At 41.1% G+C, this 57,671-nt stretch carries 54 protein-coding genes and 1 riboswitch; of the genes, 4 read left to right on the forward strand and 50 right to left on the reverse strand.

Going from position 1 to position 57,671, the window contains the following annotated elements; translation table 11 throughout:
• Nucleotides 1–537: 537 nt before the first annotated feature.
• The 13 genes from lysS to pth all read right to left on the reverse strand — a co-directional run bounded on the left by lysS (nucleotide 538) and on the right by pth (nucleotide 16,124).
• Nucleotides 538–2,001 (reverse strand): lysine--tRNA ligase, encoded by a 1,464-nt coding sequence (gene lysS / locus JZO85_RS16155; RefSeq protein ID WP_207109602.1) that lies wholly within the window; start codon nucleotides 1,999–2,001, stop codon nucleotides 538–540.
• A 120-nt stretch (nucleotides 2,002–2,121) separates the two neighbouring features.
• On the reverse strand, nucleotides 2,122–3,129 hold the full coding sequence (gene dusB, locus JZO85_RS16160; RefSeq protein ID WP_207109550.1) for a tRNA dihydrouridine synthase DusB: 1,008 nt from the start codon (nucleotides 3,127–3,129) through the stop codon (nucleotides 2,122–2,124).
• 2 nt (nucleotides 3,130–3,131) lie between these two features.
• Nucleotides 3,132–4,016 carry an Hsp33 family molecular chaperone HslO gene (gene hslO, locus JZO85_RS16165; RefSeq protein WP_207109551.1) on the reverse strand — a complete coding sequence of 295 codons (885 nt, stop codon included), beginning with the start codon at nucleotides 4,014–4,016 and terminating at the stop codon, nucleotides 3,132–3,134.
• A gap of 260 nt (nucleotides 4,017–4,276) precedes the next feature.
• On the reverse strand, nucleotides 4,277–4,795 hold the full coding sequence (locus JZO85_RS16170; RefSeq protein ID WP_207109552.1) for a GNAT family N-acetyltransferase: 519 nt from the start codon (nucleotides 4,793–4,795) through the stop codon (nucleotides 4,277–4,279).
• A 96-nt stretch (nucleotides 4,796–4,891) separates the two neighbouring features.
• Nucleotides 4,892–6,958 (reverse strand): ATP-dependent zinc metalloprotease FtsH, encoded by a 2,067-nt coding sequence (gene ftsH, locus JZO85_RS16175; protein WP_207109553.1) that lies wholly within the window; start codon nucleotides 6,956–6,958, stop codon nucleotides 4,892–4,894.
• Between the two features lie 96 nt (nucleotides 6,959–7,054).
• Nucleotides 7,055–7,600, reverse strand: a complete 546-nt coding sequence (hpt, locus tag JZO85_RS16180; RefSeq protein ID WP_207109554.1) for a hypoxanthine phosphoribosyltransferase — start codon at nucleotides 7,598–7,600, stop codon at nucleotides 7,055–7,057.
• Between the two features lie 13 nt (nucleotides 7,601–7,613).
• A complete protein-coding gene (tilS, locus tag JZO85_RS16185; RefSeq protein WP_207109555.1) occupies nucleotides 7,614–8,948 on the reverse strand; it encodes a tRNA lysidine(34) synthetase TilS in 1,335 nt (444 codons plus the stop codon).
• Between the two features lie 155 nt (nucleotides 8,949–9,103).
• Nucleotides 9,104–9,547, reverse strand: a complete 444-nt coding sequence (locus JZO85_RS16190) for a S1 domain-containing RNA-binding protein (protein ID WP_207109556.1) — start codon at nucleotides 9,545–9,547, stop codon at nucleotides 9,104–9,106.
• 55 nt (nucleotides 9,548–9,602) lie between these two features.
• Nucleotides 9,603–10,037: an FtsB family cell division protein gene (locus tag JZO85_RS16195; RefSeq protein WP_207109557.1), complete on the reverse strand. Its 435-nt coding sequence runs from the start codon at nucleotides 10,035–10,037 to the stop codon at nucleotides 9,603–9,605.
• A gap of 74 nt (nucleotides 10,038–10,111) precedes the next feature.
• Nucleotides 10,112–10,381: an RNA-binding S4 domain-containing protein gene (locus tag JZO85_RS16200; protein WP_088933631.1), complete on the reverse strand. Its 270-nt coding sequence runs from the start codon at nucleotides 10,379–10,381 to the stop codon at nucleotides 10,112–10,114.
• Nucleotides 10,382–10,384: 3 nt separating this feature from the next.
• Nucleotides 10,385–11,947 carry a putative polysaccharide biosynthesis protein gene (locus tag JZO85_RS16205; protein WP_207109603.1) on the reverse strand — a complete coding sequence of 521 codons (1,563 nt, stop codon included), beginning with the start codon at nucleotides 11,945–11,947 and terminating at the stop codon, nucleotides 10,385–10,387.
• Between the two features lie 39 nt (nucleotides 11,948–11,986).
• Nucleotides 11,987–15,499, reverse strand: a complete 3,513-nt coding sequence (mfd, locus tag JZO85_RS16210; protein ID WP_207109558.1) for a transcription-repair coupling factor — start codon at nucleotides 15,497–15,499, stop codon at nucleotides 11,987–11,989.
• Between the two features lie 67 nt (nucleotides 15,500–15,566).
• Entirely contained in the window at nucleotides 15,567–16,124 is a 558-nt protein-coding gene (gene pth, locus JZO85_RS16215; RefSeq protein WP_207109559.1) for an aminoacyl-tRNA hydrolase, read from the reverse strand.
• Between the two features lie 362 nt (nucleotides 16,125–16,486).
• Here pth and JZO85_RS16220 point away from each other — a divergent pair, with 362 nt between their 5' ends.
• Nucleotides 16,487–17,467 (forward strand): L-lactate dehydrogenase, encoded by a 981-nt coding sequence (locus JZO85_RS16220; RefSeq protein ID WP_207109560.1) that lies wholly within the window; start codon nucleotides 16,487–16,489, stop codon nucleotides 17,465–17,467.
• A 210-nt stretch (nucleotides 17,468–17,677) separates the two neighbouring features.
• Entirely contained in the window at nucleotides 17,678–19,084 is a 1,407-nt protein-coding gene (locus JZO85_RS16225; RefSeq protein ID WP_207109561.1) for a L,D-transpeptidase family protein, read from the forward strand.
• Nucleotides 19,085–19,498: 414 nt separating this feature from the next.
• Here JZO85_RS16225 and JZO85_RS16230 read toward each other — a convergent pair whose 3' ends face one another.
• The 20 genes from JZO85_RS16230 to JZO85_RS16325 form a co-directional block, all read right to left on the reverse strand.
• Nucleotides 19,499–20,221: a YebC/PmpR family DNA-binding transcriptional regulator gene (locus JZO85_RS16230; protein WP_207109562.1), complete on the reverse strand. Its 723-nt coding sequence runs from the start codon at nucleotides 20,219–20,221 to the stop codon at nucleotides 19,499–19,501.
• A 76-nt stretch (nucleotides 20,222–20,297) separates the two neighbouring features.
• Nucleotides 20,298–20,801: a VanZ family protein gene (locus tag JZO85_RS16235; RefSeq protein WP_207109563.1), complete on the reverse strand. Its 504-nt coding sequence runs from the start codon at nucleotides 20,799–20,801 to the stop codon at nucleotides 20,298–20,300.
• Between the two features lie 62 nt (nucleotides 20,802–20,863).
• Nucleotides 20,864–22,264 (reverse strand): PcsB-like coiled-coil domain-containing protein, encoded by a 1,401-nt coding sequence (locus JZO85_RS16240; protein ID WP_207109564.1) that lies wholly within the window; start codon nucleotides 22,262–22,264, stop codon nucleotides 20,864–20,866.
• 218 nt (nucleotides 22,265–22,482) lie between these two features.
• Nucleotides 22,483–23,013 carry a rod shape-determining protein MreD gene (gene mreD, locus JZO85_RS16245; protein ID WP_207109565.1) on the reverse strand — a complete coding sequence of 177 codons (531 nt, stop codon included), beginning with the start codon at nucleotides 23,011–23,013 and terminating at the stop codon, nucleotides 22,483–22,485.
• Nucleotides 23,010–23,867 (reverse strand): rod shape-determining protein MreC, encoded by an 858-nt coding sequence (mreC, locus tag JZO85_RS16250; protein ID WP_207109566.1) that lies wholly within the window; start codon nucleotides 23,865–23,867, stop codon nucleotides 23,010–23,012. Before mreC ends, mreD begins: the two co-directional genes overlap by 4 nt.
• Before the next feature lie 159 nt (nucleotides 23,868–24,026).
• Nucleotides 24,027–24,665, reverse strand: a complete 639-nt coding sequence (locus JZO85_RS16255) for a thiamine diphosphokinase (RefSeq protein ID WP_207109567.1) — start codon at nucleotides 24,663–24,665, stop codon at nucleotides 24,027–24,029.
• Nucleotides 24,665–25,315 (reverse strand): ribulose-phosphate 3-epimerase, encoded by a 651-nt coding sequence (gene rpe, locus JZO85_RS16260; RefSeq protein ID WP_207109568.1) that lies wholly within the window; start codon nucleotides 25,313–25,315, stop codon nucleotides 24,665–24,667. The genes JZO85_RS16255 and rpe overlap by 1 nt, the downstream gene beginning before the upstream one ends.
• Before the next feature lie 32 nt (nucleotides 25,316–25,347).
• Nucleotides 25,348–26,229, reverse strand: a complete 882-nt coding sequence (rsgA, locus tag JZO85_RS16265; protein ID WP_207109569.1) for a ribosome small subunit-dependent GTPase A — start codon at nucleotides 26,227–26,229, stop codon at nucleotides 25,348–25,350.
• A 95-nt stretch (nucleotides 26,230–26,324) separates the two neighbouring features.
• Nucleotides 26,325–28,481, reverse strand: coding sequence for a Stk1 family PASTA domain-containing Ser/Thr kinase (gene pknB, locus JZO85_RS16270; RefSeq protein WP_207109570.1), 2,157 nt, complete (start codon nucleotides 28,479–28,481; stop codon nucleotides 26,325–26,327).
• Entirely contained in the window at nucleotides 28,478–29,221 is a 744-nt protein-coding gene (locus tag JZO85_RS16275; RefSeq protein WP_207109571.1) for a Stp1/IreP family PP2C-type Ser/Thr phosphatase, read from the reverse strand. The genes pknB and JZO85_RS16275 overlap by 4 nt, the downstream gene beginning before the upstream one ends.
• Nucleotides 29,222–29,243: 22 nt before the next feature.
• Nucleotides 29,244–30,596 carry a 16S rRNA (cytosine(967)-C(5))-methyltransferase RsmB gene (rsmB, locus tag JZO85_RS16280; protein ID WP_207109572.1) on the reverse strand — a complete coding sequence of 451 codons (1,353 nt, stop codon included), beginning with the start codon at nucleotides 30,594–30,596 and terminating at the stop codon, nucleotides 29,244–29,246.
• The gene (gene fmt / locus JZO85_RS16285) at nucleotides 30,597–31,538 is read right to left on the reverse strand and encodes a methionyl-tRNA formyltransferase (RefSeq protein ID WP_207109573.1); all 942 of its coding nucleotides are present in this window, start codon (nucleotides 31,536–31,538) and stop codon (nucleotides 30,597–30,599) included. It lies immediately after the preceding gene.
• Nucleotides 31,531–32,022 (reverse strand): peptide deformylase, encoded by a 492-nt coding sequence (gene def, locus JZO85_RS16290; protein WP_207109574.1) that lies wholly within the window; start codon nucleotides 32,020–32,022, stop codon nucleotides 31,531–31,533. The genes fmt and def overlap by 8 nt, the downstream gene beginning before the upstream one ends.
• A gap of 23 nt (nucleotides 32,023–32,045) precedes the next feature.
• A complete protein-coding gene (gene priA, locus JZO85_RS16295; protein ID WP_207109575.1) occupies nucleotides 32,046–34,448 on the reverse strand; it encodes a primosomal protein N' in 2,403 nt (800 codons plus the stop codon).
• A 160-nt stretch (nucleotides 34,449–34,608) separates the two neighbouring features.
• Nucleotides 34,609–34,911, reverse strand: coding sequence for a DNA-directed RNA polymerase subunit omega (rpoZ, locus tag JZO85_RS16300; protein ID WP_207109576.1), 303 nt, complete (start codon nucleotides 34,909–34,911; stop codon nucleotides 34,609–34,611).
• 4 nt (nucleotides 34,912–34,915) lie between these two features.
• Nucleotides 34,916–35,530, reverse strand: coding sequence for a guanylate kinase (gene gmk, locus JZO85_RS16305; RefSeq protein WP_207109577.1), 615 nt, complete (start codon nucleotides 35,528–35,530; stop codon nucleotides 34,916–34,918).
• 111 nt (nucleotides 35,531–35,641) lie between these two features.
• Complete coding sequence (locus JZO85_RS16310; RefSeq protein WP_207109578.1) at nucleotides 35,642–36,526, reverse strand: YicC/YloC family endoribonuclease; 885 nt, start codon at nucleotides 36,524–36,526, stop codon at nucleotides 35,642–35,644.
• A 40-nt stretch (nucleotides 36,527–36,566) separates the two neighbouring features.
• Nucleotides 36,567–36,782: a YdbC family protein gene (locus JZO85_RS16315; RefSeq protein ID WP_207109579.1), complete on the reverse strand. Its 216-nt coding sequence runs from the start codon at nucleotides 36,780–36,782 to the stop codon at nucleotides 36,567–36,569.
• 31 nt (nucleotides 36,783–36,813) lie between these two features.
• Nucleotides 36,814–38,427, reverse strand: a complete 1,614-nt coding sequence (locus tag JZO85_RS16320) for a patatin-like phospholipase family protein (protein WP_207109580.1) — start codon at nucleotides 38,425–38,427, stop codon at nucleotides 36,814–36,816.
• A 125-nt stretch (nucleotides 38,428–38,552) separates the two neighbouring features.
• Nucleotides 38,553–39,257, reverse strand: a complete 705-nt coding sequence (locus tag JZO85_RS16325) for a class A sortase (RefSeq protein ID WP_207109581.1) — start codon at nucleotides 39,255–39,257, stop codon at nucleotides 38,553–38,555.
• A 267-nt stretch (nucleotides 39,258–39,524) separates the two neighbouring features.
• Between JZO85_RS16325 and JZO85_RS16330 the strand changes: the two genes are divergently transcribed.
• Nucleotides 39,525–40,295, forward strand: a complete 771-nt coding sequence (locus tag JZO85_RS16330) for a hypothetical protein (protein ID WP_207109582.1) — start codon at nucleotides 39,525–39,527, stop codon at nucleotides 40,293–40,295.
• Between the two features lie 175 nt (nucleotides 40,296–40,470).
• On the opposite strand, the gene thiT is transcribed toward JZO85_RS16330, so the two are convergent.
• From thiT to JZO85_RS16345, 3 genes are all read right to left on the reverse strand, one after another.
• Nucleotides 40,471–41,058 carry an energy-coupled thiamine transporter ThiT gene (thiT, locus tag JZO85_RS16335; RefSeq protein ID WP_207109583.1) on the reverse strand — a complete coding sequence of 196 codons (588 nt, stop codon included), beginning with the start codon at nucleotides 41,056–41,058 and terminating at the stop codon, nucleotides 40,471–40,473.
• Nucleotides 41,059–41,107: 49 nt separating this feature from the next.
• Nucleotides 41,108–41,206: riboswitch (TPP riboswitch) on the reverse strand.
• Between the two features lie 69 nt (nucleotides 41,207–41,275).
• Nucleotides 41,276–41,638, reverse strand: a complete 363-nt coding sequence (locus JZO85_RS16340) for a hypothetical protein (protein ID WP_207109584.1) — start codon at nucleotides 41,636–41,638, stop codon at nucleotides 41,276–41,278.
• A gap of 72 nt (nucleotides 41,639–41,710) precedes the next feature.
• Entirely contained in the window at nucleotides 41,711–42,169 is a 459-nt protein-coding gene (locus JZO85_RS16345) for a low molecular weight protein-tyrosine-phosphatase (protein WP_207109585.1), read from the reverse strand.
• A 53-nt stretch (nucleotides 42,170–42,222) separates the two neighbouring features.
• On the opposite strand from JZO85_RS16345, the gene JZO85_RS16350 reads away from it, so the two are divergent.
• The gene (locus tag JZO85_RS16350) at nucleotides 42,223–43,197 is read left to right on the forward strand and encodes a 2-hydroxyacid dehydrogenase family protein (RefSeq protein WP_207109586.1); all 975 of its coding nucleotides are present in this window, start codon (nucleotides 42,223–42,225) and stop codon (nucleotides 43,195–43,197) included.
• Here the strand turns inward: JZO85_RS16350 and JZO85_RS16355 are convergent.
• The 14 genes from JZO85_RS16355 to JZO85_RS16420 all read right to left on the reverse strand — a co-directional run bounded on the left by JZO85_RS16355 (nucleotide 43,194) and on the right by JZO85_RS16420 (nucleotide 57,638).
• A complete protein-coding gene (locus tag JZO85_RS16355; RefSeq protein ID WP_207109587.1) occupies nucleotides 43,194–43,769 on the reverse strand; it encodes a TetR/AcrR family transcriptional regulator in 576 nt (191 codons plus the stop codon). The two genes, JZO85_RS16350 and JZO85_RS16355, sit on opposite strands and share 4 nt — an antisense overlap.
• A gap of 11 nt (nucleotides 43,770–43,780) precedes the next feature.
• A complete protein-coding gene (ruvB, locus tag JZO85_RS16360; protein ID WP_207109588.1) occupies nucleotides 43,781–44,785 on the reverse strand; it encodes a Holliday junction branch migration DNA helicase RuvB in 1,005 nt (334 codons plus the stop codon).
• Between the two features lie 13 nt (nucleotides 44,786–44,798).
• Nucleotides 44,799–45,392: a Holliday junction branch migration protein RuvA gene (gene ruvA, locus JZO85_RS16365; protein WP_010741129.1), complete on the reverse strand. Its 594-nt coding sequence runs from the start codon at nucleotides 45,390–45,392 to the stop codon at nucleotides 44,799–44,801.
• Nucleotides 45,393–45,498: 106 nt separating this feature from the next.
• Nucleotides 45,499–46,959 (reverse strand): helix-turn-helix domain-containing protein, encoded by a 1,461-nt coding sequence (locus JZO85_RS16370; protein WP_207109589.1) that lies wholly within the window; start codon nucleotides 46,957–46,959, stop codon nucleotides 45,499–45,501.
• A gap of 51 nt (nucleotides 46,960–47,010) precedes the next feature.
• The gene (locus tag JZO85_RS16375; RefSeq protein WP_429958650.1) at nucleotides 47,011–47,709 is read right to left on the reverse strand and encodes an LrgB family protein; all 699 of its coding nucleotides are present in this window, start codon (nucleotides 47,707–47,709) and stop codon (nucleotides 47,011–47,013) included.
• Complete coding sequence (locus JZO85_RS16380) at nucleotides 47,690–48,118, reverse strand: CidA/LrgA family protein (RefSeq protein WP_207109590.1); 429 nt, start codon at nucleotides 48,116–48,118, stop codon at nucleotides 47,690–47,692. Before JZO85_RS16380 ends, JZO85_RS16375 begins: the two co-directional genes overlap by 20 nt.
• 289 nt (nucleotides 48,119–48,407) lie before the next feature.
• Nucleotides 48,408–48,836, reverse strand: a complete 429-nt coding sequence (gene msrB / locus JZO85_RS16385; RefSeq protein ID WP_207109591.1) for a peptide-methionine (R)-S-oxide reductase MsrB — start codon at nucleotides 48,834–48,836, stop codon at nucleotides 48,408–48,410.
• 120 nt (nucleotides 48,837–48,956) lie between these two features.
• Nucleotides 48,957–49,514, reverse strand: a complete 558-nt coding sequence (locus JZO85_RS16390; protein WP_207109592.1) for a Maf family protein — start codon at nucleotides 49,512–49,514, stop codon at nucleotides 48,957–48,959.
• Nucleotides 49,515–49,536: 22 nt separating this feature from the next.
• Entirely contained in the window at nucleotides 49,537–51,537 is a 2,001-nt protein-coding gene (mutL, locus tag JZO85_RS16395; RefSeq protein WP_207109593.1) for a DNA mismatch repair endonuclease MutL, read from the reverse strand.
• A gap of 21 nt (nucleotides 51,538–51,558) precedes the next feature.
• On the reverse strand, nucleotides 51,559–54,114 hold the full coding sequence (gene mutS / locus JZO85_RS16400) for a DNA mismatch repair protein MutS (protein WP_207109594.1): 2,556 nt from the start codon (nucleotides 54,112–54,114) through the stop codon (nucleotides 51,559–51,561).
• Nucleotides 54,114–54,500 (reverse strand): YlbF family regulator, encoded by a 387-nt coding sequence (locus tag JZO85_RS16405; protein ID WP_207109595.1) that lies wholly within the window; start codon nucleotides 54,498–54,500, stop codon nucleotides 54,114–54,116. The genes mutS and JZO85_RS16405 overlap by 1 nt, the downstream gene beginning before the upstream one ends.
• A gap of 15 nt (nucleotides 54,501–54,515) precedes the next feature.
• The gene (locus JZO85_RS16410) at nucleotides 54,516–55,310 is read right to left on the reverse strand and encodes a TIGR00282 family metallophosphoesterase (RefSeq protein ID WP_207109596.1); all 795 of its coding nucleotides are present in this window, start codon (nucleotides 55,308–55,310) and stop codon (nucleotides 54,516–54,518) included.
• A gap of 140 nt (nucleotides 55,311–55,450) precedes the next feature.
• The gene (locus tag JZO85_RS16415) at nucleotides 55,451–56,527 is read right to left on the reverse strand and encodes a zinc ribbon domain-containing protein (protein WP_207109597.1); all 1,077 of its coding nucleotides are present in this window, start codon (nucleotides 56,525–56,527) and stop codon (nucleotides 55,451–55,453) included.
• Complete coding sequence (locus tag JZO85_RS16420; RefSeq protein ID WP_207109598.1) at nucleotides 56,520–57,638, reverse strand: DUF4352 domain-containing protein; 1,119 nt, start codon at nucleotides 57,636–57,638, stop codon at nucleotides 56,520–56,522. The genes JZO85_RS16415 and JZO85_RS16420 overlap by 8 nt, the downstream gene beginning before the upstream one ends.
• Nucleotides 57,639–57,671: the final 33 nt, after the last annotated feature.

Below are 57,671 nucleotides of genomic sequence, written 5' to 3' on the forward strand. Positions count from 1 at the left end.
TATGTTGTTTGTTTCTATTTAAATAGAAACGCCCTACACATTTGGTTTGTTTTATTCGTTCAGTTTTCAAAGGTCTACATTGTTCGTCGCTTTGTTTCAGCAACTTTTAAATCATAACAGATTGCCAAGTTGATGTCAATAACTTTTTTGAAGTTTTTTTCGAAGAAGTTATTAACCTTGTTTCATGCGACTTTGATAGAATAACTGAAAATCAGCTATCTGTCAATAACAATTTTTAAGTTTTTTTGAGCAATGTTTGCTCGCTTTGGAACATAAAATAATATACCAACATTATCTTGTCTGGTCAATCAAAAATAGAGAGTTTTTTGAAGTTTTTCCCATTACTGACCATTGTTCTTTATCCTCCATGTAAATGTTCGTAAATAACATGAAAGCTGAATGAAAATTACCTTTTCACAAACGACTCAATCGTTTTTTGTTCTGGCGGCTGACATCATTTTCTAATAATTTGTTTAAACCCTAGTAAAAAAGACATCCAGCCAAGCTGAACATCTTTTTTTACTAGTTTTTTTAATTTTAACGCATCGTTGGAAACAGTAAAACATCACGGATTGACTGAACATCTGTTAGCAACATTACAAGACGATCAATTCCAATACCTAATCCACCAGTTGGCGGCATCCCATATTCTAGAGCTTCCAAAAAGTCTTCATCTACACCATGCGCCTCATCATTTCCTTGCTCGCGTTCTTTTTCCTGTGCCTCAAATCGTTGTCTTTGATCAATTGGATCATTCAACTCAGTGAAAGCATTAGCAAATTCGCGCCCTACGATAAATAGTTCAAAACGATCGGTAAATCTTCCATCTTCGCTATTTTTCTTCGCAAGCGGCGATACCTCCACAGGATGTCCAAAAACAAAGGTTGGCTGTTCAAGTGTTTCTTCAACAAACGTCTCAAAGAATTCATTAATAATATGTCCAATTTCCATTGTCTCTTTAATTTCAACGTTATGCTCTTTTGCTAATGACCGCGCTTCTTCGATAGTCATTTCTGGCCAGAAATCTACACCAGTCTGTTCTTTGATAGCATCTACCATATGGACACGCCTAAACTCAGAGCCTAAATCAATCGTTTGCCCATCATAAGAAAGAGTCGTCTCGCCAAGAACATTCTGCGCTACATCACGAATAATTCCTTCTGTTAAATTCATAACATCTAAAAAGTCTTGATACGCAGTATAGACTTCCATCATAGTAAATTCTGGATTATGAGTAGTGTCAATCCCTTCATTACGGAACACTCGTCCAATTTCGTAGACCTTTTCCATTCCGCCAACGATTAGGCGTTTCAAATGTAATTCAAGAGCAATACGCAAATACAAATCCATATCTAACGCATTATGATGTGTAATAAACGGCCGTGCAGTCGCACCTCCAGCTTCATTGTGTAAGACAGGCGTTTCTACTTCGATATACCCTAATCCATCTAAATAACGGCGAATTTGACTGATAATTTGACTGCGTTTAGTAAAACGGTCGAAACTTTCGCGATTACTAATCAAATCCAAGTAGCGTTGGCGATAGCGTTGTTCAACATTCGTCAAGCCATGATATTTTTCTGGTAACGGACGTAATGCTTTTGAAAGGAGAGTAATCTCTTTTGCTTTAATTGATACTTCACCAGTATCCGTCTTCATTATTTCTCCTGTTACACCAAAGAAATCACCTAAGTCTCCCTTTTTAAAAATAGCATAAGGTTCTTCTCCGACTTCATCTTTTCGGACATAAATCTGAATTTGCCCTTCACGATCTAGTAGATGGGCAAAACCAACTTTTCCTTTTCCACGCTTAGTCATCATACGACCAGCTACACTTGCAGTTAATTGTTTGTCAAGAAGCTCTTCTTTAGTATTAGCATCATATGTTTCATGCAGCTCTTTTGAATTTGTTGTACGTTCAAAACGTGCGCCGAACGGATCGATTCCTTCTTCACGAAGGTGTTCCATTTTTTCGCGGCGAACACGCATCTGGTCGTTCATTTCTGTCAAATTTGTTTGTTCCTCAGTCACGAATGTTCCTCCTCAGTATGTAATTACTCTTACTTATAATGCCAATGAATAGGCAAAAAATCAAGCCGAATTCCTCATTCGGCTTGAATATTAGCTAATTTTCTCTCTTAATTCAGTCTTTTCTGCAAGTTGATCTAAAATATCTAAAATGGCTTGTTTCTTTTCCGTCTGATTGATTGCGACCTTAGCTTTTGCTGCACGAGGGATGCCTTTTAGATAGTAGCTGGCATGTTGGCGAAATTCACGACAAGCGATTTTTTCACCCTTTAGATTAATCAAACGCTCTAAATGCAACTTAGCTGTTTCAATCTTTTCTCCAGCACTGGGTTCTGAGATCAGCTCGCCTGTCTCCAAGTAATGCTGTGTTCGATGGATCATCCACGGATTTCCTAGTGCGGCCCGACCGATCATTACAGCATCGACACCAACTTCTTCAATCATACGTTTAGCATCTTCCGGTGTGCGAACATCGCCATTCCCCATAAATGGAATAGTAATCTTATCTGCTACTTCCTTCAAAATCTCCCAATTTGCTTGGCCTTCATACATTTGAATGCGCGTCCTACCATGCATTGCAATGGCTGAAGCACCTGCATTTTCAGCTGCCAAAGCATTTTCTACAGCCAATATATGCTGATCATCCCAACCGATCCTCATTTTGACAGTAACTGGGATATCCACTGCTGAAGAGACGGCATCGACCATTTCATAAACTTTGTTTGGATCCAACAACCATTTTGCTCCAGCCTCAGCTTTGATGACTTTGTTTACCGGACACCCCATATTGATATCAATAATATCAGCTTCTGTATTTGCTTGAACAAATTGTGCGGCCTCCACTAACGAATCCTTATTACCTCCGAAAATTTGGACACTCAATGGGTGTTCGCGTTTATCGATATACAGCATTTCCAGTGTCTTTTTATTTCTAAAATGGATTCCTTGGTCACTGATCATCTCACAAACAACTAATCCAGCCCCAAATTCTTTCACTGTCACACGAAATGCAGCATTCGTGATGCCTGCCATCGGTGCTACAACAACTCGATTCGGTACTTCAACATCGCCAATTCTCCATGTACCATTTAACGGCTTCACTATTATTCCCCCAAAATTTCTTGTTTCAAATCATATAAGTCAGCTTCACTATACTCATATTTATTGTTGCAAAAGGCACAGACTGCTTCTGCACCGTGGTCTTGATCAATCAATTCTTGAATTTGTTCTGCTCCCAACGTAATGATAGCTGAAGCAAATTTTTCTTTTGAACAATCGCATTTGAAGCCGACTGGCATCGTTTCTAAAAATTCTACATTATCAATACCTAACAAATTTTGCAGAATTTCTTCTGGTGTCTTACCTTCATCTAATAGTGTGGAAATACGAGCTGTTCCTTTTAGCCGTTCTTCGATTTGATCAATAATCTCATCACTGGCTCCTGGCATAATCTGAATCATAAAGCCACCAGCTGTTTTGATAGAATCATCTGTATCAACTAAGACAGACACACCAACTGCAGATGGTATTTGTTCTGATACAGCTAAATAATAAGTAAAATCCTCGCCGATTTCTCCTGAGACGATCGGAGTTTGACCAGAAAATGGTTCTTTTAGTCCCAGATCCTTAATAACGGTAAACATACCTTCTGTACCGACCGCACCACGTACATCGATTTTTCCAATCTCATTTAAGGGCAGACTGATATGAGGGTTTTTGATGTAGCCTTTTACCTCACCTTTACCATTACTATCGACTACAATAGCCCCAGCAGGTCCGTTTCCCTCTATTTTCACAGTCATTTTATCTTCGCCTTTTAGAGTAGCTCCTAACATCAAGGCTCCAATCATCGTCCTACCTAAAGCCGCAGAGGACGTGTTCCATGTATCGTGACGTCGTTGTGCCTCTGCTACTGTTTCTGTTGCATTTATCGCATACGCGCGGACAAAGCCCTCATAGGCTAAGGCTTTTACTAAATAATCATTCATCTACCTGCTCCTTATTTCTAATTTACTCGTGATTGCATCATACTAGGTGTTCCAACTTTTTTCAACTTCTCTGTATAAGCTTCATAGAAAAGCTTAATAAACGTCCCCGTATAGCTAGTAGAGAACAAGCAAGCCAATCCCAGCTTATTAAAAACTATACTGCTAGTAAAAATTTATGTATTTCCACAAAAAGCTCTTGAACACCATGGCACGCTTTTATTCTTCGTTAATACTCTAGCTTGTGATAGTCGCTTCACCAATTAAAGAAGGGGCTTCATCATAATCAAATCAGTTTGCTTATCTTTTCCGACAGTAAAATCATGTGCACCAACTTTTTCAAAACCAAATGTTCGATAGAATCGCAAAGCATTCACATTCTTTTCCCACACACCTAGCCATATGCTATCGCGTCTTTCTTTACAAGCCAGTTCCAAAGCATAATCTATTAATTGCCGACCTAATCCATGACGCTTGAAAGATTTACGAATATAAATTCGCTCAACTTCTAATCCATTCTTAGCTAATGTTTCCGTTTGCGCGATTCCAGTATTCAATTTTAAGTATCCAGCTAACTCATCTGTCAAATAGACAAAGAAGAAGCGCGATTCAGGATTCTGCATTTCCTTTTCTAATTCATCTAACCCGTAAGCATTTGACAAGTACTCTTGCAAATCAGCTGGATTATTATCCAATGCAAAAGTATCACTAAAGGTTTCTATACTAATTTCCCGTAATTTTGTTAAATCTTCCAATGTACATAATCTAATTTTTCCTTCCATCTTTACCCCTCTTTAGGCTGACTAGGATCATTCTCTGTCAGCTAATATAAAAAGATAAAATAAACGGCATGTCTCCAAGGACATACCGTTTTATTTTTATTCTTGATTATCGTTTGTGTCATCAGGTTCAATTTTATCGTCTGAGTCTTTATGTTCAGGCGCTTTATCCTCTGCTTGCTTCTCAGCATCTTTTTCTTCCAAAGCACGTTTTGCTTCTTCAAAAGTTTGCGCTTGAGCTTTTTCACTAGGATAAAGACTATCTTTACCTTCTGGCATTTTACCTGTTTCAAACAACGACTTGATTGCCTTAGCATCCAAGGTTTCAAATTCCAATAATTTTTCAGCAATCAACTTATGTTGTTCACGGTGAGTTTCAATGATCTCACGTGCTTTTTCATGAGCTTGCATCAAGATACTGCGAACTTCTTCATCGATCTCAAAAGCCACTTGTTCAGAGTATGCTTTTGTTTGACCATAGTCGCGACCAACAAAGACTTGATGATTCCCTTCGTATTGCACTGGACCAAGCTTATCACTCATCCCGTATTCAGTAACCATACTACGAGCCAATGAAGTTGCTTGTTCAAAGTCATTTGATGCACCAGTCGTTTGAGCATTAAAGACGATTTCTTCAGCGGTACGCCCACCTAGCAAACCAACGATTTGTTCAAACATGTCCTCTTTAGACATCAACATTTGGTCTTCTTTTGGTAAAGCAATCATGTATCCACCGGCACGTCCTCGAGGAATAATTGTTACTTTATGGACAATACGAGCACGGTTCAAGACCATTCCGATGATAGTGTGTCCCGCTTCATGATAAGCAACCATTTCACGTTCACGCTTGCTGATGACACGATCTTTCTTAGCAGGTCCCGCAATTACGCGATCTTCAGCTTCATCCACGTCAGAAGCATCAATTTTTTTCTTGTTCCGACGAGCAGCAACCAACGCTGCCTCGTTCAAGACATTTTCCAAATCAGCACCAGCGAACCCTGGTGTTTGTTGAGCAACAACTTTCAAATCAACGTCATCTGCCAACGGTTTATTACGAGCATGAACTTTAAGAATCGCTTCACGACCTTTAACATCTGGGCGACCAACTAAAATTTGACGGTCAAAACGACCTGGTCTTAATAACGCTGGGTCCAAAACATCTGATCGGTTCGTTGCGGCAATGACGATAACACCTTCATTACCATCAAATCCATCCATTTCAACTAGCAATTGGTTCAGGGTTTGTTCACGTTCATCGTGGCCTCCGCCCATGCCGGCACCACGTTGACGACCGACAGCATCGATTTCATCGATAAAGATAATCGCCGGTGCATTTTTCTTAGCTGTTTCGAATAGGTCGCGTACACGAGAGGCTCCGACCCCAACGAACATTTCCACGAAATCCGAACCAGAGATTGAGTAGAAAGGCACTCCTGCCTCACCAGCTACAGCTTTCGCTAATAAAGTTTTACCTGTTCCCGGAGGTCCCTCTAATAAAACACCTGCAGGAATCCGAGCACCTAATTCTACAAAGCGGCGCGGATCTTTTAGGAATTCTACTACTTCGACTAGTTCTTGTTTTTCTTCTTCTGCTCCGGCAACATCAGAGAAGCGTACACGGTTGGCTTTTTTGTCAGCTTCTTTGGCTTTCGATTTACCAAAATTCATAACACGGCCATTACCGCCGCCACCGCCGCCTTGTTGTCCTAGCATCATATAGAAGAAGAAAATCATAATCAAGATTGGTAGGAAGCTTACTAGTAAAGTAACCCACATACCGCTGCTTGATTCCTCTTCAACTGTTGTCTTTACCTTATTATCCTTTGCTAAGTCAGTTACTTGACTCAATGTCGAATCATTTGGCAAAACAATTGTTGAAAAGTTAGTGGTTTTTGATTCGGTACCACCGATGATGCTTAAGCCGCCAGAATTTGAAACCTCTTGTTTTTCCTTATACTCACCGGTGATCTTATATACGCCACCAGCAGGTCGGATCTTGACGTTCTTAATTTTGCCTGCTTGCATCTGTTCTGTAAAGGTTGAATACTCGATATCTGGCGAAGCTGATTTGTTATCTCCAAAAAGGAAATAAACAACCATGACCATAGCCAAGATGACGAGAATATAATAGAGAGCATTTTTTACTCCCTTATTGTTTTTGTTCATCTGCGTCCTCCTCGCGCTTGTTAGCTTATTAGCTTGTTAAAAAAGTTTTATCAATTTTGACCTTTTAAGTATATCATACTGTGATTTTTTCGGTCACTAATTTGATTGATAAATTTCTGGCTTCAATACACCTACGTATGGCAGGTTGCGATACGCTTCCGCATAATCTAGCCCATAACCGACCACGAACTCATTCGGTACATCAAACCCAACATAGTCAGCGTGAATATCTACTACACGTCCTTCTGGTTTGTCTAACAATGTGACGATCTTCACTGATTTGGCTTTACGGTATTTAAATAAATCGACTAAATAACCCAATGTACGGCCACTATCAATGATATCTTCCACAATTAATAGATCACGTCCTTCAACATTCGTATCTAGGTCCTTAATAATCTTTACTTCACCTGAAGAAACAGTTTGATTGCCATAACTTGATACATCCATAAAATCCAGTTCAAGCTGTGCGTCAATCTCACGAACGATATCGGCCATAAAAGGTACGGCTCCTTTTAAAATACCAACCACCAAAGGATTTTTATCGGTATAATCTGTAGTTAATTGTGCGCCTAACTCAACGCAACGTTTTTGAATATCTTCTCTAGTAATCAATACTTTTTCAATATCTTTTGCTAGCATGTAGAAACTCCTTTCATTTCGCTACTTGAAGCGTATAGTCAAGTATGTAGTGTATTCTATCAGTTTCAGTTGTAATACTCAAATAGGAATTAACAAAAGGTAAAAGCGCTACTATTTCTCCCGCAGAATCTTCCACTACCCATGCTTGATCTCGTTGATCAGTTGGAATTTTCTTGTCGATAAAATAACGATTGATTCGTTTAAATAACGTTTTTGTCAATCGAATCCGATCCCCTGCGGATCTTCGTCGAATTGTTAGAGGCAATTTCACTGAGAGCGGTAACGATACATGTAGTCCATTATTTTCTGAATATACATCACTTCTTCTCAATGCGATTGTCCCTCCATCGGACAACACGATCTGCTCGTTTTCCCCTAGAGTAAATATCCCACGACTGATTGATTCTTTCTTGCTAAGGTAGAATTGTTGATAGCTTCGCATAAATTGCCAATTCTCTCCAATATCTATAGACCATTGGCTAACAGAACGTTCCATTTGCTCTAGGATCAAAAATAGCTGTCGCTGAGAAGCCACTAAGCTTGTCTGTTCTTCTATTTGCTGAAAGAAAGCAGAAAGAAAATAATAACGAGCTCCCTCTTCAACAGGCATATTTTCATACAAAAAAGACCAACGCTGTCCGTCAAATTCGATATTTCTTAAATTTTCTTTTAGCATATGCTCAATCATCTGGTTAGCCCAAGTCAGCTGCTGATGAAACTGTTGAGCATGGACTAGTATTCGTGGATTTTCCTTTTTTAGTTCAGGGACGACATTCTTACGAATGCGATTACGAAAATAGTCTTGCGTTTCGTTTGTGGCATCTTCAAAATAGATCAATCGTTCTTTTTTAGCGTAACAATAAATTTCTTCTTTCGAAAACGAAAGCAGCGGGCGCAGCAAAATCCCTGGACCAAAATCTTGCTGACGAGCAATTCCGCTATGACCTGCGAAAGAACCGCCGCGAACCATTCGCATTAATAGCGTTTCTAGCTGATCATCGCCGTGATGAGCAGTCAAGAGAAAATCATATTTTTCTTGCTCCATGATTTCTTTAAAAAAATCATAGCGAACCCGTCTTGCTTCGGCCTCAATATTTCTTTTTGCAGGATGCTCCCAAACCTTCGAATACATCGGCAAACGCTTCTTTTCGCAATAATCCCGCAAAAAAGCTGCTTCTTTCTTTGATTCTGGACGCAGCTGATGATCTACATGAATCACACCTATATCTGCGTTCTGCTGCTCTAACAAATGTAACAGTACCATTGAATCAACACCTGTTGAAACTGCCAGTAAAATTTTCTGATCTGTCATCAACTCGGGATTCTCATGAAAAAATGCTCGTTCCATGTTACACTCCTTACCCTTCGTGACTAGTCCTTTTCTCAGTAAAAAATAGCATCCTCGCACATAATTACTACTGTATTGAAAAATAAAGAACTGAGCCTATATTTCATTTCGATAAAAAAAGCTGAAATCCTGTAAGAATTTCAGCTTCTCTATTTTTAACTACGGCGACCTCCACGGCCTCCACGTTTTCCTTCGGTATTACGTTTGATCGATGACAAACGATCATCGCTATCCTTTAAAAAGGAACTCATCAATGAATCGAAGTCTTGTTTGCCGCTAGTTTGGGGTTTGCCTTTGGCAGCTGGTTTCGGACGACTATTATCTCGAAACTCACGTTTGAAAGGTTTCTTTTCTGGTTGTGGCTGGTCTTGGGCCTTACGGATTGAAAGACCGACTTTTCCGTCATCTCCCACAGAAGTTACTTTTACCGTCACTTCATCGCCAACAGTCAAAACATCATGAATGTCTTTGACAAAACCATTAGATATTTCACTGATATGGACTAAGCCCGTTTTACCCTCTCCCAAGTCAATAAAGGCACCAAAATTGGTGATTCCTGATACTTTTCCTTGCAGCTTAGCTCCTACTTCGATTGACATAAAAAAAATGTTCCTCCTAATTTTTTTCCAATTTATTTTAAAACTGCTTCTAAACCTATTTGACAGTTTCGGACTTTACTACTTCGTCAGCAGATTGCTTATCTTTGCTAGGCGTATTCGCTGAATCCGGTAAAACAAAAACCAATTCGCCGTCTTTTGAATAATAGAAACGACTACGGGCCAACTTCGCCACATAGTTATCATCTTTTAACAATTTAACGTCTTGTTTCAAACTGTCCACCTGATCATCTACCTTAGCAGATTCTGCGACTGTCTTGACTTTAATATCATTTAGTTCGCTCAAATGACGTTGCTCGTTAAAGATTTGAACTCCCATGACAATTGCGACAAAGGCTGCGACAGCAAAAAGTGCTGCTAAACGACGACGTTTAAAAATTAACTGACGATGTTGCTTTTGAAATTTACGATATTGCTCTTTTGCGTACGGCGTATCTAACGAAGCAATTTTCTGCGTCTCGTTTTCATTCATTCCTATTCGCTCCTTACCATGAAATTCTTTACTATTATATCAATTCAGGATATAATTGTCTATTTGAATTATCCCTAATTCCCGTTATTTTCCACACGAGTCTCACTAATGATACGATACATTTTCGCAGCATCGTCTTTTTTTGTAGATTCATGCAACTCTTCTACTGCGACCTCTAGAACTTTGTTTCCAAATTGGATTCTCAATTGATCCCCAACTTTCACATCTGTTGAAGATTTTGCTAATTTTCCATTCACTTGAATCCGTCCCTTATCAGCAACTTCTTTCGCCACTGTCCGACGTTTGATGATCCGTGAAATCTTTAAAAATTTGTCTAAACGCATAAATTACCCTCTTTTCCAGTTTAATCTCAATAATTTACTACCGAATGGCAGCATCAACCATTCACGAATTGTTAATAAACGCAACTGAATAGCTAAAATCAAAAAGGCACTTCCGCCAATGAATACACCTGTAATTGCCACTAGCAATGCAATACTTCTTTTTTGGACCACTCCAAAAACAATACTGATACCGCCATAATAACATAATAACACGGCGACCATGCCAGCTAAACAAATGAGTAGATTGCGTATAAAATGACGTTGACTACCATAAGTTCGTGTTTCACGATCGCAAGAAAGATGTAAAATGAACAAGGCCGTTATCAAACCAAGTAAAGTTGAAAGACTCGCACCGACCGTCCCGAAATGTTTTGTCAATCCGCCGGTAACAACTATTTTCAATAGCAAACCAGCTCCGGCAGCTTGTAACGAGCTCCGATATTCATTTTGGCTTTGAGCAATGCTTTGATAAGCCTGCACCATTGCCATAAAAAAAATAGCAAACACAAATAAAACCAGCGTCTCATTTCCTTTATAGTCTTTGAATAATGCATAATTTACATAAGGCAGCAACATTGCCAAGCCAATCGAGGCTGCTGCTGCAATCCCACAAGTCAAACGTAAAAAGATTTGACTGGTTTTAATAAACATCCTACGATCACGACTCACAAGATAGCGTGTCAATAGAGGTAAGAAGCTTGAACTCATTGCCAAGGCTACTACTAGACCTAACTGCACTAACGGTTGTCCGCGATCATAGACCCCTTTGGCCAGCTTTGCTCCATGCTCACTCAAACCAAAATCAACTAACGCTTTTTTAACGGTAAAAGAGTCAATTAGTTGAAACAAAATCAACAATCCGCTATAAATCGTCATCAGGCCGCCCTCAAGTACTAGACGTTTGCCTAAGGGCCACGAAATGTTGCCAAGGTCAGGCAACTTTCGTACGATACTTGCACCAAATACTTTCCGACGGTAGTACCATAAAACCATCACCGCAACGATGCCGCCAACTAAGGCTCCTGACATCGCTACTGTTCCCGTGCGATAAACACTCCATCCGAATTGCTTAAACGACCAAGCAGCAAATACAATTACTGCTACTCGAATCAGCTGTTCAACTACTTGCGATACCGCAGTTGGTACCATTAGTAATTTCCCTTGGAATTCTCCTCTTGTAATTGAAAGAAACGGCATAATTACAAAGGTGAAAGATACTACACGAATTAATGGTGCCAGTTCACCATCTCCCATCCAATTAGCTAATGGTTGCGCTGTGAAAAAGCACAGTGCCCACAAAATCAATCCAAAACCACTGATCAAAGGAAATAGTTCCTCCAACGCTTGACGTTGTTCCCGTGGTTTCTTTTGCTCTGCCACATATTTGGAAATGAATTGGGGCAAGCCTGATAAAGCTAAAGTCATAGCAATGCCATAAATCGGGTAAACCTGTTGATAAACATAAAATCCTTCATCACCAGCGAAGTTTTGATACGGCACTCGATAAACAGCGCTTAGTAATTTTGCTACAAATGACGCGGCAGTCAAGACGAAGGCTCCTTGCATCATGATCCGCATTTCTTTATTCGCCAGTGCCTCCACCGCCTATTCTTTGTACTTTTGTTCTCGCATCGCACGGACAAACTTACTAATTTCTCGTAGCCAAACAGCCTCATCCATATTATTTGCGATTGTCAATTTGATAACCATTTTATCCTTTTCAACACCTAATGTTGCTTTCATTTTCGTAGCGCTCAACGCCTCAAAAAGCTGTTCAACTTTATAGGCTTTCGTTCCAACCTTGCTTAAGGTAAAAATAATCTGTTGCTGGCGTTTTTGAATGCTTTCGACTAACGCTCGATCACCATCCATTTTGATTTGTCCAACATTTAATAGATTTGCTACTTCATCAGGGTAGTCTCCGAAACGATCTACCAAATCAGCTTCTACTTCATCCAGCATCTCCGTACTCTCTAACTCGCGGATTCGTTTATAAATCTCAATTTTTTGTCGTTCATCTTCAATATAGTTTCCTGGAATATACGCATCGATTCCTAAATTGATTTCTACTGAAGTTCGTTCAACTTGAGTATTTTTCCCTTGTTTGCGATCCACTGCTTCAGACAACATTTGTGAATACATATCAAAACCGACTGCATCGATAAAACCGTGTTGCTGTGCACCTAAAAGATTCCCTGCTCCACGAATGGATAAATCTCGCATCGCTATTTTAAATCCGGAACCCAATTCGGTAAAATCTTTGATTGCCTGCAAACGTTTTTCACTAACTTCATTCAGTATTTTTTGCGGCTCATACATAAAATAAGCATAAGCGATCCGATTGCTTCGTCCAACCCGTCCACGTAATTGATATAAAGTTGACAGGCCCATATAATCAGCATTTTCAACAAACAATGTATTCACATTAGGTATGTCTACACCCGTTTCGATAATCGTCGTGGTGACCAAAATATCAAATTGCCCATCAATAAAGTCCATCAATGTATTTTCTAATTGAACTTCCGTCATCTGTCCATGTGCAAATCCTATTTTTGCGTCGGGAACCAACATTTGCAGTTCTTCGACTTTTCGTTCAATTGTCTCTACTCGATTATATAGGTAAAAGGCCTGTCCTCCACGAGCCATCTCACGCTCAATTGCTTCGCGAATCGCTCCTGGGTTAGTCTCCATCACATACGTTTGAATTGGATAACGATTTTCCGGCGGGGTTTCAATCACAGACAGATCCCGCACACCTAACATAGACATATGCAACGTTCGGGGAATCGGTGTTGCTGTTAAAGTCAGCACATCCACTTGGGAACGCAATTGTTTTAAACGCTCTTTATGCTTCACACCAAAACGCTGTTCTTCGTCAATGACTAATAATCCCAAGTCTGCAAACTGTAAATCTTGCGACAATAGACGGTGCGTACCTACCACAATATCAACTTGCCCAGTGCGAATCTGCTCAATTGTTTCATTTTGCTGTTTCTTTGTACGGAATCGACTCAGCATGGCTACATTTACGGGGAAATTTTCGAAACGTTCCGTCATCGTATCATAGTGCTGCTGCGCCAAGATAGTCGTTGGTACGAGAAAAGCAACTTGCTTATTTTCTTTGATTGCTTTAAATGCCGCCCGCAATGCTACTTCGGTCTTACCGAAACCAACATCCCCCACTAACAAACGATCCATTGGACGAGTTTTTTCCATATCATGCTTGATTTCCGCAGTACTTCGCAGCTGATCATCTGTTTCGCTATATGGAAAGGCATCCTCAAACTCCTTTTGATACTCATCATCTGGCCCAAATGCATAACCACGCTCTGCTTCGCGTCTTGCGTATAGCTCGATCAAATCATCTGCAATATCTTCAATTTTTTTCGAAACCTTACTCTTTGTCTTGGTCCATTCACTGCCGCCCAGTTTATTAATCTTCGGCGGCTTTGCTTCAGAAGAAACATATTTTTGAATCAAGTTTAATTGCGTAACGGGAATAAACAGCTTATCGTCTTTTTGGTACATGATCGACATATAATCTTGATGGACACCATCAATTTCAATCGTCTCCATCCCGATATATTTACCGATCCCATGATTAGCATGAACTACATAATCCCCAGGTTTTAACTCATTGTAGCTCTTCAGACGTTCTGCGTTTGATATCGTCTGTCGGCGAGCACGTTTTTTAGTGACTTTTTGAAAAATCTCTCGTTCTGTCACTACAACCAATTTATCCTGCGGTAATTCAAATCCATTTGTTAAAGCTCCCGTAACAATCTGTGTTTGTCCAGTTAATAAACGATCAGGTGTCGTTTGGACTGCTTTGATATCTACGTCATGAAACTCCTGAGTCAACTTTTCTTGTCGTTCTTGGTCTGATACAAGAAATAAAACCGTCTGCTCTTGTTTTTGCCAACGATCCACTTCTGTTTTTAGCAATGGCATTTGACCAAAAAACTGTTGCATCGAACGATACTGGAAATTATGGATCGCTTCAAAGCGCAGGTTTCCCATTCCTTTTTGAAATAGTGAGAAAAAGCTTGTAATAAGCTTAGTCTTTTTAATCAGCTCATGTGCATTCATGCTAAAGCTCTGTTCAGAAAAAACGCGCAGCTCTTCAATTTTTTGAGTATGCCACTCAGCTTCCTCCCGCTCCATTTCACGATGTGTCTCCATCATACGAGGATAATCATCTACAAACAGTAAGGCATCTTTAGAAAAATGATCCAATAACGAAACTTTTTCTTCATATAATAGATCCGTATAATATTTTGCGTGCTCTGTCGGTATTCCGTCTTCCCAGGAAGCGATCAATTGACCAAAGTAATCGTTCAAAAAGTTATAGTCTTCTTTTTCTTTCGTAACCGCTAAGCGATTTTGCAAAAGATGATTCACCTTCTGAGCACCTTGAGTCAGATCCTCTGCAGAGAATACAAGATCTGTAGTTGGTGTAATAAAAACTTCATTTAGATTTTCTACTGAGCGTTGGGTTTCTGGTTCAAAATAGCGCAGTGAATCAATTTCTACATCAAAAAGCTCCACTCGAACAGGGTATTCTGTCGTCAATGGATAGATGTCAACAATACTTCCACGCATACTAAATTCACCCGGTTTACCGACCATCGTTTGACGTTCATACCCCATCAACACTAACCGTTGTGCCAAGTTCTCTAAATCAACCTCGCCGCCAATTTTCCAATGCAGCTGGTTCTCTTTCCACGTTTTAGCCGTTGGTAAATATTTTCTCAATGCCGCCACTGGCACTACATAAATGCCATTCTCTCCTTGAGATAATGCCTGTAATGTCGACACGCGCTCTGCTCTTGCTTCTGGTGACGCGAAGGCCATTTCTGCAGAAAGCACCTCATCTACTGGAAACAGATGAACATCGTCAACTATATTCCTCAGCTCATCAGTTAATTGATTACTATAGTAGAGATTTGGCACAACGACCACCGTCTGTTTCTGACTTACCTGATGTGTGGCGGCCATTACCAAAGCCTTCGCCGAACCAGAAAGTCCGATCAACAATTGTCGCTTCGCCTGTTTATTTAAATTATTTTGCCATTCTTTAACCAATGACAGCTGATTTATAAATTCAATCAAGTTCATTTTCTTGCTCCTTATATATTCCATTTAAACTGCCAAACTCAACGAGCTTATTTATAAAAAGTTCGCATTAATTAAACCTATTCATCGTTTGCAGGAAATCTTTACTTGAGACAAAATCATCTATGGCTTCACCAGCACGTGCAACGCTGTCTGCAATGATTGCTGTATCCTCTTTACTGAAGGTGCTTAATACATGGTTCACAACCGTCTTCCCATTTGGTCGACCAATGCCAATTTTAATTCGATTAAACTCCTGCGTCCCGATATGCGAGATAATGCTTTTCAATCCATTATGTCCTCCAGCACTGCCTTTTTGCCTCAATCGTAATTTTCCAAGCTCCATGTCCAAGTCATCAGCAATCACTACCAGCTCTTCTAAATAAACACCGAAATATGTCATCAACGGACCCACTGCTCTGCCGGACTCGTTCATAAAAGTTAATGGCTTGACCAATAAAATTTTTTCACCATTCACAAAATAATCAGCTACTTCTGCTTCAAATGTATTTCTTTTAAAGACAGCTCCATGTTCCTTCGCCAATTGATCCACGACCATAAAGCCGACATTATGTTTTGTATTTTCATATTTTTTCCCTGGATTTCCTAAACCCACGATCATTTTCATACTATCTCGCCTCGTTCTTCTAAATAAATTCTTCTGCTATTATTTATTGAAATTCAATTGATTTTCATCCGCATGACAAAATGCTGGATAGTCAAATGACTACCCAGTCCAAAATTTTCTTTATACAGTATAACACAAACTCCCCTGTAGTGACCGTTTTCAGTGCTTTAAGACTCCATTAAGATTCTGTTATTTTTGAAAAAAGTTTATGTTACCAGTATCTTGAGCTGTTAGTACATGAAGCGTTTTCTTTTGAAACAGCAAAAATAACTGTATTATTAATGAGTAAAATACGTGACAAGTTTCATTAATTAGTGTTATCATTCCACTGGAAAAACAAATATAAGAAGGGATTGGTACACATGACTGCAACAGCAGCTAGTAAAACCCATCAAAAAGTAATGTTAATCGGAGACGGCGCAGTAGGTTCAAGTTATGCCTTCGCTCTAGTCAATCAAAATATCGCTCAAGAAATCGGTATTATCGATATCGATAGCAATCGCACACAAGGAGATGCAATTGATTTATCTCATGCATTGGCCTTTACGTCACCTAAGAAAATTTATTCAGCCTCTTACGAAGACTGTCACGATGCGGACTTAGTTGTCATTACTGCTGGCGCTCCACAAAAACCAGGCGAAACTCGTTTAGACTTAGTCGGTAAAAATCTACGCATCAACAAAAGTATCGTAGAGCAAGTTGTTGCCTCTGGATTTGACGGTATCTTTTTAGTCGCAGCAAATCCTGTAGACATTTTAACTTACTCTACTTGGAAATTCTCTGGCTTCCCTAAAGAACGTGTTATTGGTTCAGGTACTTCTTTAGATACAGCTCGTTTCCGTCAAGCAATCGCAGAATTGGTTAATGTTGATGCTCGTAATGTCCACGCTTATATTTTAGGGGAACACGGCGACTCAGAATTCCCAGTTTGGTCACATGCTAATGTTGCTGGTTTACAAATCTATGAATGGGTAAAAGATAATCCAGAAGTTGATGAAGAAGCCCTTGTTAATCTATTCTTTGGTGTACGTGATGCTGCATACGAAATCATCGAGAAAAAAGGGGCAACTTTCTATGGTATTGCCGTTGCCCTAGCTCGTATTACTCGTGCTATCTTAAATGATGAGAGTGCCGTATTCCCACTATCTGTATACCTAGAAGGTCAATATGGACAAAATGATATTTACATTGGTGCTCCAGCAGTTGTCAATGCTAAAGGAATCCAAAATATCATTGAAATTCCATTAACTGATGCTGAAAAAGATCGTATGGATGCTTCTGCTAAAGAACTTAAAGAAGTTATGGAAAAAGCTTTCGCTGATCTTGAAGCTGAAGGAAAATAAAGAATTCTTAAGCCGTAAAGAATATGAATATTCTTTGCGGCCTTTTTTAATATTTGCTAACGTTTCAAAACATATTACTCGTATTTCAACCATTCTGTGGTATATTTATATTCGGTATATCATTTTGAAAATCGACTATTATTTTAAATAGAAATACTTCGATAGTTAATGAAGACCAAATAAAAGGAAATGCAATGAGGAGTTATTTCGATGACAAGAAATGAAAGAAGAAATTCTCGTAGCCGAACGCGAATCGGTGTGATTGTTGTATTAGGTTTATTGGTAGTTTCAATTGGCGGATACACTGTTCGCAGTACATATTATGCTCAAAGGTTCCTTCCCAACACGGTAGTGAATGGAGTAAAAATTAATAATTTGACGGTGAGTGAAGCCAACCGAAAGATTACTCGCGAGCTGACAGATTCCCCTTTCCTAATTAAAATCGACAAAGAAAATTGGAAAGAAATCAATCGCAAGGATTTAGGCTGGCAAAATAATTATCTGCCTGGATTAAAAGAGATGCAGAAAAAACAAAATCCATTTAGCTGGGGTATGCAGCTAGTCTCCGCAGCAGATACAAAAGATGTCGACGGCAACACTTTAGATGAAAATAAATTGAATGCTGTTGGCGAAGCAGTTCGTGCAGAATTAACTCAAGCCAATTCAACTCGAACTGCAACAGAAAATGCGAAGGTCACTCGGTCAAATGATGGTTTTGAGATCACTCCTGAAAAACAAGGGAACACGATCGATGTCGATGCTGCCGTAACTGCTTTTAAAGAGGCGGCAAAAAATGGCAAACATGATATTGATTTTGATGATTATCTTATCAAACCAACTATTACCAAAGATGATGCTGATTTAAAGAAAACTATGGAAAAAATGAATGCCGTAGCAAAAATCAAAGCAAACTATAGTATCAATGGAGAAAATTTCCAAATTCCTTCATCAGACATCAATAATTGGTTAATCGATGAAAATGGCACGATGTCACTTGATAAAGATAAAGTGACTGCCTATGTTACGAACTTAGGCGAAAAATACAACACAAGTTCTAAACCAACCGAATTCAATAGTACTCGTCGCGGAAAGGTTTCAGTCCCATCAGGTACGTATAGTTGGACAATCAATACTTCTGAAGAAGTGGATGCTTTAACGAAACAGATATTAGAAGGAAAAGACTTCACACGTTCACCAATTGTTACTGGTGCAACAACAGCAGATAAACCGCTAATAGATAAAACATATATTGAAGTAGACTTGCAAAATCAACATATGTGGTATTACAAAGATGGTAAAGTCGCTTTAGAAACAGATATCGTCAGCGGAAAACCAAGCTCACCAACTCCTGCTGGTGTCGATTATGTCTGGTCAAAAGAAACCAACAAGACTCTACGAGGAAAAAATGATGATGGGTCAGATTACGCAAGTCCCGTTAAATATTGGATGCCGATTGATTGGACTGGTGTAGGACTTCACGATTCTGACTGGCAACCTGAATATGGGGGCGAACTTTGGAAAACCCGCGGATCTCATGGATGTGTGAATACACCACCAGCTGTAATGGCCCAACTTTTTGATATGGTAGAAGTCGGGACACCTGTATTGGTCTTTTAGTAAAAAACAGTGAAATGTATCGACAAAAATAGACTTTTACGGAGTGGAGAAATCCACTCCGTTTTTCTTTGCTTTTTTGATGATTCTATTCTAAGTCGCTTCACGGTAAGATAACTCACTTGTTTGATATAACTTCGCAGCTATCTTAAATAAAACAGTATAACTTTGATTTTGTCGTTTTCGAAGAACCCCCTCATTTCCGAATTCTCGATAAGCAATGATCCAACCTTTCACTTGTCTATCTGACTTTATTTCTGGCTTCTTTGATAAAGTGTTGCACTTGATTTGACAATTCAAGCTATAAAAAATACCAACCTCCAGAAGTTCGATTTTTAGTCTAACTTTTGGGGGGCGGTACAATTCGTTGTTTTTACTTTATAAAGATAGTTTCGATTTTGTTTAATGCTTGAAGCTCTATTCAGCCGAAGTAAATACTTCTGAAACGTCATCATCGTCCTCTAATTTCTCAACTAAACGCTCCAGTTTTTCCTGTTGCTCCTCATTCAGACTAACCGTCGTTTGGGGAATCATTGTTAGTTCTGCCTGCGCCAGAGTAAACCCATCTGCCTCCAATTGATCCCGCACACTAGAAAAATCCTCAGCAGCTGTATATATCTCAAAAACCTCCGGCAAAATCTCCATGTCCTCTGCACCGGCTTCCAACACATCTTCAAACATCGTATCCTCGTCCACAGTCAAGTTTTCACGCTCAATGGCGATGTACCCTTTTCGATCAAACATGTAATTTACCGAACCAGTCTCTCCTAAATTACCACCATTTCGAGTAAACGCCACACGAACGTTTGTCGCTGTTCGATTTCGATTGTCAGTTAGTGCATGAACCAAAATTGCTACACCTCCAGGACCATATCCTTCATAAGTGATTTCATCATAGTGCTCACCTTCACCTGCGGATGTTGCTTTCTTAATTGCTCGATCAACATTATCATTTGGCATATTGGCCGATTTAGCTTTATCAATCACTAATCGCAGGGCAGGATTCGTACTCGGGTCAGGACCGCCAGCTTTAGCTGCCATATAAATTTCTCGCGACATCTTCTGAAAAATTTTTCCTCTTTTTGCATCTTGAGCATTTTTCCGCCCTTGAATATTATGCCATTTGCTATGTCCTGACATGATTACATTCCTCCTATATATTTTGATCCCTTATATTTTCCGTCTGAAACCATTTTTCGTCAAGAATTATCCCCAATCAACGCTTCTTACGAATAAATCGATAAATGAGAATAATCAAACAGGCCGTCAATGCGCCGCATGAATCCAGCATCACATCTTGGAATAATGGCGTACGACCGCCAGTCAGCATTTGATGAAATTCATCTGTCGCTGCATAACCAGTTGCAGCTAACCAAGCGAAAAACAGACTTAAGACCGATGATTTTTGCTTCAATTTGGGTAATAATCCTAAGTATAGGCTACCGCCTAAAATAAAATAAGTCATAAAATGGGCTGCCTTGCGAATAAAGAATTCAACAAATTTAACATAGCCTTTTGCAGCTATACTTACTTCACTACCGGCATAGTTAAATGATACTTGACTAAAAAAACCTTTCAGCGGTTCATTTGACAATATCCTTTCAATTAATGAGACCTGGCTTTGCTGTTGATAAGTCATAGAAGAGCTAATAAATAAAACCGCCATCATCAAAATGGCCAGTCCAAAGTAGAAATTACCGTTTTTTATCTGTTTCTGCATTGCTTTTCCTCCATAAAAAAACCGGTACGAATTTCGTACCGGTCATGATTGATTAAGTTAGATTACATACGAACCGCAAAGCTTGGTGCATAATAACTTACAGAACTTACTGTAACTGTTTCACCTGGTTGAGGTGCGTGGATATATTGTCCGCCGCCCATTGCAATAGCTACGTGATATGAACCGCCAGGGCTACCCCAGAAGTATAAATCTCCAGCTTGTGCTTGATCAACAGAGATACGTGTTCCAGCTGATTCTTGAGGAACAGTCCATCCGCCGATTTCACGACCAGTTGCTTGACGGTACACATATGATGTAAAACCAGAGCAGTCAAAACCTGCTGGTGTTTTTCCACCCCACACGTAAGGTGTGCCGATATATTTCATTGCTTCAGCAACAACTCCTCCAGTATTACCAGATGGTGCTGGCGCTGGTGTTGGAGCCGGTGTTTCAGGTACAGCTGGTGTCTCCGGTGTTGATGGCGTCGTAGGCGCTGGTGTAGGTGTTGCTCCGCCGCCTTGGAAATTATCTTCACTAGTTGATGCTGTTGAAGACTCTGTTGTACTTGATTCTGTTTGTTGTTCTGTTGATGAAGATTCTACTGTAGACGAAGACTCAACCGTTGAACTTTCAGTTGTAGTACTTGCAGCAGCCTCTTCTTGTGCTTTACGATCTGCTTCTGCTTTAGCATCCGCATCAGCTTTTGCTTTATCTGCTTCTGCCTTTTGAGCTGCTTCTTGTGCTTCGGCAGCTTTACGTGCTTCTTCTTGAACACGTTGTTGCTCTTTGATTGCAGCTTCTTGTTTTTCTTTCAGACTTGCTTTTTCACTTTCAGCAGTCGCTTGTTCAGCAGCCAATGTCGTTGTTTGAACATTCAGATCTGCCTGTTTAGCAATTAAATCACCTTTTTGACTTTCCAATGTTGCTTGGTTTGCCGTGATTTGTTCTTGTTGTTTTTGATTTTCAGTTTGTTTTTTCTCAACTTCAGCTTTGTCTGCTTTTTGTTGTTCAACTAAATCGTTGTTTGCTTTCACGATCGTTGACATTGCTTGAACACGACTAACAGCATCGGTGAATGATTCAGCATTCAATACCACATCAATAACATTTGCTGATGACTGTTTTACTTGCACATTACGTGCTTGCTCTTTGATTGCTTCTGAGCGTTTTTCGATCCGTTTTTGCAATGTTTCGATTTGCTTTTGCAATTCTTGAGATTTTTGTTTTAACGATGCTTGTTCGTTTAATAGACCTTGCGCTTTATCGTTAATTGAAGCAACTTCACCTTCTAATGCACTGATTTGTGATTGTGCATCAGTTTGTTGGTTTTGTAAACTTGAAATTTTTGCATCTTGATCAGCAATTTTACTATCAAATTCATCGGCAGAAGCTGCGGCTGGAGCTGCTAATGCGCTTAATGTTACTGAACATACCATTAATGCTGATAACAAACTTTTTTTCACTCTAATGTCCTCCGACTACTTAAATGTTTTATTTAAAATTTTATTAGACTTTTTTCTAACACATTCATGAGTTTACCATAGCTGTATGTCATCCATATAATAGCTTTGTTACAAAAACATTTCATTTCACTATTTTTCAGTTACAAATCGAGCGCACAAAAAAACAGAAGATTTTTTCTTCTGTTTTTTACCTTCATTCAAATGGTTCTATTTTCCCTTTAAATACCAAGTTCTTCTTCTGAAGGACCAATCAAAATTTTCTCTAATGGAAAGATTAAAATTACAAAAGTCAAAATATTAAGAAGCAGTGTCGGACCTAAATATCGCGGAACAAAAAAGTCGCTGTTAACCCCAGTTAAACCAAAAATAGTTTGCAGTAATAAGCTAATCAGCTCAAAGATAGTAACACTAATTACAACTGTAAAAAAGAGTGTCAAAATATTTTGCTGAATCGTTTTCTTAAAGAAACAAAGAAGCATAACTAGCAACGGAAAAATCACAGCATAAATTCCAATAACGCCAATATAGTATAGGTCATACAAAATCCCCAAAACCAAGGAAGTGCCCAGTAAAAAACGCTCATTTACAACTCTTGAAATGATCATTAGCACCAACAGTGCTAAATGTGCATTCGCCACATAAACATTATCTGTTAAAGATGCAATGATCCGAGTCACATGCGCATCTAGCAAAAATAAGAAAAACAGTAAGAAGGGCGTGATGTATTTTAAGGTTTTCCGTCTAATCATTCGGTCGCTCCCGCCATTCTTTGGATGATCGTTACGACTGAGATATCATACATCTGCGCATAAGGCTTAATGTACACTTCGCGATTTAAGCCAAAACTGTCTGATTTTACTTTCTCAACAGTGCCGATAGCAAGATCTGCAGGTGAATTACCGCCTAAACCAGAAGTCTGAACGATATCACCTTCTTTAATTTCCTGTTTATCGTTGGTTTCCGCAATCAGCCGTTGCTCCTTTGTATCATACTTATTCAAAAGACCAAAGGAATTCCCATTCTCGGAACTTATTTTTACCGGAAAATGATTGCTGCTTTTATTATCTGATGTTAATAATTGAATTTTGGATGAATGAGCATTCACTTCCATTACACGACCAATCAGCCCTTTTTGAGACATGACCGCCATGTTACCTTCTACCCCATCTGCACTCCCTTTATCAACGATCAGCATATCCTGCCACGTATCTGGAGAACGCGTAATTACATTTGCAGTCACCTTTTCATAACTGGTCAGTGTTTGGTTCAATTCAAGTTCATCTTTTAAACGCTCTATTTCTTGCGCTTGATTCTTCGTTTGTTGCTTCACTTCATCGTATTGATCGACTTCACTTTTCAGCTTTTGATTCTCATCGTAAGTGTTAATCAAGTTAGAAACAGATTGAACACCGCTGCTAAGCCAACGTCCAGGTGCTGTAATTACTTTATCAACAACACTTATAGTGTCATTCACAGCTGATTGAACAACGTTCGTATCACTGTCTTTTGCACGATTTGCAGCAGTAATCGAAACAGTTGCCACAACTATAATAACAACAATTAATATAATAATAATATTCTTATTTGGATTAAACTTTCTCACTTAGGCACCTCTGAACGCTATAATATAGAATAAATTCTACCACTAAACGCCGGGATTAAAAAGCGTGGACGGTTGATTTTAAAGAATTTTAGTATCTCTTATAAATAAAAAAAGAACAGCAGATTCGTTTCAAAAAAAACGAATCTTAGCTGCCCGTTTTTAAACATCTCGACTTTGAATCACAGCAATCAGTCCTTTTGAAAAACTGACTTCAGCGTTCCCAGTCAAAAATTCATTACTGGCTAAACTAGTTGGTTGTAAAAAATCTGCATTTAGAAGTTCGTACTTTACATTCTTCAATGTCAGTTCTTTAACAGATGTTAAACAACAAAAAGCCAAATATTTCATATCAGAAATTTTGGGGATTTGATGACTTCCTGATGCAATATAACTTACAACATTTCCTTTATCAGCAATCTTTATTTGAGACAGAAACGGTGAAAAACGTGGTTCAACGCCCAACCATAGATTGGCTAATAGATGATCCAAGCGTCCACCAGTTGCTCCAATCAGCGTTACTTCTGCTTCGGGAAATCGTCTGAAAGTTATTTCTAATGCTAATTGTGTATCCGTGTCATCCTTTTCCGCTGGAGAAGTCACCACTTCATCAACCGCATTAAAGACTTCTTTTTTCTCGTTTTCATTCAATGAATCAAAATCTCCGATTGCCAAATCAGGCACTATTCCTTGACGCAAAAGAAATAGATTGCCGCGGTCAATACCGATAATTTTATCAAATTCATGAGAAAAAGCAGGCCAGTGATTTGGGTCACCGCCTGCAACAAGTAAAATTTTCATTAGTTAATAGCAGCCCGCAATGCATTGATTTTTTCCTTCGGGTTTTCTGCGTCATAAATGTATGAGCCAGCAACAAAAACATCTGCCCCTGCTGCTGCACATTTTTTGGCAGACTCAGGTTGAATCCCGCCATCCACTTCGATTTCATAGCGATAACCATGCTCTTTTCTCAAACGATCAAGTTCTGCAATTTTTTCGACAGTACTTTCGATAAATGACTGTCCGCCGAAACCTGGGTTTACGGTCATTACCAAGATTTGATCCACATCAGCTAAAACATACTTAATCGATTCCACTGGCGTCCCTGGATTTAAAACAACACCTGGTTTAACCCCTGCGGCTTTAATCATTTGAACGACACGATGAATGTGAGGAGTCGCTTCCACATGTGCCATAATGATGTCTGCTCCGGCTTTAACAAAATCATTGATGTAATTTTCGGGATTAGCAATCATCAGATGCACATCCAATGGCAGCTTAGTAACTGGGCGCAATGCGTTCACAACTACTTGACCAAAAGAAATATTCGGAACAAAGTTTCCATCCATCACATCAATATGAATGTAATCAACACCTGCATCCTCCACCATTTTCACTTCTTCACCTAGACGTGCAAAATCTGCGCTTAAAATCGATGGTGCAATTTTCATAGTCTGTACTCCTTTTCCATATTAATTTATAATTATTTATTTTTCTTATAAACAGGTCGACGTTTTTCAATTTCCTGCAAAAACTGCAAATAATTATCATAACGTGTTTTCGCGATTTTACCTTCTTCTAAGCGTCGTTTCACTTCACAGCCAGGCTCTTTAACATGTCGACATTCGCGAAAACGACACTCTGCTGCAGCGTCACGAAATTCAGGAAATTCTTTAGGCAGCTCTTCAGCAGATATCTCCAAGAAATCAATTGAACTAAATCCGGGAGTATCAGCTACCAAACCACCAAACAGATTTAATAATTCTACATGTCGGGTAGTGTGCCGTCCTCTTCCCAATGAATCAGAAATTTCGCCAGTCTCTAAATTTAAATCTGGCGATACATCATTCAATAATGTAGACTTACCAGCGCCTGACTGCCCCATAAAAACTGTCAGCTTGTCCGCGAATAAATCTGTTAATTTTTGCTTGTCTTGTTCGCCGTCAATTACCGGATAACCAAGGGGATCATAAACTGAACGGATTTCTTCCACCAATGCTTGATCAGTAACCAGGTCCGTTTTTGACAAATAAATAATTGGATGGATGTATTTATTTTCTAACGTCACTAAAAAGCGATCCAATAAGTTATAAGAAAAATTTGGCTCAACAAGACTTGTCACGACTACTCCTTGATCTACGTTAGCAACAGGCGGTCGAATCAATTCATTTTTTCTAGGCAGCAGTTCAAGAATGTAGCCTTCACTATTTTCTTCGCTACTGAAAACTACTTCGTCTCCGACTAAAGGTGTCAATTTCTTTTTACGAAAATTTCCTCTTGCTCTTGTTTGATGAATCTTTCCTTCGCTAGCAACATAGTAAAAACCGCTGAGGGCTTTACGAATCTGTCCTTCGATCCGGCTCATCTCCTTTAATTTCAATTTTATTGTAGCATACTTCAAATCTAATTACAGTACAAATAACCTAAAAACCTTTCCTAAAAAATTAGGAAAGGTTTTGTCTAAGGGACAGTGATTGTTTCTGCTTTTTGAACGGTTTTTGTTACTGCCGCATTTCCATTACGTTGAACTTCAATAGTAGCAGAGCCCCCCTCGGCAGTCGTTACAGAGATGCTCTGTGTTGTCGAAGGAGTATTTTTATCCAATTTAAAATTCAAGACCTGTGCTGATTTCGTGTTTTTAGCGTCCTTCAGCATAACAGTAATAGTATCTTGTTGACCTTCAGAACCTGTAAACTTAGCCGAAATCGTTACATCAAAAGTATTTTCTTTATTTTCAGGACCTTTTGAAATGTACACTGTCACAGTATCACCAGCTTTTAATGAATTTGAGCCTGCGCCGGGATCTGTTCGAATGACTTTGCCGGCTTCCACGTCATCAGAAAATTCCTGTTGTTCAGAATAAATTAATCCTAAACTCGAAATTTTACTTTCTGCAGCAGCTCTATCCTGACCGCTTAAATCATCTAACTCAACATAGCTAGACCCTGAGCTGACCTTCAAAGTAATCGTATCCTTTGAAGTCAGAGCAGTTCCGCTAACTGGATCTTGACTGATAACTTCTTCTGCTGGTGCTGTCTCACTTGATACATCTACCCGATTGATCTGATTCTTTGTAAGTCCAAGTTGTATCAATCGCTGTTCGGCATCTGCATAAGTCATCTGAGAATAGTCGCCAATTTTGAATGTCTCAGGACCACTTGAAACCTCAAAAGTAATCTCGTCTTCTTTTGGATCAACTTTTGTACCTTCCTTAGGATTTTGGGTCAAAATCTGATCCACAGGAGCTGACTCATCGTTAACCTTTTTAATGCGAATGTTCTTCTCTAAAAATCCAATTTTTTCCAATTCTTCTCTCGCATCTTCAATCGAGTCCCCCTCATAATCTTTCAGGGTCACTTTTTTTGTGCCAGAGCTAATATACAGACGGACAGGGCGATTCTTTTTGAACATCGTTCCTGCTCCAGGGCTCGTTTTGACAACACGCCCTTTTTTAATCGTATCACTTGCTACTTCATCTGTTTTACTGTCAATGGTTAATTTTGCCGCTTTTAATGTCGTTCGTGCTTCTGCTTCAGTCATATCCTCAACTTGCGGGATTGAAACTTCGGCTGAGCTGGTTAATAGATATCCAACTACTCCGCCAATTGCTAACATCAGCAACAAAAAAATAGCAATAAATCGTTTTTTGCCTTTTTTCTTCTTCGGCTTCTCCTCAGAAACCGGAGGCTCTTCTTTCGGCTGCTCAACTGGAATATCTTCAGGCTGAATCGGAGTTAGCACTTTTGTTTCATCTAACATCGCTGTTGGACGCCAAGGCAGTTCATTTGATCGTTCTGGCAACAACGCAGTTGAAAGATCGGCCGCCATCTCATCTGCTGTTTTATAGCGATCAGCCGGCTCCTTCGCAGTAGCATGCATAACGATATTCTCCAACGCTTGAGGAACCTCTGGATCAAAACCTTTTACCGATGGCATCTCATCTTGAAAATGCTTCAACGCAATGGTCACAGCTGATTCTCCATCAAAGGGCACACTGCCAGTAATCATTTCATACAAGATAATCCCTAAAGCATAAAGATCCGATTGTTTTGTTGCCATACTGCCTCGTGCTTGCTCTGGTGACAGATAGTGCACGGAACCCAACATGGAATTCGTTTGAGTCAAAGAAGTCTCAGATAAGGCAATCGCAATGCCAAAGTCAGCGATTTTTACTACACCTGACTGGTCCATCAAAATATTTTGCGGCTTCAAGTCACGGTGAATGATTCCATGTGCATGAGCCAAACTTACTGCAGATAGGATTTGCTCCATAATATCTACAATTTTTCCGTAAGGGATCGGTGAACGCGTTTGAATATAGCGTTTCAAATCCATTCCCTTCACGTATTCCATGACCAAATATTGCATACCGCTTTCTTCATCTACATCGTATACACCAACGATGTTCGGATGCACCATTTCTGTTGCTGCCAACGCTTCACGCTGAAAACGTCGAATCGCAGTTTGATCATTTTGAAAGTCAAAACGTAATATTTTGATGGCAACATCACGATCCAAAATTAAATCGTGGGCCAAGAAGACGTTAGCCATACCGCCACTACCGATACTGGCGATAATTTTATACCGTCCATTGACCAATTTGCCTATTTCTATCATGGACGAGCCTCCTCTTCAAAATGAATCAACAAGACAGTGATGTTATCCGCACCACCAGCATCATTAGCCGCATTGATCAATTGCTTGGTCTTTGCTTCCAATGTTTGATCACTTTCCACGATTGCGAGAATATTTTCTTCACTCACCATATTTGTCAAACCATCTGAACACAATAGCAAATAATCGTTCTGGTGACATTCATGTTCTGAAACATCTGTTTTAATCGTTCCAGCTATTCCTACTGAACGTGTTAACACATTTTTTTGTGGATGGATCGCTGCCATCTCTTTTGTGATCTCACCAGATTTCAATAACTCATTGACTAATGAATGATCATCCGTTAACTGCTGTAATTCATTGTTTTGAATCAAATACGCACGACTATCACCAACATGAGCCAATACAAATTTCTCATCTAACAAAGCAGTGCTGACAATCGTTGTACCCATTCCCTGCATTTCTGGATGAGCAACACCTTCTTGGTAAATCGCTTCATTCACTTTTTGAATTTCTTCTAAAAACCACTGGGAAGCTTCTTCCGGCTGCGCGATAGTCGAGGTCGACCAAGCAGCGCCTAAACCGTCAACAGCCATTTTGCTAGCAACATCGCCAGCCAAGTGACCACCCATGCCATCGGCTAGTATCGCCAAATACATACCTGCTTGATTAGTAAAAACATTTGCATAGTCTTGATTCATGTTGCGCCGCTTACCGATGTCTGATTGAAATTGGATCTCCATCTTTTTTGTCCACCTCATTTATCTATTTTTTCCGCATTGCACAAATAAAGAAGCCATCCGTCATAAACATTTCTGGATATAAAACCAACATTTGTTCATGGATCGCCGGCTGTAATTTCGTCTCTAAATCTAAATCGATTTTTTCAAACTCAGGCTGTGCTGCTAAAAATTCTGCAACCACCTTTTGGTTTTCTTCCTTAGCAATCGTACATGTACTGTATACCATAATCCCACCAGATTTCAATGTGGGAGCGCAATTCTTTAAAATTTCTAGCTGGATTTTAGGCAATTGAACAAAATCCTGTGGTCTTTTTTGATATTTGATATCTGGTTTCCGACGCATTAAACCCAAACCGGAGCAAGGTGCGTCCACCAAAATACGATCAAAACTTTCTGGCGAAAAATTATTTGCTGCTTCTCGAGCATCCATTTTTTTTGTCACCACTGTATCTGCCACGCGTAACCGTTCTGCATTTTCCTGAACTAATTTCAGTTTATGATCATGTATATCTAACGCAGTGACTGACCCCTCATCCTGCAGCAAAGCCGCGATGTGGGTAGTTTTTCCACCTGGAGCAGCACACGCATCTAAAATCTTTTGACCTGGCTTGATTTGCAGCGCTTGAGCAACAAGCATGGAGCTTTCATCTTGAATCGTCAGCCAGCCATTTTCAAACAATTCACTACCAGCTAAAAAACCTTTATCAGCGACAATGCCATAAGGTGTAAGGTCACTGATACGCGCTTCAATTCCGTCTTCTTCCAATGCTTCAATCGCCTCTGCCCGTGTTAAAAAGCGTAGATCGATCCTTGCGCTCACTCGACTCGGTTCAAGTAAAGATAGACCAAGCTTTCGTGTTTCCTCTTCGCCCAACTCGGTGACAAATTTTTCAGTTAAAAATCTTGGCAAACTGATTTCTGTTGCTAAACGTTCTATTGGGTCCTCTATTAAATCCAACGAAGGCACTCCTTCACGCTGAATTGAGCGCAGGACACCATTAACGAATTTTCCGGTACCTGGGTTTCCTTTGGCTTTGGCAATCTCAACCGCTTCATTGATAATGGCATGATCCGGTACACGATCCAAATAAAGCATTTGATAAACGGATAGTTGCAATAGACTTCTGACCCACGGATCTACTTTCTTAGCTTTTTTAATAAATGGTTCTACCTCGTAAGCCAATAGCAGCTGACGGCTAATCGTCCCATAAACAAGCTCTGTTAATAGTCCAGTGTCTTTGCCATCAACTTGATTTTTTTGAATCAGCTCGTTTAATAACAGATTTGAATAAGCACCGCCGCGATTAATGCGTTCAATGGCTTCGAGAGCCGTAAAGCGGACAGAGTGTAGTAATTTCTTTGGAATCTTTGCCATCTAACCCACCTGCTGCCCTTCAGCGACTGCTTGCCCGCTGCCATTTAAGAAAGCTTGAATCGTTTGCTTTGCTTTGCCAGCTGGCTGCAGCTCATCTACTGCCAGGACTGTACCGTTTCCACAAGCAATATGTAAAGCTTTTTTCGTACGAGCAACAATCGTCCCAGGTGCTGCTGTCGTTGTTTCTTCTAACGGTGTCGTATGGAAAATTTTCCAGCGAACGCCTTCATAGCTTGTGAAGGCTACAGGCCAAGGATGCATTCCGCGCACTTGATTATCCACTTCCTCAGCTGTTTTCTGCCAATCGATTGCCTCTTGCTCACGACTGATGTTTGGTGAGAAAGTCGCTTCTTCTTCATTTTGAGGAGTCGGCTTCAGTTCACCTGAGATGATTTTAGGCAGCGTTGCTAACAACAGCTCTTTTCCCACTTGGCTTAGCTTTTCAAACATCGTTCCAACATCATCTTGCTTAGTGATCGCAATTTTTTGTTGGCTGAAAATACCGCCTGCATCCATTTTTTTAATCATTTCCATGATTGTTACACCGGTTTCAGTTTCACCTTCCATGATCGCATAATGCACTGGTGCACCCCCACGATATTTTGGCAATAAGGAAGCATGAACATTGATCGCACCTAGTTTAGGAACCTGCAGCAACTTTTCCGGTAAAAATTGACCAAAAGCAGCTGTGATTAATAAATCAGGTGCTAATTCTTTGATTTTCTCCATTTCAGGCGAACCACTGATTTTTTCTGGCTGCAACACCAATAAATCGTGCTTCAATGCTGCTTCTTTTACTGGTGTCGGTGTAATAATTTTTTTTCGTCCAACTGGGCGATCAGGCTGTGTTACAACAGCAGCGACATCGTAACCAGCTGCGATTAAGCTTTCTAAAATCGGCACTGAAAAAGCCGGGGTTCCCATAAATATAATTTTAGTCATCAGCATGTTCCTCCATATAACGTTCTAAATCTTCAGGTTCGATCTTATCAATTACTTGATCGATAAATAATTTGCCGTCTAAGTGGTCGATTTCATGTTGAAAAGCACGAGCTAAATACCCATAGGCTGTGACTTCCATCTCTGAACCCTCACGATCGTAATAACGTACAGTGACCTCGTCGGCGCGTTCAACTGTTCCATAAACTTCTGGAATCGAGAGACACCCTTCAACATCAATACTCGTTCCTTTACGTTCGATGATCTCAGGATTGATAAAATCAAAACGATCCCCTTCTTCAACTTCCACGACAGCGATTCGTAAGTTTTTTCCGATTTGGGGTGCCGCAAGCCCAATCCCATCATGGGCTACCATCGTTTCATACATATCATCTAGCAGTGTGACAACCTCGTCAGTGATGTATTCAATAGACTCAGCTTTTTTTAATAGACGGTCATCAGGGTGAAGAATAATTGGATAACGCATAACATCCTCCTTGTTGCGACTTCTTAAATAAAATACATAGGTTCGTTGTCAATAGCGATCAATAAGCCTTGACGCTGGTCTTTTTGACTCACTTGTAAAATATCTTCCAAGGTCGTTTGTAATTTAGGTTCATTTTTATATTTGATGATTACTTGGTAATAGTAACGATTTTTAATCCGCAAGATCGCTCCTGGAGTAGGCCCTAGCAAAATACTTTGCGAACTTAATTGTTTCCGCAATTGTTCCGCTAGCTGGAAGGCTTTTTGAGCTGCCCGCATCTCTTCTTGATGGGAGACGGTCACCTTGACCGTATAATAATAGGGCGGATAATCCGTTTGATGCCGAATGCGCATCTCCTGCTGGAAAAAACGTTCATAGTCATGGTGCTGCGCTAGTTGAATTGTATAATGCTCTGGATTAAACGTCTGAATAATTACTTCACCGGCTTTATCACCACGTCCTGCGCGTCCACTGACCTGCGTCAGCAATTGAAACGTTCTTTCACTGGAACGAAAGTCTGGTAGATTCAATGCTGTATCCGCATTTAACACTCCTACTAAAGTCACATTGGGAAAATCTAACCCTTTTGCGATCATCTGTGTACCTAACAAGATATCTGCTTCTTTATCGCCAAAAGCTGTTAAGATTTTTTCATGGGCTCCCTTGCGCCGAGTCGTATCAACATCCATTCGCAATACGCGCGCCTCTGGAATCAGCTGCTCTAATTCCTCTTGAACTTTTTCTGTTCCGGTTCCAAAGTAGCGAATCTTGTCTTTCCCACAATTTGGACACTGGTGAGGAATTTTCTCTTCATGTCCGCAATAATGACAGCGCATTGTCTTTGTATCCATATGAAGCGTTAACGATATATCGCAATTCGGACATGGCAAGACAAATCCACAATCCCGACACATGACAAACGAAGAGTAGCCCCGTCTGTTTAGTAAAAGGACACTTTGCTCACCTTTGGCCAAACGATCTCGTAATTTTACTTCTAACGCTTCAGAAAAAGAAGAATTCAAGCGCCGCTGCATTTCCTCTCGCATGTCAACAATCTCAACTGTCGGTAACTTGGCCTGAACATTCGCTCGTTCAGTCAGCTTCAACAAGTGATAAACACCCTTCTGTCCCCGCGCACGGGATTCCAGGGAAGGTGTCGCACTACCTAACACGACTGGACATTTATGATATTTCCCGCGCCAGATAGCCAAATCTCTAGCATGATAACGCGGGGATTCATCTTGTTTATAGCTTGTCTCATGCTCTTCATCAATAATAATCACACCAAGATTTTCAAGCGGAGCGAAGATAGCGGAGCGAGCTCCTACAACTACATGGGCTTCACCACGTTCTAATTTACGCCATTCATCGTATTTCTCCCCTTGCGACAATCCACTATGTAGGACGGCTACTTCACTACCAAACCGTTCTTTGAAACGCGTAGCCATCTGTGGGGTCAAAGAAATCTCCGGTACCAGCATCATCGCCGTCTGTCCATTTGCCAGTACATCTTGAATAACCTGCAAGTATACTTCAGTCTTGCCGCTGCCGGTCACACCTTCTAATAGAAAAACTTGATGCTCATTGGCTGCACTCTTTTGACTGATGGCTTCATACGCAGTTTTTTGCTCGGCATTCAAATCCAATGCTGAAGTTCTTTTAATTTCTCGTTCAGCATAAGGATCACGATATTTTTCTACCGCAACAAATTCCAACCAGCCTTTTTTCTTTGCTTGATTCAAATTTGCTGCCGTGAAATCTTCTGCCTTCATTTGCTTAACAGAAATCAGAGCATCATCCGTAAGTTCTGCTAAATAATCCAATAATTGCTCTTGCTTATAGGAATTTTTCCGCAGCTCTGCCTTCAATTCTTCCACCTTTTCCGGTACAAAGGTTCGTTTGATATAGCGTTCAGTCTTTATTTTATTTTTAGTATGAACTTCATAACGCAGTTCAATGCTGCCTTGTTCACGTAAAGCCGCCAATTCTTTCAACCAGGCCTGAGCCTCTGCTTCTTCCCAAGTTATCGACTCTGAATCACCAAAGTATTTGGTCCGAATCGCTGGATCATCGTTGACTAGATACAAGCGTTTTTGATAATCGGCTTTCATTACACTAGGAAGCATAGTCTGCAAACACGTCACTTTGAAGGCAAAGGTGGTCGCTTTCATATAATCAGCCAACGCCAGTAATTCTTGATTTAAAACAGGGGTTAGATCCAATACTCTAATAATCGGTTTCAAATTATCTGGCAGAGGTTCTGGTGCCGTCTCAAAGCCGACTACAAAGCCTTGAACATGTCGCGGGCCAAACCCGACCTCTACTCGCATCCCGACTTCTACCGCTAATTGAGGCGGGATCAAGTAACTAAACGGCTGATCCGTCTGCATCGTCGGCACATCTACAATCACTTGCGCTAATTTCATTCTATCCGCCTCCATTCGTTAACAGTGTACTAAATTTTATATATGTACGTCTAAATTTATGAAATTGCGTAAATAAATCTTTAACACAAAAAGAAGGGACTGCGCCAAAAGTATTTGGTACAATCCCACTTACGCTTCATTAGCGAAAACAATTCTCCGCTTAGTTTTGTTCGTTACGAATCCGTTCTTCTAAATCGCGCTGATCACGTTCACGTTGCAAGTGACGTTCTTCTTCTTCCATTTTCAAGCGTTCTCGTTTGATTTCTGGATGAGGATCATTGATTACAGCACCTGCATCGATTTCCTCTAGCGCTTGCCCAACACTTTTAACAGATTCAAATGAGTCCAAGGTTGGTTGAGCACCTGAATCTAATTCATGTGCACGTTTACTAGCTAAAATTACTAAAGAATATTTTGAATTTACATGGTCTAACAACGTATCAATTGAAGGTTTTAACATCATAAGCTTATATCTCCTTTAACATTTTTATATATTTGCCAATTACTCGGTCAACTCGGTAATGTTCACTGACGATAATATCTTTGATACGATCAACAGCTTTTAATACTTGATCGTTAACAACAGCATAATCATAGAGTGCCATCATTTCAATTTCTTGGCGCGCAACCCGCATCCGTTCTTCGATCACTTCAGGGCTATCGGTACCACGTCCAACGATCCGTGCTTTTAACTCCGCTAAATCTGGCGGTGTTAGGAAAATAAAAACACCATCTGGTACTTTTTCTTTTACTTGTTGGGCACCTTGGACTTCGATTTCTAAAAAGACATCCTTGCCTTCATCCAATGTTTTGTTTACATAAGTTAGCGGTGTGCCATAATAATTTCCAACATACTCGGCGTACTCCAGCATTTCTCCCGCTTCGATCATTGCTTCAAATTCTTCTTTCGTGCGGAAATAGTAATCAACACCGTCGACTTCCCCTTCCCTCATCGGACGGGTGGTCATTGAGACAGAGTATTGGAACTCATTATCATCTCTTTCAAAAATGGCTTTTCTGACCGTTCCTTTTCCTACTCCGGAAGGTCCCGACAATACAATCAACAGTCCTCGTTCAGACATACTAACGCCCTTTCATGCTCTTTTTAGCTAACGCCTATTGTGCACTTTTTTTGTGAATATTTCAAGAGGTATTGTGAACTCGGCTCTTATTTCATAAGAAATTTCACCTAACTATTCAACATTTTGAATCTGTTCGCGAATTTTTTCTAGGATCGTCTTTAATTGAACGACGATATCCTTAATTCGAATTGGGCTTGATTTTGAGCCGATCGTATTGACCTCACGGTTCATTTCCTGCAACAAGAAATCCAGTTCCCGCCCAACAGGCTCGGTTGCTTTTAAAAGTTTTACTAGTTTTTCTAAATGAATGGTCAGGCGATCCAACTCTTCATGAATATCACCGCGTTCCAATAAAATCGCTAATTCTGTCAGCAAACGGTCTTGGTCAACGGTGTTTCCTAAATATTCTTCCAATTTTGCCTGATAGCGCTGCTGGAAATCTGCTTCATAATCAGTTACGAATCCCTTCAACTCTGTCACTAGAGTCTGAACTTTTTCACTGTATTCTGCTAGTACCTTTTGAATTCCTGCACCTTCAAGTTCACGACTAACCGCTAATTGCGTGAAGGCCTCGCTAGCAGTCGTTTGAACTAATTCCTCCAGCGTTTCTTCCTCAGTCGGTTGATCCACCAATGTTACGAAATCAGATTGCTCCATCGCTTTGACCAGAACCTGCTCTACTGGAAAATCCACAAGTCCAAAATGTTCTTTACCCCCATTTTGCAGCTCCTTGACTAACTGTTGTAGAAGTTCCCAATCAACCGAAACTTTTTTATTGCCGCTTTTCAACGGTGTTAAGTTAATAAATACATCTACTCTGCCTCGTTGAATTTTATCTTTTGCGATTTTGCGAATCTGCGCTTCAAAAGGATTTAGCTCTTTCGGCATGCGAATCTGCAAGTCTAAGAAACGATTATTGACGCTTTTTAACTCAATATTCAGTTCATAGGCCTCATTTGCTTGAAGCGCTTGGCCATATCCTGTCATACTTTTCATTTGATTTAGTCCCTTCTTTTGAAAAAAATCACTCACTGCCCTACATATTCTTCAGCGTTTCTTTCAACGCAGCAAATTCTTCGTTACTCAAAGTAACGCCTTTGCCCATTTTTTCATGTCCGGGTGCCCAATCGCGCAGGTCAAACTTTGGCGGCCGCTCATTCCAGCTCACCAAGTTCAATTCCTTACGCCAGCCCTTCGGATTTTCTGATAGGACAGCGATTTCTTCGACGATTTCATAATTAAATTCAGCCATGGTATCTCCTCCTGTTTACTAAAAAGTACGTTTACTTCTCATTGTGAATATATCTAAAAAAGAGTGCTAATAACGTTGGAATCGGCCAACGACGATAAGCCGCCTCCAACGATCCCTCGAGTTGGTAAATTTGTAAGACCAAGTAATAATTTGAAAAAACATTGTGATTCTCAATAAAATCTTCAATTTGTTCTTGAACTGAGAAATTTGCATCCAATTTGATCGGCATTTCAAAATGCTTTAAAATCGTCTCAATGAATTCTTCAGGTGTAAAAACCTTCACGGGCGAGACATTCACCCAATAAGCAAAGAATTCTAAGAATGCCAAACTAAGTATTTCCACTGGTACACTTTGTCGGAAAAATCTCCTAAGCTCTGGATAGAGCGAGCTCATATTAATCTTCAGCTTGTCTCTTAGATAAACAAAAAAATGCTTCGTCAGCGATTCAAAATCAGCCCGACAGCTGAAAAAGTAACGATACCCCTGCAGCTCGCCGAATATCCGTTTAGTCTCCAAATACCCTAAATCAATATTCTCAGAGGACCGGCCGCTTTGGAATAGCAATAAATCTCCTAAGTTCCAAGGACTTGCCAATACTAACTCAGTTACCTCATCAGGCAATCGGTATTTTTTATCCAAACCAGGGCCATGTACATCCACCACAATCAATTCAGTTATCGGCATTTGTAAAGTAATATCTACTGGTAAATTATTGCGATAGCCTCCGTCTACATAATTCTCGCCCTTGATTCTTGTCATCGCCATCATGGGAAAAAACGCTGCGGAAGCTAGTAACCATTCAATGATTTCCTCTTTTCTACACTCATTAAGCGGAACAATGACTTCTTGAAAAGCTGGAACCTTCGTCGTGACAACATATAAGGGACACCCATTCTGGATTTTTTGTACATCCAGCCGTTCTTCCAACAATCGTCTAAGGGGCTTTGAAGAAACGCCTCGCTGCTGCAAGGAGGTTCGAAGAAAGGTTCGAAGCTGATCAACCTGAGCTGCAAAATCGATCTCTTCCACCTCTTTAAAGGTAATATCCAAAACTTTATCGGTCTCTATTTCTTCCCACAACGCTAACGCTTGATTATAGTCACCTTGCGTGATCAACGCCCCGTTTAAACCACCAACTGAGGTACCAGTGATTACTTCAAATTGTATATTTTTTTCTAGCAGCGCCTTCCAGACACCAATCTGATATGCTCCGCGAGCACCGCCGCCGCCCAATACTAAGCCCGTATGATAGACCAATTCTTTTTGCCAAATGCCATCTAAAAATTGATAGCCTTGTGCAATCAACCATTGCTGTAAAATGAAATTTGCCTTGAGCTTCAATTGCAGGGCACGCTTAAACTTTTGTCGAGCAGCATTTTCCAATAATAAAAAGGCTGTTCGCCAGCCAATATCTGTTGAGATCAGTAAATTATTGATCCGCCATGTACCGCCTTCATCAACTTTCTCTACTAACAGCCACTGTGCTTTTCGTTCTATAAAATAACCGTTCCCTCGTTTAACTGCTGACAGAAATCCTGTCCGTGCTTGACTATGAGAGTCATAAAAAGGAAAAAGCAACTGTGAACGCTGAAATTTATCCCAAGCTGCTAACAACTCTGATCTATACATTCTTTTTAGTTCCATCGCTTCCTCCCTGATTTACTGTGAAACGATTGCTTTCAACCTGCTTGTTTCAGTATAGCAGAAATTTTCTCGCAACAAAAAGCTTCAAGACAGACCTGCCTTGAAGTTTTTGAATTAGCTGTCATTTAGTATGTTCGCTGTTCCATTTCAAACGCTTTGCGCATCGTGCCAGTTGCATTGTTGACTGGTGTCATAGCTACTAAATCACCTTGTACAATGATTCGTGTCACACCTTCGATTTCCCCACAGGTAATCAAAGTAACCTGTTGTTTGTCTGGGTGGACATCCAAATATTTCACTTCTGTTGGTTGAACACGAACTTTTAGCGTCGTCTTATAGGTATAGATATTATGCAAATCGGTCAAATAGATCAAATCGCCTTCCTTGATGCTCTCAAGCGGTGTAAACAACAAGCCCGGACGATCTGCACGATGACTTGCCAAGGCATAATTGCCTTCTCCCATCTTCTGATCTGGCGACAAGGTTCCTGCACCATACAAAAGCATTTCATTTGATAGACCTTTAAAAATCGGCAAATTGATTTCAACTGATGGAATCGCAATACCACCGATAACCGGCAATTGTTTGTTGTCTAGCTGCGCCTGAAGTACCGCTTCGGTACTGGCCGGCTGCACCGCATCAAAATCAAACGAAGCCTCTTTTTCCATATTTTTGTCGATCTCAGCTCGTTCCATTTTTGCTACAGCGTAACGTTCGCCATTATATTGCATCAAAAAATATTTGATTTGATTGTTGAATATCAAAGCTAAACCTACTAACAGCAACAAGAAAAGAAAAATATTTATTAGCCAGTTCCTTTTTTTCTTCATCTTAATCCTCCCGTGTTCTCCCGCTAATCATATCATATTCTATTAATTCTAGTGATACTACTTTCACTTACTAGAGAAAAAATTAAAAAAAGAAATAAATGCATTAGAAGTTTGTTATTTATTAAAATGATTTTAATTGTTAAAAAAGCGTCTTTATGTTGCAGTTTTTAAGACCTTTGTAATCTAATTTTAAAATAAAAGATACGAGCTTTTTTTTTATTATTGAGTTAAAATGATTGTGACGACTATTAGAAAGGGTGAATTTTGGTGCCAGATACGTTATTTGCATATATTGATTCCACAAGTAATGCTGTGCTTTCAAAAGGTTTTTCACCCAACGATTTTGTTGACGGAATTGTTCATCAACCTAAACATCTGTTATTGCTAGACCCTGTTGCAGAAGTCGGAGAATATGAACCGCATACGGGTTTAAAGATCATTAATAGTCATGAACAAGTCCAACAGTTTTTTAACAATAAAGCCTTCACCCATTCAAAGGGAACGAAATGGATCGATTTTAATGATCTGGCCATGTTAAAAGAACTGACTCCATTAGAAATTTCAGAATTGCTGTATTTTGGGCATATGCGGACACACCTGCATTCTCCCTTTTTTTATAAGCTGCAAAATAATTTTGTTTATTTCAATCTAGGCAACGACACGATGCGCGTATATTACCGCTACTTGGATGAATTTTATCGCATCCTTGCCAGCAAATTAACACGGATCGTCTTGGAGAAAGTCAATGATCGTCGTTCATTTTTCCGCAAAGGTTCCTCTGTTCCCCCGTTAGATGGTGAACTATTGAAGGAATTATATCCGATTTTACAAGAGGGGGCAATTTTCTGCCTTGATTTATCGGAACTAAAAAATAAACTTTACCGCATCCCCATCTTTTTGTCTGATGAAAAAGGTTGGCGGCGCAGTCCAAGAAATTATAAAAAAGAACAACAAATCGCAGAGATTACCTATGATACTGCCAAACAGCTATGGTCGTTGGAAGTTGAAAATGATGATCCTGTATTCTCATTTCGTTAATTGAAAAAAGCATTTGTCCGATTGATGAGGACAAATGCTTTTTTAACTGGCTACAAGGAAAGGATGAAATTCTCACATGAATAAATCGCTTTGCAGCAGGTCTATCCATGTCCGGCTTCACGAACTAGCTTTATCGGCAATAAGCTAAGTGAGTTCGCGAAGCCTTTCTTGATAGTTATTGGTGACTTTGTTTGTGGATACGAGCGCCATCTTTTGGCAAATATAACTGCGGCGCCTTTTCCACTACTAAGATCGCAACGATCGCTGTCACTATCGCTGTCGCCAAACCACTGACACCATTCATGACAAGCGAGAAAATCCAAGGATTCATTCCCCATAATGCATAGCTTCCCCAGAAAACCACTCCTGCAATAAAATGCCAGAAAAACCTTGCTCCTGTACCAACAAAAGTACCTAAAATAATATTCTTGCGCACGTTCCGCAGGTCTTGATCAACTAGACTTTGCTGCACTTTCTTTGCATACAATCCAGCAAATCCGGCAAAAGTAAAGGCAATCGGATACTCAATCAATACTTGAATCACACTTAAATAAACAACTTGGCTTGCAGGAAAATGTAAAATCCCCCAGATGAACGCGGACATCAAAGCTGGTTTGAAGCCTCTTCGCAGTGCAAACAACGTCAGCGGGATCATCCCTAATGAAATTGAAAAGCTGCTGCCGATGGTCGTTGGAATAAAAGACAGTACCAGCGAAAGAGCTGCCACCACCGTGCCCTCTACTAAAATTTTTGTCCTATACATAAAAAAACTCCTCCTTTTGAACATACAGTCCACAAAGGAGAAGTAATTATCATTACTTCATCACAATTCCTACGCTCGAATAACCGAAACAGGTACTAGGGTTTAGAGTCATCTCAATCTCAGCCCGAGGGCTCCCCTTTGCGACAGTATTATTCTATTTTTTGATACCCTCAGAGTATAACAGATGCCTGTCCGCCCGTAAAGGTATGAAATACTTTTATCGTGAAATACTTTCTTGATCTCCGCTTGGTGACAAGGTCGTTACCTTTTTGATCCGATCAATTGTCATCATCACCAATTGATTATCCTGAGTGCGAATAACAATGGACTCATTTGTTACTACTTTGGGCAACCAGCCTGAGATCGTTTGGAATTTCTCTTCGTCTTTTTCATCTTGAACTTGAATGACTACTAAACTATTTTGTAGAGCCGCCATCTTTAGTTTGAGAAAAATATTCTCATTGGCTTGCTCTTGGGCACGTTTTTCAGCAGAATCATTCAAAAAATCCGAGATGAAACGATATGATGAATTTGAAAACAGCTTGATTAAATTCTTTTTAGGCTTCTCGTTTTTAGTCATTCAGCTTCCTCCTATCAAGAGCATGGTTATGTAGTATGATTTTACTTAAATTCAAGAGAAAAAACAAGGAATCTAGTCCATTTCAAAAAAAGTTAACCATTCGTTTAAACCTTTTTGAATTAAATCATAGGTTTCTTCAAAATCACCTGTATACCAGGGATCTGGAATCCCTTCACCAGCGTGTCCCGGTACCCGATCTAAGTACAAATAAATTTTATCTTCAGTACCGTGGGGAGCGATTGATTCCAAGTCGGACACATTGTCTCTGTCCATCCCAATAATATAATCTGCATCATAAAAATCTTCTGTGGTTACTTGACGCGCACGCATTCCTTTGACGGAAATATGGTGTTGCGACAATATCCTCTGTGTCCCCTGATGTGGCGGATTTCCGACTTCCCAACGGCTAGTCGCCGCTGAATCAACTTGAAACTGCTTTTCTCGCTTTTTTTGGAAAGCATCCCGAAATATCGCTTCCGCCATCGGTGAACGGCAAATATTTCCCATGCAAACAAATAGAATCTTTTTCATGTCATTCCTCCTGTGCTATAGTCAATTTATCGAAATGAAACGAGGGATCGTAAATGAGTAAAATTTATCTGTCCGCCAAACTGCCTGAGCTTGGCACAAAATTGTTAAAAGAAGCTGCGCTTGAATATACAGTCTATGAAAAAGCTGGGTTAATTTCGAAAAAAGAGCTGATCGCAAACATCGTTGATTGTGAAGCCTTGATTTGTCCTCTATCGACACAGGTTGATCGCGACGTCATCGATGCTGCACCAGCATTGAAACTGATCGCGAACTTCGGAGCCGGCTTCAATAATATCGACACTGCTTATGCAAAAGAAAAAAATATCTATGTAACAAACACACCGGTAGTCTCGACTAATGCGACTGCGGAATTAACAGCTGGTTTAATCCTTGCCTTGTCTCGCCGAATTGTTGAGGGCGATCATTTGATGCATGATGAGGGCTTTGACGGCTGGGCTCCCCTATTCTTCTTAGGTCATGAGTTAAAGAACAAGACCTTAGGGATTATCGGTATGGGCCAAATTGGTCAAGCTTTAGCACAAATGATGAGGGCTTTTGGTATGAAAATCCTCTACAACCAGCGGCATCCGCTAACTTCTGAGCTAGAGGAGAAATTACATGCCACCTATTATCCTCAAGCTGAAGTGATTCAACAAGCGGATATCCTGACCCTCCATGCACCATTGACCGAGGATACGAGACACTTACTGACGAGCAAAACCTTTGACCAAATGAAGGACAGCGCCCTTTTGATCAATGCAGCCCGCGGACCATTGATTGATGAAGCCGCTTTGCTTCAAGCCTTAAAGGCAAAGAAGATTGCAGGAGCCGCCCTGGATGTCTATGAATTCGAGCCAGAGGTCACTGAAGGCTTAAAGGATCTGCCGAATGTCATCTTGACACCGCATATCGGCAACGCCAGTGTAGAAGCCAGAGATCAAATGGCTGAGATCGTCGCTAAAAATGCGATTGCTCTCTTCGAAGGAAAAGCAATCAAGCATATCGTAAACGGATTGGATCGAGCTTAGCGCTCGTTCCAATCTTTTTCATATAAACGATAAGCAAAGAATTCGATATCCTTAGCAAAACGAAATAATTGCGCCGCGATCGTGATTGGCGGCTGATCTGCCCCGGCTAATAGCCAGTCGATCAAAATCCCGCCACAGCCATGTGCAAGAAAACGAGCATAAAATTCTTTATCTGTTTGAGAGAGTTCTCCTTCTTGATCGACTTCGTCAAATAAACGAACGAATAAACGTTGGGCCAATTCATTGAACTCTTTTGTTAATACTTCCGGGGTCACTTCCACGGTATTCAAATAGAATTGATGACAGACCTGCATCTCTTTCAACATCTTCAAAACGGATTCTTCCCAATTCGTCAACACCAGCTCGTTCGAGATTAGGTATTGCAGCCCGCGTTGATAATACGCATAACGGAGCAGATCATTTTTATCCTTGAAATGATAATAAAATGTTTGGCGGTTTAAGCTGGCCTTTTGACTGATATCTTGAACAGTGATTTTTTCATAACTTTTTTCTTGGCACAACGCGATCAACGCTTGAACAAATGTTTCTTTGGTCGCTTTTCCTTCCGCCATTTTTCCACCTTCTATACTTGTTGATAAGGATAACCAAAATGCTCGTAAGCTAACGGGGTCGCCATGCGCCCTCGCGGTGTTCGTTTAATGAAACCCTTTTGGATCAAATACGGTTCATACATGTCTTCCACGGTTTCACGTTCCTCACCGATATTAACCGCTAGTGTACTCAGCCCGATCGGTCCACCATGATACAGTTCAATCATCGTTTTTAATAATTTTTGATCAATGTGGTCTAAGCCTGCCCCATCAACTTGCAGCAGCACCAATGCCTGATCCGCAATTCTCCGATCGATCACACCATCCGATTGAACCTGAGCAAAATCGCGAATCCGCTTCAGTAAACGATTGGCAATCCGCGGTGTTCCTCGTGAGCGTCGGGCAATCTCCACCGCACCTTCTTCCACGATCTCAGTTTGAAAAATATCGGCCGAGCGCAGCACAATCTCCCGCAAATCCGTCTCTTCGTAATATTCCATATGAGAGATAATTCCAAATCGATCACGCAGTGGCGCCGATAGCATCCCTGCCCGTGTAGTCGCTCCGATTAAAGTAAACGGCGGCAATGGAAAATGTACTGGGTGAGCTGTCGGCCCCTGTCCCACCATGATATCTACATAATAATCCTCCATTGCTGAATACAAGGTTTCTTCTGCTACTCGCGGCAATCGATGGATTTCATCGATAAATAGTACATCGCCCGGCTCCAGCTCATTTAAAATCGCTACTAGATCCCCCGGACGTTCGATTGCCGGTCCACTGGTTGAGCGAATCTGCACATTCATTTCATTAGCGATCACCATCGCCATCGTGGTCTTCCCCAGACCCGGCGGCCCATAAAGCAAAACATGATCCAATGCTTCTTGGCGGTTTTTCGCTGCTTCAATATAGATCGACAGTTCTTGCTTAACCTTGTCTTGACCGATATATTGAGCAAGGTATCGAGGACGCAGTGATTTTTCTAAACTTTTATCGCTCTCATCCGCATCTGGTGAAAGCAAACGTTCTTCATCCATCTAACTCGTCCTCCTACTTCTTCATCATTAATTTTAGAGCTGCTCGTAAATAATCGTCGGTATTTTGCAATGTTTCTTTTTCCAAAACTTTTTCGACTTTCTTGATTTCTTTCGGGCTGTAGCCTAATGCCTGTAGGGCTTCCATTGCTTCAGCCAGAGCCGTATCATCATTGCCTTCATAGAACAAGGACATTGGATCCTCGACGAGCTCGGTGAGCTTGCCTTTTAAATCCAAGACCATTTGTTGGGCAGTCTTTTTCCCTACACCTGGGAATTTCGTTAAATAGGTCACATCGCCTGCTTCAATGGCTTGGATCAAGCCTTGATGATCCTCATTTGCCATGATCGCTAAGCCGCTCTTGGGTCCAATACCAGATACTGAAAGCAGTCGTAAAAACAATTCTTTTTCAGCCAATGTCTCAAAGCCGTATAATAAATGCGCATCCTCGCGAATGATCTGCTGCACATAGATCGTCACAGATTGCTCCATTTTGCTGCTGTAGCGATAGGGATTGCCTAACGCGATTTGATAGCCGATCCCATTTACATCCAACACCACATAGCTAGGGCTGATGAAGGTCAATCGACCTGTAATATATTCGTACATAGTTGATCCTTTCTTTGGTTAAGAAAACAATTCTTTATTCTCACTGCATATACATAACCGCATATATGCACATATGTTCTCATTATTTTAGCACAAATGGCGGCGGTTAAAAACTCTTACCGCCGAATCCTTCCAATAGCTGTAATAAAGCAAAATAATCTGTCATCCGTAATTCCTGAGTGATTGCTAATGTCGGCACTTCCTCATCCTCATAAAGCAGATTCGTTGTTAAACATACATCGCTGTTTTCTAATGTCGCTGAAAAAACAACTTGAAAATCATTCGTCAAAAATCGGCGCAGATCGTCTTTTAAAATCGTTTCTTCAAACTCTGGCAGATCTGTCTGCAGAAAAATCCGCACAACCGGTTGGATGGTCAGCTCAGGCAAGCGCCGCAAAACAGAAAGATAACGACCAAAAAGAATCGATTCAGTACCACCTTGATCCGCTAAAACAGTTGAGACAAAAGCGGCTAGTTGGGGTTGCTGCTGGGTAATCTTCGTCCAGAAGGCTTTACCATTAATATTAAAACGAATCATTGGAAACAGCCGATGATACAGATGTCCGCTGATTAAATAGTTTTCTGCCTGCAAGGCTTGAAATTTTTCCCATGCCGCATGATTATTGATCTTCTTTTCTAAAATCCGATACCGCTCATCGATCTCAGCCATCACAAGAAATGGTTTCTTTGCCAGTAATCGATGAATTTTTTTGGTAATGTCTGGTACGTGGTAGTATTCCTCCCGCGTCAGCAGATTCAAAAATAGATTTCCTAAAGAGGCTTGTGTACGGAAATAGGCCGGCATCACGGGCTTTAGTTGCTGATAAAACTCTTTAAAAAGCGAATCGCCGGCTAGTGTCTGCTGACTGATTGAATTTGGTTCTAATGAGTAGTGTTGGACTTCTCGCAACAAATGAGCCGCTACTAAATATTCTAGGCGCTGCTCCTTAATAGGATTCAAGGCTACCTGAAAAAAGCGTTGGATCCCATGACTGATTTTTTCAACGAGCTCGTGCTGCAAGGGTGCGAAGGGCCAATCCTTTCCTCGAAATAGGCGCCAATAATAAACCGATAGATACATCCGAACGACTGGCTCCGGTGCCTGAAAAAATACTTCTCCGCGTTCAATCGTTAACTGCAGCGGCGCCAGTTCTTGATACAAGCCTTTCAATTTGCGCCGAATGGTCGATTCACTGCGAAATAATCTTTCGCTTAGTTCTTTGATCGTTCGGGCTTTTCCAGCAATCAATAAATGCAATAGCCGATAGGACAAGGAATGGCGAATCAAATCAACTAAAAATTGATTTTGCTCCATGATTTGATCGGCAATTAACAGGCGATAATTATTCCCTTCTTTTTCAAATAAGGGAATCTCCGTCTCTGTGAAGCGGCAATAGTTCTTACTCAATTCCTCCAGTAATCGTTGGACACTGCGGGCATCTAGCCCTACTTCCTCAGCCAAGTCAAGCTTCTTATGGATTTTTCCATCACTTAACAGCTCCAGTAAGCGAACACCGAAATAGATGTCTTTTTCGTAATGTTGTAATTCCAGCGCTTTGATATACATAAAAAAACTCCTTCACGCTCTATTTTAGCAAAAGAGCGCAAGGAGCAGCTACTAAAGACCTTCGAACAAATGGAACAAAATCGGCAGCAGTGCCACAGTCACTATTCCGTTGACACAAATACACAGGCCGGCCAAAATCCCTTCCAATTCACCGATTTCAATTGCTCGACCCGTGCCGATCGCGTGAGAGGTGCTGCCTAAAGCAATTCCCTGCGCTACAGGACTCTTGATATTGAACAGCTGGAAGACTTTTGTTCCTACCAGAGCACCAAAGATCCCGGTAGAAACAACGATCGCCAACGTTACTGGTGAAATGCCGCCCATCTGACTAGATAGATCAACAGAGATCGCTGTCGTCACAGATTTAGGCAATAAAGAAACGATGATCCCCTTATTCAACGAAAATAGCCGGCCAATCCCTACGCTTAATAGGCAATTTAAAACGACACCGACTAAAGTGCCTAAAATAACTGGCAAAAAGTATTTCTTGAGCTTATCGAAATTTTGGTATAACGGTAAAGCCAAGGCGACTGTCGCCGGAGTAATCATCATAGTGAATAGATTTCCGCCCATGTTGTAATCCTTATAGCTGATCCCGCTGAATTTCAACAGGATGATTATACTGATTACACTAGCAATCAAAGGATTGATGAAAGGAATATTAATTTTAGTCAATAATTTTTCCATCAATGTGTAGATCAATAACGTAAGTGCTAACCCAAAAAGCGGATTACTCGCCAGCGCTGAGATCATCTGCTCCACCTCGTATCTTTTCAACTTGATCAACCAGACGATCCTTTTTCTCAGTGCTCTTCATGCCGATCTTTTCGACAATCTCTGCTGTTTTACCAACAGCAACAAGAGATACGAATGAGCAAACAACCACCGCTCCAAGTAAAACAGGCCAAGTATATTTGATTGCTCCATAATATTGCATCAACCCGACACCTGCCGGCACAAATAAGATCGTTAAATGATTCAATAAAAAGTTTGCTGTATCTTCAATCGCTGAAGGCTTTAATAGCTTGGTTTGGAAAGAAAGAAATAATAACAAAATACCGATAATACTTCCCGGAACCGGCAGCTTAAAAAACAGCCGTAAGCCTTCCCCAATAATGGAATAGAGTAATAACAAACTTAATTCTTTAAACATTTTCATAACTATCGCCTTTTCTAAAAATAGGATAGTTCTAGTATAGCGAAAAAAGAATCACTCGCTCTCCAAGTTTTGTCGGAATTTCATACATTTTCTGAAAAGCGATAGCGAAAGTCTAAACTTAATCATCTACAAGAAGGGCTTCGCGAACTCGCTCAGCTTTATCGGCAATAAAGCTAGTTCGTGAAGCCAGACATGGATAGACCTGCTGCAAAATTACTTATTCATTTGAAAATTTTATGATTCCTTTATGATTCAAAAAAGCTGTGCCGAAAACAAGGCACAGCTTGGTTTATTTCACAATCGTTTTGTACTCTCCGTAGCCTGCTTCATCCATCTCTTCAAATGGGATGAACCGCAGAGCTGCTGAGTTGATGCAATAACGCAATCCACCTTGATCTTGTGGGCCATCGTTGAAGACGTGTCCGAGATGGGAATCAGCTTCCTTACTGCGAACTTCTACTCGGTGCATGCCGTGGGAAAAATCAGCCTTCTCTGCGACACCGCGTTTTTCGATCGGCCGGCTAAAAGATGGCCAGCCGCAGCCAGCATCATATTTGTCGCTAGAAGAAAACAGCGGTTCACCGCTGACCACATCAACATAGATGCCTTTTTGATAAAAGTCATCATACTTGCCAGAAAATGGACGCTCAGTGGCATTTTCTTGTGTGACCGAATATTCCATTGGTGAAAGCTTCTGTCTCAATTCTTCTTTTTCCATCCTTCATTCCCTCTTTCACGATTGCTTTGAATAAGGTAAGCATACATCCATCAAGAAAAAGAAACGATAAATTTGCTCAGACTGATTTCAAAAAAAGATCGATGGATACTTTTCCATCGATCAATACTCAAAATCCTTCAACATCTGATTTACCGCACCCACCGGAAAACCAACGATGCTGTAATAATCGCCTTCGATTTTTTCAACAAAGACACCTGCCCCATTCTGAATACCATATGCGCCAGCTTTATCTTTGTAATCGTCACTATCTAAATAGCGGTTGATTTCTTCATCGGTCAATGGGTAAAAGGTTACTTTAGCAGAAGTTAATTTCTCTGCTGTTTTCCCACCTTGGCGGATCACTACAGACGTATAAACCAAATGATTGCCGTCACTCATGTCCCTCAACATGCCAAAAGCTTCCTCTCGGCTTTTTGGCTTTCCTAGGATTTGATCGTCTAGCACAACGACTGTATCGCTAGCGATAACCAGTGCCTCTGGTTGGTCAGCAGCAACGACCGCTGCTTTTTGACGGGCCATCTCCATCACGTACTCTACCGGTGCATACTGCTCTTTGACTTCTTCATCAATGTCGGCAGGCTGAACGGTGAAATCAGCAATCAGCCAATGCAGCAATTCTCGGCGCCTAGGTGATTGCGAAGCTAAAATAACTGTCATTTGTTCGTGCTCCTCGTGTAATCTAGTGTGGGTCTTGAATGCGTTTAAACATATGCTCCATATCGCTGTTGCTGAAATGGATCAGTACTGGACGGCCATGCGGGCAGTTAAAAGGATTGTCGCATTGTGCTAAATCCGTCAATAAAACCCGTGCCTGTGCTTCATTCAAATGATGGTTAGCTTTGATGGATCGTTTGCAGCTCATCATGATTGCTGTCGCTTCACGGAATTTCTTCACACTGACAGAACCGGTGATCAGCAGCATGTCAATCATCTCGCGAATAATGCTTTCTTCTTGGCCTGCCGGATACCAGGTTGGATGTGCTCGCACTATGAAGCTGTTTGGACCAAACTCCTCTAGATAAATCCCAACCTCCTGCAGCAGTTCTGTTTTTTCTTTCAGCTTGATCGCATCATTGTTGGGGTAATCTAAGACAAAAGGAACCAGCAACTCCTGCAGATCATCGGAAACATCTCCGATTTTTTCGCGGAAATATTCGTATTTGATTCGCTCTTGAGCCGCGTGCTGATCAATGATATATAGGCCGTCTTTGCTTTGAGCGAACAAATAGGTTCCATGCATTTGACCAAAATACTCCAACATTGGAAACCGTTCTTTTGGCTGTTCTTGCTCCAGCTTCGTGATAGCTTGTTCGATTACCTTCTCACCAGATTGAGTGCTGAGATCAAACTCAGGGTGATCGGTATTGGCCGCCTCTTCGCAGCTCTCCTCTTCAACTTGAGGGGCTTCTTCGGCCAGCGGCTCTGGGGTCTCCTCCACGACCGAGGCTTTTTCCTGCTCGGTCTCTAATGGAACAGGCCTTGTTTCCTCGACCCTCTCTTCTTTCAAGGGGACAGATGTTTCGTTTGCTTCTGGTTGTTTGGCTTCGACATAAAAAATTCCAGTCTTAGGATCGTAATTCAAGTCGCTTTTTTTCTTCGGCTGTTCCTCTAGCGCCAAGTCTAATTGCTCTGTTTGAATTTTTTCGACTTTGCGTTTAAAGCTGGGATTTTCACCAACATCGGGAATCAAATTGATCTGACGCAGACTCTCAGCAATCCCGCGGCTGATCAAATCCATCAATTCTTTTTCTTTGGATAAACGAACTTCCTGCTTAGTAGGGTGGACATTCACATCGACTAACAGCGGGTCCATCGTGATTTCAAGCACTGCGATCGGATAGCGTCCCACCATTAATTTTGACTGGTAGCCATTGATAATCGCCTTGTTCAGCGCGTAATTCTTAATATACCGGCCGTTGATGATCACGGATAAGTAATTGCGGCTTGCACGTGTCACTTCAGGCAGCGAGACATAGCCGTTTAGCGTGAAGTCCAAGTCCTTGGCTTCGACCTTCAGCATTTTTTTCGCTGTCGCAACTCCATAAATACCTGCAAGCGTCTGCTTCAAATCTCCACTGCCGCTGGTGCTTAGCATTTTGTGACCATCATGGACAAGCCGAAAGGCGATCTTGGGATGACTCAAGGCCATCCGGTTCACAATGTCGCCAATATTTGACAATTCCGTCTGCAACGATTTGACATACTTCAAGCGAGCAGGTGTATTAAAGAACAGATTCTCGACCGTGATTTTCGTCCCTGTACGCAAGGAAGTGGGCCGCTGCTCTTCGATCTTGCCGCCTTTTAAGAACAAGTAAGACCCTTGTGTCTCATCGGCAGTCGCGGTCTCCAAGGTCATCTCAGAAACTGAGGCGATCGATGGCAAAGCTTCACCGCGGAAGCCCAGTGTGCGAATCCGGAATAGATCATCGCGATTGTGGATTTTACTGGTTGCATGTCGTTTAAAGGCATTTTCAACATCGTCCTGCCGGATGCCTTCACCGTTATCTACGATCTGGATTTTCTTCAGGCCGGCCTCTTCGATCAAAATATCGATTTGCGTCGCTTTGGCATCGATCGCATTTTCAACTAATTCCTTGACGACTGACGCTGGACGTTCGACTACTTCACCAGCGGCGATTTGATTGGCTAAACGTTCGGATAATTCTTGGATTTTTCCCATCGAACTCCTCCTATCAGCATTTTAAATTCGTTTTTGCAATTCGTATAGGAAGTTTAAAGCTTCCATCGGGTTCATTTCAAGTAAATCGGCTTTCTTGATGCTGTCCACTACACCGAGCTCGGCGGTGGAAACCTCGCTGAATAAGGAAAGCTGCTCCGTTTCTTCAGCGATTTCCACATTTTTCTGAGAAGGAGTGTCCGCTTCTAACGCGGATAGAATCGTCGCTGCCCGTGAAAGCAGATCTGTCGGCATGCCGGCGATCTTGGCTACATGAATCCCGTAGCTTTTATCAGCGGGGCCATCCATCAATTTATGCAGGAAGACGACTTCGCCGTTTTGCTCGACCGCGCCAACGTGAACATTTTTTAGCTGCGGCAGTGTTTCTTCCAACACAGTCAACTCATGGTAATGCGTTGAAAATAGCGTCTTTGCTTTGACATTTTTGTGAATGTATTCAATAATCGCTTGCGCTAGCGCCATTCCGTCATAGGTGGCTGTTCCGCGGCCTAATTCATCAAAGAGAATCAAGCTGTTTGGTGTCGCATGGCGCAGGGCTTGATTGGCCTCCATCATTTCTACCATGAAGGTAGACTGGCCGGCGATCAGGTCATCGCTGGCACCAATTCGGGTAAATATCTGATCAAAAATCGGCAGTTCAGCACTTTCCGCTGGAACAAAGCAGCCCATCTGCGCCATGATTACCGTTAAAGCAAGCTGGCGCATATACGTACTTTTACCAGACATGTTCGGTCCAGTAATCAGCAGCAGCAGTTCATCTGGACTCATATGCACACTATTAGGAATGTACTCTTGATGTCCCAATACTTTTTCTACGACCGGATGACGGCCTTCAGTGATCTGCAAATTGTGGGTACCGACTTCCATTGTCGGCTGTACATATTGATAACGTTCGCTGACTGTCGCAAAGCTTTGCAATACATCGGTCGCACTCAAGCTTTTGGCTAATTTTTGCAAACGGGTGATGGCCTTTTTAACTTCGTTTCGTACCTCTAGGAAGAGTTCATATTCAAGTGCAACGGATTTTTCTTCGGCTTCTAAAATCAAGGTTTCTAATTTTTTCAGCTCAGGAGTGATAAAACGCTCCGCATTCGCTAGGGTTTGCTTCCGCTCGTATTTGCCTTCTTCCAAATTAGCAAGGTTCGACTTCGTGATCTCGATATAGTAGCCAAATACGCGATTATATCCGACTTTTAGCGTCTTAATGCCTGTCGCTTGACGCTCCCGTGCTTCCAGTTCAGCAAGCCAAGTTTTTCCGTTCTTCATCGCTTCGCGGTATTGGTCCAATTGTTCATTGTAGCCGTCCTTAATCACATTTCCTTCGGTGATCTGCAGCGGCGCTTCGTCATTGATGGCTTTTTCGATCAAGTCAACCAAATCGTCCATCGGCTCCATGTCTACTAAGAGATCGTTCCACTCGCCTTGATTGATACCCGTTAACAATTGACGAATCTGCGGTACTTGCATCAATGACGTCTTCAATTGGATCAGGTCGCGGCCATTGACGTTGCCAAAGGCCACACGTCCAGCCAAACGTTCTAAGTCATAGACCTTCGTTAACGTTTCGTTTAGATCCATCCGTTCAAAATAAGCATTCAATAAAGAGGACACCATTGCTTGACGGGCATTGATCTGACGCTTTTGAATCAGCGGGCGATCGATCCATTGCTTTAATAAACGTCCGCCCATCGCTGTTTTCGTTTCATCCAACAACCACAGCAGCGTCCCTTGTTTTTTCCCGGTACGAATTGAACGGGTCAATTCCAGGTTAGTCTTAGAGAAATAATCCAGCTTTAGGAAATGCTCTGGCTGGTATTCTTCTGCTTTCTGAATATGCCCTAAGCTGCGTTTTTGTGTCACCGATAAATAGGTCAACAGTTTGCCTGTCGCTTCTTTTTCCAGCTCGTCGGTGATATCCGCTGTCAGGAAGCTGAACTCCGCGTTGTCTTCGATCGTTTCCTGCTGGGAGAAGACCAGACCCAGACGTTCTGCCAGATTCTTCTGCAGGCCTTCTGGAATCTCGCTGCCTAGAACGATTTCCTTGGTTTGTAACGCCGTTGCTTCATTCATCACGGCTTCTTCGTCATGTAATAAAGCGGTCTTCAGCTCACCCGTCGAAAGATCGACATAGGCGAAGCCAAATTTATCTTTGACTTGAGTGACTGCGGTCAAGAAATTATTGGCTTTGGCTTCAATGCCTTTGCCTTCCATCAAGGTCCCTGGTGTGATTAACTGGACAACCTCACGTTTGACCATTCCTTTGGCCTGTTTCGGATCTTCCATTTGTTCGCAGATCGCGACCTTATAGCCCTGCTCAACTAGAGTATCGATATAGCCTTGAGCTGAATGATGCGGTACTCCGCACATTGGGATCGGATCGTCGGCGTTCCGATTGCGGCTCGTTAATGTTAATTCTAATAGCTGCGAAACCTTGACGGCATCTTCGTTGAAGAGCTCGTAAAAGTCTCCTAGCCGGTAAAATAGAAAAGCGTCTTTATATTGTTCCTTGATCGCCAAATATTGTTCCATCATTGGCGTATTTTTGGTTTTTTGAGGCATTAGTTCTCTCCTTCTCCAGTAGATTCCTCTGCTTCTAAAGCTTTATTGACTTCCTTTTGGATCATCGTCGTCAAATGCTGAAGCAGATCATTGGTTTCAAACAGCTGCTCACGATAAGCAATCACCAATGGATGCTGATTCAACTCTTTTGTCAGACGATCGGCTTCCTTTAAGGCTTCGCGCTCTGCTTCCGGTTTGCCGTAATGGGCAAATTGGACTGCATCCTTTTGCGCTGCTTTGATGTCTTCTTCTAATTTCTGAAGTGTGTCGTTTTCTGCTACTCGTTTTTGGAGCTGCTGGTAACGGATGATCACTTCATTTTCACCTAATAATGCTGTTAAATGAGATAAAGCCGCATCGACGGCGGCTTCATTTGCTAGATTCATTTTATCCCTCTGCTTCTATTCTCTAAATGGACGATCTTCATTGATCAAGATCGTTTCGATTTTTTGTCCATGGCCATTTTTATCGATATCAATCACACAAGCGGACAATACCGAACGGCCTTCTTCAATTACTTCAAAACGATGCGGCAGCGCCGTCAAGAATTTTTCAATGATCGGCTCTTTCTTCATCCCTAAAATACCATCATACGGTCCTGTCATTCCAACATCCGTTAAATAGGCAGTCCCTTTAGGCAAGATGCGCGCGTCATTGGTTTGAACATGGGTGTGTGTGCCGACTACCGCTGAAACACGACCGTCCGCAAACCAGCCCATCGCCTGCTTTTCACTCGTCGTTTCACCGTGAAAATCAACAAAAATATAGGGGGTACGCTCCCGCGCTTCCTTGATCAAATTATCGGCGATACGAAAAGGATCATCTAAATCGGTCATAAACGAACGTCCCTGCAAATTGATAATCGCCAGCTCCAACTCATTCACCTTCACATACAAATGCCCTTTGCCTGGTGCACCCTCCGGAAAATTCGCCGGTCGGATCATTTTTTTCGCGTCAGAAATAAACTCAAAAATCGCTTTGTTGTCCCAAGTATGGTTCCCCATCGTGACAACATCGACCCCATCTTGTAAAAACTTCTTATAGATTTTTTCTGTGATACCACGGCCTGCAGCCGCGTTCTCGCCATTGACGATCGTCAACTGTGGATGGTATTTCTTCTTTAATCGCGGTAAATAATCGCTCAGCATTTGCCGACCTAACGAACCAACAACATCCCCAATGAATAGTAAGCGCACTTTTTTTCCCCTTCTCTAGTTAAGCATCTTGTCTTATTATAGTTGTTTTTGCTTGAAAATAAAAGATTCCATTCAACTTGCTGAAGGCATTTTAAAAATAAAAAAAACTGTGGGTAGTATTCACCCACAGTTTTCAACTGTTAAACAACCTCGGCTGCTCCTTCTTTATCCCAATGTGCTTTCTTTTCACTTTCTGCACGATAGCTTTGAACATGCTCCCATGTCTCTGGGTCCTGCTGATAAGTGTTAAAATCCAGCTCATCCATCAGCCATTTTTTCTGATCCTCGTCATAAACTAGACTCACAATAGCATTTTGCTTATCTGAGCTCAGCGCCTCATCGATTCCGACTTCCTCGACCAATTGCATCGAGCGCTTAAGATCGATATACAAATCTAATTGTACTTTTGTTTGTCCGTTGTTTACCGAAATTGAATCGCAATCAATCTTAACTGATTGAAATTGCTGATCAAAGCTTTTTAAGTACGGCTTCAGCTCTTCAAGGCTGCTCTGCATCTCTTCTTTGTGCCGCTTAGAGGCAGTCAATTGGGACATGTTCAGCCCTTCTCGAATGCCCTTGTTGAAAGAATCGAAGTAGTTGACTGCAGAAGCCAGCAGGTGCTTTTGAAATTTTTGATTGCCTTCATACAGACTATTTTCTTCAACCGTCACCCGTTGGTCTTCCGCTTTGAGATCGATGGTCTCCTTGTCCTTTTTGGCTCCGAATTTCGGATGGGCCATCTCATAGGTCAATTGGTATTTTCCCGGCAGGAATGGGCCAAAGGTATACTTGTTCCACTCTTCAACATACTCGCCGGAAATATCTTGTGCTTGGATCGTTGCCTGAAGCTCCGTTCCTTTAGGCAATTCGATCACTAAAAAACGCGCATTCGGATAAATCTGCGCCGGCTTCAAAAAGGAAGAGCCTTCTTTAATCGTGAAATTTTCATCTTCCTTCAATAGCTTGACGACTTGTTCCTTCTTCATTTTCTTCAAATGCTGATAAAAAACCTTTTGCGCATCTTTTGTAATCTTTTTCTTGTTCGAATAGCTTGGCATATAGCGCTTGATTTCCGTCTGGTCATTTTTAAGCAAGGCCTCCGCAAGCCGATCGACCGTTGCATCCTCACTATTTTTATAACTGGAATAGCTGATGGAACCAAAAACAATTACCGCTATCAACGCAATAACTGCCAGCGTTCCAGTCTTTCTAGTCATTCAGTCCGCCTCTGAAGGCTGCTTTCATGGATTTGAAATAGTAGTTTCGGCTTTCGTTGGATGAGTTGATTTCCCATTTGCCATCCTTTTTCTCCAGCTTCACTTGATAGCCTTCACCGTTCATATTGTCATCAGTATTGATTGGCGCTTCATTGATTTTTCCAGGTAATTCCTGTAACAGGTATTTTTCTGCATCACGACGAACACTTGTATAATCAGTATATTTGCCTTTGTTTTCTTCAACGAATTTATCTGTGATCGATTTCGTATCGACATCATCTAAAAATACCATTTCCGGACGCACATAGATTACTGCTGATTCTGGGAAGAATTCTTTAAAGCTGTAAGTCACTTTACCTTTTTCAGCATTCGTCTGTTGGATCTGAGTAATGACTTTTTCCAATTCAGCCGTGGAAGGCTCGTAGTTTGAGAAATCATCCTTCAGGCTATTGATACTGTCATCTTTGAAGGTCTTGCGTTCTGCTTCCACATCATTGGCCAGCTCAAGCTTTCCAGCCGCCTTCTTATCTTCATCCTTCACTTCGTCAGAACCGAAAAAGACTTTCGTTACGTATTGACTAGTCAAGGCCTGCACTGCTTTAGTGTCATCGCTGTATTTTTTCGTGTTTAGTTTCAGCTCGATGCCTTCGTCTTTGTCTTCATCTGTGTAGTATGTCGGTTTATAATGCAGCTCATATTCCGCATCCTTCTTGACTTCAAATACCAGCGGCTCGGTAAAGCTCTTATCCTCTGACAAGCTTTCACTGCTCATTACCTTAAAATTATCGTTGGAATCATAGACATGCTCGGAAGAAACCTTCTTGCCATCTTCATCATATAAAGCAAAGTCACTAGAGGAAACATCTAATTTGTCCTTTGATTTATTTTTCACCTTGATGTCTAATGCTAAAAAGCCTGTTTCATCATCAACCTTTTCCCCATCAGGAATGATGTAGCTGCCTCCTTCGACACTCATTTCAACCTTGGAGGTTTGCGCTGTATTTTCCTTTTTGTCCTCTTTTTTTGTCTCTCCGCCGCCTGAGCAGGCAGTCATCGTTAATAACAAACTGCTCAGTAAAACCACTCCGCTAAGCACCCTAAACTTTTTCATGTGTTCTCCTCCTATATGTACTACTTTTTTAGT

It is taken from the genome of Candidatus Enterococcus murrayae (assembly GCF_017315985.1).
GTDB classification, from domain to species: Bacteria; Bacillota; Bacilli; order Lactobacillales; family Enterococcaceae; genus Enterococcus_A; species Enterococcus_A murrayae.

Bases quoted from the DNA above. Each gene is read 5' to 3' on its own strand.
- hslO (WP_207109551.1), bottom strand. From the start codon at position 4,016: ATGAATGATTATTTAGTAAAAGCCTTAGCCTATGAGGGCTTTGTCCGC.
- rpoZ (WP_207109576.1), bottom strand. From the start codon at position 34,911: ATGATGTTAAAACCTTCAATTGATACGTTGTTAGACCATGTAAATTCA.
- JZO85_RS16235 (WP_207109563.1), bottom strand. From the start codon at position 20,801: ATGCAGAAACAGATAAAAAACGGTAATTTCTACTTTGGACTGGCCATT.
- msrB (WP_207109591.1), bottom strand. From the start codon at position 48,836: ATGGAAAAAGAAGAATTGAGACAGAAGCTTTCACCAATGGAATATTCG.
- JZO85_RS16315 (WP_207109579.1), bottom strand. From the start codon at position 36,782: ATGGCTGAATTTAATTATGAAATCGTCGAAGAAATCGCTGTCCTATCA.
- lysS (WP_207109602.1), bottom strand. From the start codon at position 2,001: ATGAACGACCAGATGCGTGTTCGCCGCGAAAAAATGGAACACCTTCGT.
- JZO85_RS16195 (WP_207109557.1), bottom strand. From the start codon at position 10,037: ATGAATGAAAACGAGACGCAGAAAATTGCTTCGTTAGATACGCCGTAC.
- JZO85_RS16390 (WP_207109592.1), bottom strand. From the start codon at position 49,514: ATGACAGTTATTTTAGCTTCGCAATCACCTAGGCGCCGAGAATTGCTG.
- rsgA (WP_207109569.1), bottom strand. From the start codon at position 26,229: ATGAGCCGGATCGAAGGACAGATTCGTAAAGCCCTCAGCGGTTTTTAC.
- JZO85_RS16255 (WP_207109567.1), bottom strand. From the start codon at position 24,665: ATGAAAATTTTACTTGTTGCAGGCGGTGACCCAAATCACTGGCCTGCT.
- JZO85_RS16355 (WP_207109587.1), bottom strand. From the start codon at position 43,769: ATGGCGGAAGGAAAAGCGACCAAAGAAACATTTGTTCAAGCGTTGATC.
- JZO85_RS16320 (WP_207109580.1), bottom strand. From the start codon at position 38,427: ATGGAACTAAAAAGAATGTATAGATCAGAGTTGTTAGCAGCTTGGGAT.
- pth (WP_207109559.1), bottom strand. From the start codon at position 16,124: ATGAAAATGATCGTGGGTTTAGGAAATCCAGGGAAAAAATATGAAAAT.
- JZO85_RS16405 (WP_207109595.1), bottom strand. From the start codon at position 54,500: ATGAATCTAGCAAATGAAGCCGCCGTCGATGCGGCTTTATCTCATTTA.
- rpe (WP_207109568.1), bottom strand. From the start codon at position 25,315: ATGAAAATTGCACCATCGATTTTAAGCGCAGATTTTGCACGTCTAGGT.
- JZO85_RS16275 (WP_207109571.1), bottom strand. From the start codon at position 29,221: ATGGAGATCCAATTTCAATCAGACATCGGTAAGCGGCGCAACATGAAT.
- JZO85_RS16370 (WP_207109589.1), bottom strand. From the start codon at position 46,959: ATGTATATCAAAGCGCTGGAATTACAACATTACGAAAAAGACATCTAT.
- JZO85_RS16340 (WP_207109584.1), bottom strand. From the start codon at position 41,638: ATGACTAAAAACGAGAAGCCTAAAAAGAATTTAATCAAGCTGTTTTCA.
- JZO85_RS16415 (WP_207109597.1), bottom strand. From the start codon at position 56,527: ATGACTAGAAAGACTGGAACGCTGGCAGTTATTGCGTTGATAGCGGTA.
- ftsH (WP_207109553.1), bottom strand. From the start codon at position 6,958: ATGAACAAAAACAATAAGGGAGTAAAAAATGCTCTCTATTATATTCTC.
- JZO85_RS16380 (WP_207109590.1), bottom strand. From the start codon at position 48,118: ATGAAAATGTTTAAAGAATTAAGTTTGTTATTACTCTATTCCATTATT.
- def (WP_207109574.1), bottom strand. From the start codon at position 32,022: ATGCGTTATCCAATTATTCTTCACCCTGATGACCGTCTATTAAAAAAA.
- priA (WP_207109575.1), bottom strand. From the start codon at position 34,448: ATGAAATTAGCGCAAGTGATTGTAGATGTGCCGACGATGCAGACGGAT.
- JZO85_RS16230 (WP_207109562.1), bottom strand. From the start codon at position 20,221: ATGTCAGGACATAGCAAATGGCATAATATTCAAGGGCGGAAAAATGCT.
- JZO85_RS16200 (WP_088933631.1), bottom strand. From the start codon at position 10,381: ATGCGTTTAGACAAATTTTTAAAGATTTCACGGATCATCAAACGTCGG.
- gmk (WP_207109577.1), bottom strand. From the start codon at position 35,530: ATGTCTGAACGAGGACTGTTGATTGTATTGTCGGGACCTTCCGGAGTA.
- JZO85_RS16170 (WP_207109552.1), bottom strand. From the start codon at position 4,795: ATGGAAGGAAAAATTAGATTATGTACATTGGAAGATTTAACAAAATTA.
- mutL (WP_207109593.1), bottom strand. From the start codon at position 51,537: ATGGGAAAAATCCAAGAATTATCCGAACGTTTAGCCAATCAAATCGCC.
- ruvB (WP_207109588.1), bottom strand. From the start codon at position 44,785: ATGGATGAAGAACGTTTGCTTTCACCAGATGCGGATGAGAGCGATAAA.
- mfd (WP_207109558.1), bottom strand. From the start codon at position 15,499: ATGAACTTGATTGAATTTATAAATCAGCTGTCATTGGTTAAAGAATGG.
- JZO85_RS16205 (WP_207109603.1), bottom strand. From the start codon at position 11,947: ATGCAAGGAGCCTTCGTCTTGACTGCCGCGTCATTTGTAGCAAAATTA.
- hpt (WP_207109554.1), bottom strand. From the start codon at position 7,600: ATGCTAGCAAAAGATATTGAAAAAGTATTGATTACTAGAGAAGATATT.
- ruvA (WP_010741129.1), bottom strand. From the start codon at position 45,392: ATGTACGAATATATTACAGGTCGATTGACCTTCATCAGCCCTAGCTAT.
- JZO85_RS16420 (WP_207109598.1), bottom strand. From the start codon at position 57,638: ATGAAAAAGTTTAGGGTGCTTAGCGGAGTGGTTTTACTGAGCAGTTTG.
- JZO85_RS16220 (WP_207109560.1), top strand. From the start codon at position 16,487: ATGACTGCAACAGCAGCTAGTAAAACCCATCAAAAAGTAATGTTAATC.
- JZO85_RS16345 (WP_207109585.1), bottom strand. From the start codon at position 42,169: ATGAAAAAGATTCTATTTGTTTGCATGGGAAATATTTGCCGTTCACCG.
- fmt (WP_207109573.1), bottom strand. From the start codon at position 31,538: ATGACTAAAATTATATTTATGGGAACCCCGGCTTTTTCAGTGCCGATT.
- thiT (WP_207109583.1), bottom strand. From the start codon at position 41,058: ATGTATAGGACAAAAATTTTAGTAGAGGGCACGGTGGTGGCAGCTCTT.
- pknB (WP_207109570.1), bottom strand. From the start codon at position 28,481: ATGATAGAAATAGGCAAATTGGTCAATGGACGGTATAAAATTATCGCC.
- JZO85_RS16325 (WP_207109581.1), bottom strand. From the start codon at position 39,257: ATGAAGAAAAAAAGGAACTGGCTAATAAATATTTTTCTTTTCTTGTTG.
- mutS (WP_207109594.1), bottom strand. From the start codon at position 54,114: ATGCCTCAAAAAACCAAAAATACGCCAATGATGGAACAATATTTGGCG.
- JZO85_RS16225 (WP_207109561.1), top strand. From the start codon at position 17,678: ATGACAAGAAATGAAAGAAGAAATTCTCGTAGCCGAACGCGAATCGGT.
- JZO85_RS16190 (WP_207109556.1), bottom strand. From the start codon at position 9,547: ATGTCAATCGAAGTAGGAGCTAAGCTGCAAGGAAAAGTATCAGGAATC.
- tilS (WP_207109555.1), bottom strand. From the start codon at position 8,948: ATGGAACGAGCATTTTTTCATGAGAATCCCGAGTTGATGACAGATCAG.
- rsmB (WP_207109572.1), bottom strand. From the start codon at position 30,596: ATGGCAAAGATTCCAAAGAAATTACTACACTCTGTCCGCTTTACGGCT.
- mreD (WP_207109565.1), bottom strand. From the start codon at position 23,013: ATGATTAGACGGAAAACCTTAAAATACATCACGCCCTTCTTACTGTTT.
- JZO85_RS16310 (WP_207109578.1), bottom strand. From the start codon at position 36,526: ATGAAAAGTATGACAGGATATGGCCAAGCGCTTCAAGCAAATGAGGCC.
- JZO85_RS16350 (WP_207109586.1), top strand. From the start codon at position 42,223: ATGAGTAAAATTTATCTGTCCGCCAAACTGCCTGAGCTTGGCACAAAA.